The following is a 55949-nucleotide window of genomic DNA, read 5'->3' as shown; positions in this document are numbered from 1 at the left end:
CCACTCGGTTTAATTTGAAAAGCATGAATGACGCGCCTTTTTTCATGTTATCCGAGTCAGGCAATCTGATTCGAAAACTCAATTTAAAATTGCAAAGAATGCATACTCATGCGAACCAATTTCATCAACAAAGGCATTAGATAAACTAATTTGAAGAGTGCAATTTTTCTTGTTTGCCGGGGTCGATTCGAACTCCTACAATGCGCCTCGCAGTGAGGGCATACCCTTGGATACAGGCCGGTTAATCCGGGTTCACGGTACGTATTCGACGATCAATTTGAACCTGTCTATTGGAATCGAAGATGAAAAAGTTTGTTGCTAAAACCATCCGTTACTACAAGCTTTCCTTTGTTCAGCTCTATCAACTGAACCGACTCTGAGAGCTCGCGACGGCTCACCTGTTTATTTTCCGGTCTGTGTCCAGACGCACTCACTGTCTGTGAACATCCATCCTGAATTGTCTTTGCCCACCGCATTCGCCGTGGGCTTTTTTTTGCCCGGATAATAAAAAACCGCCTTTGACGGCGGTTTCATGTTCAAACGACTGTTTTTACTTCTCATCTGGTCGCTGAAGACCGAAATGAGCGTAGGCTCGTGTGGTCGCAATCCGTCCTCTGGGTGTACGTTGCAGATACCCTTGCTGGATCAGATAAGGCTCCAACACATCTTCGATAGTATCTTTCTCTTCCCCGATCGCGGCGGCCAGATTATCGAGACCCACCGGGCCCCCCATAAACTTGTCTATCACAGCCAACAATAACTTGCGGTCCATGAAGTCAAAACCTTCGTTATCGACATCCAGCATGTCCATGGCGCGGGCAGCAATGGGGCCGTCGATCCGGCCATCGGATTTCACCTGGGCAAAGTCGCGCACCCGCCTTAACAAACGGTTAGCAATCCGCGGCGTGCCGCGAGAGCGACGGGCGACCTCAATGGCACCATCTTCCGTCATGTCTAGCCCCAGACAACGGGCACTGCGGGAGACGATATCGGTCAGGTCCTTGACGTTGTAGAACTCCAGCCGCTGGACGATACCAAAGCGATCCCGCAGCGGGCTGGTGAGTGAACCGGCCCGGGTGGTGGCGCCAATCAGGGTAAAGGGAGGCAGATCCAGCTTGATGGAGCGAGCTGCGGGTCCCTCCCCGATCATGATGTCGAGCTGGTAATCCTCCATCGCCGGATAGAGCACCTCTTCCACCACCGGGCTGAGACGGTGGATCTCATCGATGAACAGCACATCGTTCGGTTCGAGGTTGGTGAGCAGCGCCGCCAGATCCCCCGCTTTCTCCAGCACCGGGCCGGAGGTGGTCTTGATATTGACCCCCATCTCGTTGGCAACGATGTTGGCGAGGGTAGTCTTGCCCAGACCCGGCGGACCGAAGATCAACAGGTGATCGAGCGCTTCTCCCCGCTGACGGGCCGCTTCGATAAAGATCTCCATCTGTTCGCAGACGGTATCCTGACCGGTGTAATCAGCCAGCTTCTTGGGGCGGATAGCCCGGTCAATAATGTCATCCTCACGGGCAGCACTGGCCGAGATGAGGCGGTCTGCTTCAATCATCAACTACCTCATACCAGGCTACGCAGGGATTCACGGATGATATCTTCCACCGACATCCCCTCTTTGGCGATCTTGCTGACAATCTGACTCGCCTGCTGCGGCTTGTAACCTAGGGCCACCAGCGCACTGGCCGCCTCCTCGGTCACATCCGGTGCCCGCAATTCGGGCTCACTGGCTGGCAAGGTGACCATGGCCGGGGAGAAGAGGTCGTGACTGACCCACCCCTTGAGGCGATCCTTCATCTCCACCACCAGCCGCTCGGCGGTCTTCTTGCCGACTCCCGGCAGTTTGACCAAAGAGCTTATCTCTTCACGTTCGACACTCAGCACAAACTGGGTAGCTGTCATGCCGGAAAGAATCGCCAGCGCCAGCTTGGGGCCGACTCCGTTGGTTTTGATCAGCTCGCGGAACAGTGCCCGCTCCTGTTTGTGGTTGAAACCATAGAGCAACTGGGCATCTTCCCGCACCACGAAGTGAGTATGGATGGTCGCTTCCTTGCCGATCTCCGGCAAATCATAGAAGCAGCTCATCGGCATCTGTACCTCATAGCCAACCCCGCCCACTTCCAGCAGGACCTCGGGGGGCTGCTTTTCAATGACAATGCCTCTCAAGCGACCAATCACGGCTCTCTCCTCACCAATACAACTATTCGTAAATTGGCTCATAGCATAAAGAATAACTGGATAAGTATCCAGCATAGGGCAGCAACACCCGCGTAGTCAGAGAGGCTTTTTATCCAATTTTCCACCATGTTTGATCGGGTGCAGCCAGTGCACGGGATGTTTCAGCGCCGCACCGGCCCCCGAGCGGGGGATAAACCACTACACTAAACCCGTTCGGAACCTAAACTGGTGCCAATGTCGATACCAAGGAAGGCCATCACATGAAAATTGTTACCACCTCCAATCTGGGTCTTGCCATATTGCTCGGCTGTACGCTGGGCATGGGGGTCGTTGGCTGGTATGGCAGCCAGCGGCTAGCCAATCTGCTCTCCTACGTACTGGGCGCCGCCTGGCAGACCGCCGACGGTGCCATGGAGGGCTCCATAGAGCTGGGCAATCAACAGCTACAGATTCAGAAGATGCAAAACGGAACCCCGCTCAATCGCGCCGAACTCGATGCTGCCAAGGCGGCGACCAATGACGCGCTGGCCCGGGTCAGCCAGGGGCAGCTCATTGATGGTGCGGCCCTTGCCACCATGGAACAGCACAAGCAGGACTATCAACAGCAACAAGAGAAGCTGCTGGCGCTCTATCACGCCTATACCGAGGTGGATCAGGCCCTGCATCACAACGCCGATCTGATGGCTCGCCTCTCGACCCAGCTGGAGGTGATCGGCGATGGGGCAGTCGAGGTGCTGACCCAATCCCCCGACCAGACCATCAGCTGGAACAGCGGCCTCTCCACCCGTTGGGAAGCGGCCGACGGGGGGATGGAGTCAAACATCGGCTTTTTACGCCAACTCTATGCGCTGGAGAAGATGCGCAGACAAGGAGTCACAGAGGCGATCAAGGTCGAGTTAAAAGAGGCGACCGATTTCTACCACGAAGCGATCGACAGCATGCTCGGCACTGGGCTGTTCGATATCGAGGGAACCGGCGAATTTGCCGGCAAGACACTGTCGGCAGAGTATCGCTCCCTGTTGGCCCGGCATCAGCAACTGATGGGACAGTGGGTCGATGCGCTCGGCAGCTATCAGGCCCAACAGGCCATCTATGAAGCCAGTGCCGATGAGCTGCGACAACAGCTGGTTGCCATCGAGGAGAGCGGCGATGCCACCGTCGAGGATCAGGTGGCCCAGCTCAACGGCATCATCAGCCAGACCCGAACCCTGCTGCTGGGTGGCCTGTTGCTGAGCCTGATCATGGTCACCCTCTGCGGCTTCTGGCTGACCCGCAAGCTGGTGACCCCGCTGCTGCAAGTGGACAAACGAATGCAGGATATCGCCGCCGGCGAGGGAGATCTCAACGCCCGCATCAACCTGCAACGGGATGACGAGATAGGCTCGCTGGCAAACAGCGTGGATCGTTTCATCGAGAAACTGCAGAAGATGATCAGCTCCACCATGGACAACAACCAGCACATCAGCGAACACGTTCACACCTCGGTCAACCGGGTGGAGGCAATCAGCCAAAGCAGCCGCCAGACCGCCGAACATGCGCTGGCCCTGCACCACGACAGTGAGCAGATGGTGCAAGTCGCCACCGGTATCTCGGACAACTGCAGCATGGCGGCCCACAATGCCAACGAGGTGCGCCAGCTGACCACCGAGAGCAGCCAGTATGTCGCCTCCGCCAGCGCGGGCATGCAACGGGTGGTACAGGAGGTGAGCGAGTGTGCCATCGCCATCAACTCCCTCAAGGAGCAGGCGGGTCAGATTGGCCAGATCATCTCCACCATCAGCGGCATCTCGGAGCAGACCAACCTGCTTGCCCTCAATGCGGCCATCGAAGCGGCCCGCGCGGGGGAGATGGGGCGTGGCTTTGCGGTGGTTGCGGACGAGGTGCGCACCCTGGCCAATCGCACGGCGACATCAAGCGCCGAAATTAGCCAGGTGATCAGCAGCATCCAGCAGCAGACCGAAACTGCCTATCTGATGATGCAGCGCAACCTCAAGACGGTAGAGTCCGGCATGCAGGACTCCGAGAACACCAAGCAGATCCTGTTCAAGGTGGAAGGCGCCATCGACCAGCTGGCCGACATGGTGCAGCAGGTGGCCGTAGCCACAGGGCAACTGTCACACACCCTGAGCCACTCCTCTGACAAGGTCTCCGGCATCAGTCTGCAAGCCAGAACCGGCGAACAGGAGGCGCAGGAGTGCCTGCAGCTCGCCTCCTCGCTCCATCAAGCCAGCCTGCTGCAACAGCGCCTGCTCTCCCAGTTCAGGGTCTGACCCCTTCAATAGCAAAGATGCCACTCATGTGAGTGGCATCTTTTTGTTACCGGTCGCTCATTCCTGCCGCCTTAACTTCCTCAACGTCCTATGGCCAGTTGAACAACCAGGCTCAGCATGATGATGCCAACCAGCAGGTCGATCCCCCGCTGTACCTGGCTGCGAGCCAACCAAGGCGCCAGTGCCGCAGCACCCAGCGCCAGCGAGTAGAACCACACCAACGAGGCCAGCATGGCCCCCGCAGCAAAGGCCGGACGCAGGGACTCGCTCACCTGACTGCCAAGGGAGCCGAGCAGCATCAATGTATCGAGATAGACGTGAGGATTGAGCAGCGTAACTCCCAGCGTCATCGCCAGCACGCTTTTGGCACCCATCTGCTGAGCAGACTCGGCAAGTCCCTCCCCTTTACCGCGCCAAGCACTGAGCAGGGAACGGCCACCAAACCAGCCGAGAAACAGCACGCCCCCCCAGGTGAGCAGCGCCATGCCGAGGGGGCTGGTGGCCAGCACATTGGCCCCGCCAAATACGCCGATAGCAATCAGGGTGAGATCGCAGAGGCTGCAGAGCGTGGCCGTCAGCAAATGGTGATTGCGATGGATGCCCCGGCTCAGCACAAAGGCATTCTGGGCGCCGATAGGGATGATCATGGCCAGACCGATGGTGAAGCCTTGCAGTGTCGTTGCGAGCATCATGGAGAGTACCGTTCGAAATGATGAATGAGCGGCACTATAGCGATGGTAGTTCCTTCCTAGAAATTCATTGATTTACTTATTGATTCATTTTGCTAATAAAAACCGGCATACCCAGCCGCTGTTCCAGCCCTTGTCAATTACCGGATCTGACAATTGTGACCCTCAGAGTGCGGCAGGAGAATCTGTTGCGCCTGTGGGCTCAGTCTACTGCAGCAATCTGGGGAAGTTGGTAACCACGACTTGCTCCAGATTGGGCAGCAACAGCCCCGTACTAACCCCTTTGGCAATGGCCTGATAGCGGTTCATTGAGCCGGTTTTGCGGGTGACCTGATTGAGATGGTAATTGACCGTGCGCTCCGTGATCCCGAGGATGCAGGCGATCTCGCTAGAGGTCTTCCCTTCGCTGGCCCAGAACAGGCACTCAGTCTCGCGCTCGGTCAAGGGGTCTTTCCCCGCACTGTCCATCATGCTGAAACGCACCACCCGAATGGCCGCCTCGAAGATGTAATTGGACATCCAGGAGAGGATCGGCGAGGACTCCAGCAGCAGGTCGCTCGAGGCCCGCTCGGAGGTGATGAAGGAGAGGATCCCGTTCTCCCCGGCAGCGCCGTGCAGAGGGAAGGAGATGCCGTTACGCAACCCGAACTCGGCTGCCAACCCCATCACGTCCATGGTTCCCTCCTGCAGAAAACTGGCCCGCTCATCGAGGCGGTTCCAGTAAATGGGCAACGTCTGCTTGCGTGCCAGCCGGATCACCGGATCGCACGCCAGCATGTTGTTTTCGGTATAGGCCTGCACCCAGGAATCAGGGCACTGGTTGAACAGCACCACCTTGGGCCTTTGCATCGACATCGGCAGGATCAGGGCGAAGCGATAGTAGTCATAGCCCATCCCGAGCGTAAAGCGACCGATCAGTTCGGCCAGACGATTGCCGTCCGTCACCGAAGTGAAATGTTCGAGGTACTCAAGCAGTTGGTCTCTGTTCATATGAAAGCCCCCTTGGCCAGACATGTGATTATAACGGCGAATAGCAAGATAGAGGGTCCATAATGTTGGTTTTTAAAGGAAAATTGAGAGAACATCCACGAAACGAGGTGGAGAATGAACTCTATCGCTTTCGAAATCGCGTCTTTTCCGACCGGCTAGGCTGGGATGTCGAGTCTCATCGGGGCCTGGAGCGTGACAGCTTCGACACGCCAGACACCCATTGGGTTCTGATCGAGGACGAACAAGGGCTGTGTGGCTGTATTCGTCTGCTCAACTGTGCCGATGCCTATATGCTGCCCACCATCTTCCCCACCGCCCTTGCCGGTGAAAGCGCGCCACGCACCCCCGATGTCTGGGAACTCACCCGTCTGGCTATCGATGCCCAGCGCGCACCGCGCATGAGCAATGGCGTCAGCGAACTCACTTGCGTCATCTTCCGCGAGGTCTATGCCTTCGCCAATGCCCACGGGATCCGGGAGCTGGTCGCCGTCGTCAGCCTGCCGGTGGAGCGCATCTTCCGCCGACTTGGCCTGCCCATCGAGCGGCTCGGTCATCGGCAGGCGGTCGATCTGGGTGCGGTAAGGGGCGTTGGCATCCGCTTCCATCTGGATGAGCGCTTCGCGCAGGCGGTCTCCCAACCTCTGCTGGGCCATTATCAAACCAGCCATTATCCACTGCGGCAACCGTCACCGGTGCTGGCAGTTCACTCATAAAAAATCCCGGGAAAACAGACCCGGGATAAAGATGTCGCTACGATCTGCGCAGGGCTACCCCATGCGGCACCAGAGAGTATCCTCCCTCAATGGCCTGACCACTACTGTCAAAAATCACAGCGCAACGCCCCTTCCGCCGCCCATTGTTGTCCCCTGCCGAGTGACGTAGAGTCAGCCCTTGGGCAACGGAAGGGGGAGAAGATGAAAGAGCTGGACTACAAACTGCTGCGGGCGCTGGATGCGGTACTGCAGGAGCAGAACTTCGATCGAGCGGCCAAGTCGCTCCATATCACCCAGTCGGCCATCTCCCAGCGTATCAAGCAGCTGGAGCAGCAATTTGCCGAGCCGCTACTCATTCGCAGCCAACCGCTGCAGGCCACGCCACTCGGCCAAAAACTGCTGGCCCACTATCGGCAGGTACACCAGCTCGAGCTCGAACTGGCAGGGGAGCTGGCTCCCGATGAGCCGCAAGGGCCAATCCGGATCAGCATCGCCGTCAACGCCGACAGCCTGGCCACCTGGTTTTTGCCCGCCATTGCCCCCTTGTTGAAACAGCACCCCATCGAACTCAACCTGCTGGTCGATGACGAGAGCCGCACCCTCGACAAGGTCCGCGAGGGTCAGGCCTTTGGTGCAGTCAGCCTGCATCCCCAGCCGCTGGCGGGTTGCTGCGTTGATGAGCTCGGTGAGATGAACTATCTGCTTACCGCCAGCCCCGCCTTCGTTGCCCGCCACTTCCCTCATGGCCTGACCCGCGATGCGCTGGCCAAGGCACCGGCGGTGGCGTTCGATCAGCGCGATGACATGCATGTGAGCTTTATGAGAGAACGCTTCGGGCTGGAGCCGGGCGGTTATCCCTGCCATACGGTCCACTCGTCAGAGGCCTTCGTCGCCATGGCAGAACAGGGGCTGGCCTACTGCCTGATCCCCGAATTGCAGATAAGAGGCCAGCTGGCTGGCGGGTCACTACTCAACCTCAGTCCCGACCACGTCCTGACGGAACGCCTCTACTGGCACCGCTGGGTACTGGAAAAAGGGGTTCACAAGCAGCTCTCCCAACGCCTTATCGACCATGCCAGATCGCAGTTGAAACCACGCTGAGCAGGCCATTCACCTTGGCTTTGCAGGGCTAAAAACGTATAGTGCTGGGCGATCCTTCATCAGGTCTCCACCCAGGTTTTCACTTCAGGTTCCTCACTTATGTTCCAAGACAATCCGCTGCTGGCCCAGCTCAAGCAACAAATCCGCGAAAACATCCCGAAGAAAGAGGGTGTGATCCGCGCCTCGGACCGGGGCTTCGGCTTTCTGGAAGTCGATGAGAAGACCAGCTATTTCGTGCCGCCTCCCTACATGAAGAAGGTGATGCACGGTGACCGGGTGACAGCCCTGATCCGCACCGAAAAAGAGAAGGAAGTGGCCGAGCCGGATACCCTGCTGGAGCAGTCCGTCACCCGCTTCGTGGCCCGGGTCAAGATGTTCCGCGACCGCCTCAACGTGGTGGCCGACCATCCGCTGATCAAGGATGCCATCAAGGCCCGCGTCAAGAAGGGTCTGGATGAGAAAGAGTTCAAGGAAGGTGACTGGGTGGTGGCTACCCTCAAGCGCCATGCGCTGGTCGACGGTAACTTCTCTGCCGAGATCATCCAGAAGATCGCCGCCCAGGAAGATCACAATGTGCCCTGGTGGGTGGTGCTTGCGCGCCACAACCTAGCCCAGGTCGAGCCGGCTGATTTGCCGGAGTGGAAGGTGATCGAAGAGGAAGAGCTGCCCCGTCGTGACCTGACCAAGATGCCCTTCTTCACCATCGACGGTGCCAAGACCAAGGATATGGACGATGCGCTGGCCATCACCAAGCTGGACAACGGCTGGGAGCTGCTGGTCGCCATCGCTGACCCGACCGCCTATGTGGCCGAAGGGAGCGAGCTGGACAAAGAGGCCGCCCAGCGCGCCTTTACCGTCTACATGCCGGGCCGCAACGTGCCGATGATCCCGCGCACCCTCTCCGACGAGCTCTGCTCCCTGAAAGAGGGCGAGGAGCGCAACACTCTGTGTGCCCGTCTGCTCATCGCCGAAGATGGTCTGCTGCTGGAGGAGACCGAGTTCTTCGCCGCCCGCATCTGTTCCCACGCCCGTCTCAACTATGACGACGTCTCCGACTGGGCCGAGTATGGCAAAGAGCTGTCTATCGATGCAGGCGTACTGGCCCAGCTGCCGCTGATGAAGGCGATGACCGAAGCACGCATCGCGTGGCGCACCGAGCATGCGCTGGTATTCCCGGATCGTCCCGACTACGACTTCGAGCTGGGCGAGAATGGCGAAGTGCTGGCCATCCACGTCGAGCCGCGCCGCATCGCCAACCGCATGGTGGAAGAGTCGATGATCGCCGCCAACATCTGCGCCGGTCGCGTACTGGGCAAGAGCGTCGGTTACGGCATCTTCAACGTTCACACCGGCTTTGACGAAGAGTCCCTCGACGGCGCCATCGACCTGCTGAAGAGTGCCGAAGCCCCGTTCGAGCGCGACGAGATCGCCAGCCTCTCCGGCTTCTGCGCCCTGCGCCGCTGGATCGACAACCTCGACACCCGCTGGCTGGATGGCAAGATCCGCCGCTTCCAGAGCTATGCGCTGATGTCCTCCGAACCGGGCGCCCATTACGGTCTGGGTCTGGATGCCTACGCCACCTGGACCTCCCCGATCCGTAAATACGGCGATATGGTCAACCATCGTCTGCTCAAAGCGGTTATCGCCGGCAAGACCCCGGGTGAGCGCCCGAGCACCGAGCTCACCGAGCATCTGACCGCCTGCCGCCGTCTGCACCGCATGGTGGAGCGTGACATCGGCGACTGGCTCTATGTTCGCTACCTGAAAGCCGCCGCTGGCACCGATCAGGTGTTCAACGCCGAGATCATCGACGTGATGCGTGCCGGTCTCAAGCTGCGTCTGCAGGAGAACGGCGCCGTGGTCTTCCTGCCTGCCCGCCATATTCTCGACAACAAGGATCGTCTGGAGTGCAACTGGGACAACGGCCGCGTCTATCTGGACAAGACCGAGGTGGTCTACGAGCTCGGCCAAATCATCGAGGTGAAGCTGACCGAAGCGGTGGAAGAGACCCGCTCCCTTATCGCCAAGCCGGCTGTGGATCTGGTGCCTGGCCCGGCACCGGAAGCCCCGGCGGCCGAGAGTGCGCCAGCCGATAGCAGTGAAACACCCGCTGAGGCTGCCCCCAAGGCAGAATAAGCCGCGCAGAATCATCTGATCTGCCCGAGAGCCCGCCATCGTGCGGGCTCTTTTTTGCCAAACACCCCGCCCTACAAGCTGCCATAAATACCGTTATGGCACACAGTTCTAGCCACGATTGACAGAGAACACAGTGAATGTCTCCACCAGCAGGGCTGCAAGCAACCATTATGTGCGCCGCCTCTCCTTTCTGACATATTAATCAAGGAGAAATATGTCTATACTCGCTTGGGTACAATCCAAGGGATATTGGTATGCAGGAATGGGACCCGGAACACTTCACCAACTTCGCTCAGTTATGCGAAGTGAGCCTCGCCACCATCCGTGAAAAGACCGATGCCGAACGCCTCTACCTCTGGCTGAAAGCCCCCGAACCGCAGCTCTACAGTTTTCAGCTCGATCACGGACTGACCACGCTTGATCTCGCCCATCTCGGTCAACTGACCCTGCCCCACCACCTGATCGACAAGGCGATGGAGAAGGGACAACTGGTGATCGAGCAGCTCCAAGCACCGCCTGATCCCGGCGAAAATGTGGAGCCCGCCCAGCCGCAGTTACGCGCCTGTTTCCCTCTCAAGCGTCACATGAAACTGGAAGGGGTCATCTATCTGGAGACCCGCCGCCGCATCGACCGCCTCTCCTCCCACCAGCGTCAGGGTATCCAGCTCCTTATTCACTATCTGACGGCCGAGCTCAGCAATCACCTGCTCTCCAGCCAGGTCAATCAGGAGCGGGACCAGCGGCTCCATACCCAGACCGATCTGGTACAGAGTCAGGCACTGCAGGGCTCCTTCCTCACCATGTTGCAGGCGCTGCACATGGTCAGCGTCACCCTCTCCCGCAGTCGCAGCGAGAACGATTTGCTGCGGGATGCCGTGCTGCTGGCCCGCAAGGAGCTGCAGTTCGATCGGGTCGCCATCTTCCTGATCGAACCCGATGGCAAGACCATGCGCGGCACCTGGGGCACCAGCGAGGAGGGCGAGCTTATGGATGAACACAACTTCATCAGCCCCATTCCGGATCACCCGACAGTGCAAGAGGCACTCAGGCGCAAGGATTACGTGCTGGTGATGGAAGATACCCCCCTCTACTACGAGAAGCAGCAGGTGGGCCGTGGCTGGAACGCCATGGTATCGCTATGGGATGGCACCACCCCCATCGGCTGGATCGCCGCCGACAACCTGCTCTGGCACCGGCCGCTCAAGGCCTATCAGAGCGAGATCTTCAAACAGTACGCCGCCATTCTGTCACAACTGCTGATCCGCCAGCGTACTCAGGAGCAGCTGGAAACCCTCAACCGCCAGCTGGAGGCCCGGGTCGCCGAGCGCACCATGCAGCTGGCCGAGACCAACCGTGCGCTGGAGGAGGCCAATCACCGCCTCTCCCTGCTGTCGCTGGAAGATCCCCTCACCGGCATCGCCAACCGGCGCCAGTGGGACATCACCATGCAGCGGGAGTGGGAGTGGGCACGACGCACCCAGAACCTGCTGGCGGTATTGATGATCGACGTCGACGAGTTCAAGGCCTACAACGACCACTTCGGCCATGCCAAGGGGGATCTCTGCCTGCAACAGGTGGCCCATGTGCTGCGGGATGCAGAGCGGCGCTGTACCAATCTGGTCGCCCGTTACGGCGGGGAGGAGTTCGTCATTCTGCTCTGCGCCCCCCAACCCGGTGAGGCCGAACAGCTGGCCGGGCGGATCCACGATGGTCTTGCCCGCTTGAAAATGCCCCATCCCGCCTCGCGGGTTGCTGATTTCATTACGGTTAGCATAGGCTTTAGCTATCTGGTTCCCTCCCAGGACGGAGCATGGCAGACCCTGACCGAACAGGCTGACCAGGCGCTCTACCACGCCAAGTCACAAGGGAGGGCCCGCACTCTGGCCTATCGGTGATCCCATGCTGTTGCGTCGCTACCCCATCTTCAATCGTCGCCTGGCTCTGGTGGCCTACGGCATCGACTATCAGCTCAGTTCACCGGCCGAATGGCCTTCACTGGCGCAACATTGCCGCCTGCTGGCGCAGGGGCGTCAATATCTGGTGCCCTTCACCCACGAACAGCTCGATGAACAGCGTCCCCTGCTGCTGGATCAGGACGCGATCCCGCTGGTTGAAGCCTCCAGCGAACGCCAGCCCAACTCGTTCCCGGTGCTGGAGCAGTGGCGTGACAGCCGGCGCAGACTGGCGGTGCATGGCGCCAACCGGGATCCACGCTGGCTCGGCGCCAGCCGCCTGCTGGTGTACTGGATGGGGGAAGAGGGGATCTGCCAGCCCACCGAGCACAAGCGGATGGCGCTGAACATCGAAACCTGGGCGGATTTTCTCCCGCTGCGGGAGTCGGGGGTCGACTTCTTTGCCGGCGGCTTTCTCGCCCGTCCCGAGCTGGTCAATCAGCGGGCTAACCAGCCCGATATGGCGCTGGTACAGCAGATCCTCCAGCTCATCTGCCACGAAGAGTTCTCCTTCGCCCAGGTAGCCCGCCTGCTGGAGCAGGATGCCTGGCTGCCCGGCCTGCTGCTCACCTACGTCAACGCCCCCGGCTTCGATCATGCCGCCCCCATCACCTCGGTGCCCCGCGCCCTCTCCTATCTGGGGGAGCAGGAGATCCGCAAGTTCGTGCTGATCAACGGTCTGGCCCGGGTAAGCCAGCACATGCCGGAGGCCTGCACCCGCATGGCAATCGCCCGCGGCCGCTTCTGCGAGTTGATTGCCCTCACCGCCCTCGGTAAAGCGGAGGCAAGCTGGGCGTTTCTGGTGGGACTGGTGCTCGATGGATCTCTGCTGTCTGAGCCGTTGATGGCCCACCTGCCCAAGAGCGTGCAGCGCGCCATCGAACAGCACGAAGGGCCACTCTTTCATCTGTTTCAGCTGGTCAGCACCTATGAACAGGGCAACTGGGCCCTGCTGGAACAGCTTGCCCCCAAATATCAACTCGATCCGGCCCAGCTCACCCCCGTCTATTTTCAGTCACAAATGTGGGGGCAAGCGTTTCTCACCAGCTAGGTGATGGCGAGGCGGGGAGCCACTGGCTAGAATGGGCTCCCTTTTTTCAGAGACAGACCCCGCACCATGACCCTTTCCGGATTCCAAGGCCTGGTCTTTGACCTTGATGGCACCCTGGTCGACTCCATGCCGCTGCACCTCGCCGCTTGGGAACATACCGCCCGCGAGTTTGGCTTTCACTTCGACGCCGACTGGTTCTATGAACTGGGTGGCATGCCGAGCCGCAAGATAGCCCTGCTGGTCGCACAGGAGCAGCAGATCCCCCTCGATCCCCTCGAAGTCACCCGCTGCAAGACCGCCCACTATGTGGCCAACCTGCACAAGGCGACCGTCTTTCCCGCCATGCAGGCGCTGGTCGAGCGCTATCATGGCGTCATCCCGATGGGGATCGGCACCAGCTCGCCCCGCGTCAACGCCGAAGCGGTGCTGCGCAACACCGGGCTGGATCGCTACTTCTCCGTGGTAGTCACCGCAGACGATGTGGAGCTGCACAAGCCCAATCCGGACACCTTCCTGCTGGTCGCCAGCAAGCTGGGCGTCGAGCCATCAGGCTGTCTGGTGTTTGAAGATACCGGTATCGGGGTACAGGCCGGAGAAGCGGCGGGTATGCAGACCTGCATGGTCAAAGAAGGCAAACCGGTCGGCATAACGGCGTAGTGCGGAAAAAAATATCGCCCTGCAAGGGGCGATAACCGGAACCGGCTCTCATACGGGACATGAATGAAAATGAGAGCAGGTTCCGTCAGCCGCTGACGCAGGGCGCGTCAACGGGGAGTGCGGGGCAGACGATTACTCGTTGTTGCCGCCGCCCTGATTGTCATCATAACGACCCGGCGCACCGTGGGGGCGCGGCGCCATGGAGACACGCGGCTTGCGAGCACGCTGGATATTCACCTGCGGACGGCCGGTGTGCATGGCGATGGTGGAGATCTTGGCCTTGTAGACCAGCTGCTGGTTACCATGAGCATCGGTCAGCAGCACGCTGTACTGGTCGAACCCGCTGATGGTGCCTTCCAGCTTGATGCCGCTCACCAGAAAAATAGCGACCTGACTGCGGTTCTTGCGCAACCAGTTGAGGGCAGAATCTTGCCCGTTCCCGAGGGAGAAGGCTTGCTCAATCGTGGAGTAGCTGGGGGATTCAGTTGTCATAAATTATTGTCCCGCGGAAAAAAAGTGGCGTTTGATTGTGCTAAATGGGCACTGGCTTGTCAAAGTCATTCTCACTCCCCCCAGCAATAGCGGCCTCCGGGGGCTGGTCGCTGACCAGCACAACTGCGATAATCGCCAGCTCTGGCTCTACCACGGGCCTTATCTGGGGTTTTATCTTGCATCCGGTTTCACACCAACACCACACCACCTATGTCCATGATGCCACTGCCTGCGAAGAGTGTGACCTGCTGATACCGGCCACACCGCTCGAGGTGGGACAGGCCAGCTGCTGCCCCCGTTGCGGACACACCCTGAGTCGCCACCTGCCACAACAGGAGTTGCGGCCGATCTCCTACGGGTTCGCGGCACTTATCATGTTCGTGCTCGCCAATGCCTTTACCTTTATGTCCTTCTCGGCCAAAGGGGTGGGTCAGGAGATGACCTTTTTGCAGAGCATCACCACCCTGGTGGATGAGGGCTATCTGTTTCTCGGCGCGGTACTGAGCCTGACCCTGATCGGCCTGCCGCTGGTTTATATGGGCTCCATCATGCTGGTGCTGTGGCGGATCGATAAAGATCTGCACAGCAATGCCCTGCGCTCCCTCGGCCGTCTGCTCTGCCGGATCAAACCCTGGCTGATGGTGGATGTCTTTCTGGTGGGGGTGCTCATCTCGCTGGTCAAGCTGATGGGGATGGCCGACATCAAGATGGGGCTGTCATTCTGGGCTTTCGTCGGTTACACGGTGCTGCTCATCAAGATGATCTCCTCGCTGGATCAGATGTGGCTGTGGCAGCGGCTGTTCGGCCCAACCGAGTCACGGGAGATCGACCCGGAAGCGGGCGCGCTGGAGTCCGGTCTGGTGGGCTGCCATGTCTGTGGCGCCCTGAGCGAGGTGGGTAGCCACAGCTGCTCCCGCTGCGGCGGCAAGCTGCATGCCCGCAAGCCGGGCGGCCTCAACCGTACCTGGGCGCTGCTGTTTACCTCCGCCATCCTCTACATTCCGGCCAACGTCTATCCCATCATGGATACAGTGTTCCTCGGTGATGACAGCCCCTCCACCATCCTCGGCGGTGTGGTGCTGCTCTGGGCCATGGGCTCCTACCCCATAGCGGCGGTGATCTTTTTCGCCAGCGTGGTGGTGCCGCTGGTGAAAATACTGGCGCTATTCTGGCTTTGCTATATGGTGCAGCGCGGCAATGTCACCTCCCCCCTTGGCAAGCTCAAACTCTATCGCATGACCGAATTTGTCGGACGCTGGTCGATGATCGACGTCTTCGTGGTGGCCATTCTGGCGGGCCTGATCCGGCTCGACAATCTGATGACCATCTACCCCGGCCCTGCGGCCGTCGCATTTGCAGGTGTGGTGCTGATCACCATGGTCGCCGCCATGAGTTTCGACTCTCGCCTGATCTGGGATTTACAACAAGGAGAACGCGAACGTGAGTGAGCGTAAAAAAAGGTGGAAACCGGGCTCTGACTTTCTGAGCTCTGCCGCCGCAATCTGGATGGTGCCCTTGCTGGCGCTGTTCATCGGTCTCTGGATGCTGTTCCAGCACTGGTACTCCCAGGGCCCGAGTTTCACCCTGACAGTCGCCACTGCCGAGGGCATAGTCGCTGGCAAGACGGTGATCCGTTCCCGCGAAGTGGACGTCGGCCGCATCGAGGCCGTCGAGCTGAGCGATGACTATAGCCATGCGGTGCTGAAAGGACGGCTGACCAATGCCGCCTCCGGCATGCTGCGCGGTGACAGCCAGTTCTGGGTGGTCAAACCCAGAGTGGGCCGTGAAGGAGTATCGGGTCTGAGCACCCTGCTCTCCGGCGCCTATATCGAGCTCGCCCCCGGCAAGAAAGGTCGGGCGCGGGACGAATACGCCATGCTCGACAAACCGCCGCTCGCCTCCCTCGATGCCAAGGGGCTGCGTCTCACCCTCAGTAGTCGCGACACCCGCGCGCTGGGAGAAGGCTCCCCCATCAACTATCAGGGCTTCACCATAGGTCAGGTGGAAGAGGCGAAGTTCCTGCCGGAAAAGAGCGAGATGCAGTATCAAATCTTCATCCACGCCCCCTATGACATTCTGGTGAGCAGCAACTCCCGCTTCTGGATGACCCCGGGCTTCGAGGTCTCCATGAGCAGCGAGGGGATGAAGGTGAAGATGGATTCGCTGGAGAGCCTGATCGATGGCGGCATCACCATGGGTCTGCCACCCGGCTGGGCGCCTGGCGAACCGGTCAAACAGATGGAAGGGTTCACCCTGTTCCAGGATGAGGCGAGCGTGCTGGCCGGTAGTCTGGATCAGTTCATCGACTACGTCTTCCTGTTCGATGACAACGTGGGTGGCCTGCACCCGGGCGCGGCGGTGCAGTATCGCGGCATCCGGGTCGGTACCGTCATCTCCGCCCCCTACCTCATCGAGGACAAGGGCGTGCAGATCTTCAAGAGCCGCCAGATCCCGGTGCTGGCTCGCATCGAGGTACAGCGCCTCTCCCACCGCTATGCCAAGGCGGAGAAGGATCAGTGGCGTGCCCTGTTCGGCAAGCAGTTCAAGGAGGGGTTGCGTGCCAGCCTCAAGACCTCGAGCCTGCTGACCGGCGGCAAGATCATCGATCTCAACTTCTATCCGGACGCGCCACGTTTCGAGCAGGCCAAGCTGGCCGGTTATCAGGTCTTCCCCACAGTGCCGGGTGGGTTGGATCAGATCGAGCGCAAGGTGAACCTCATCCTCGACAAGTTTGTCGACATGGACATGGCGACCACCCTGACCAAGGTCAACGGGTCACTCACCACCCTGGATGGCACCCTGAAGAACATCAGTGCAGTCAGCGCCAACCTGAACAAGCTCACTGCCAAGGATTCCACCCAGCAGTTGCCGGCCTCGCTCAACGAGAGCCTCAAGCAGTTGCAGGAGACCTTGCAGGCCTATGATGCCCAGTCGCAGACCAATCAGGACCTGCGTCAGTCGGTGCAGACCCTCAATCAGTTGATGCGCGAACTGCAGCCGCTGGTGCACTCCCTCAACGAGCAGCCCAGCTCGCTGATCTTCGATCGCGCGCATCCATCGGACCCTGAGCCCAAGCGAGGCAAACAATGAAAAAAGAGATCCTGACGCTGGCCCTGCTGGGCCTGCTGGCGGGTTGCAGCAGCCAGCCAAGCCTGCACTACTACTCGCTCGATGCCGACAACCAGCAACCCGTAACGGCACCGGCCCAACCGCAGCACCAGCTGGTGCTGCGCCCGGTGGCGCTGGCCAGCCAGCTCGACCGGATCAGTCTGGTCTATCAGCTGGAAGGACAAGAGCTTCACTTCACCGAGTACCATCGCTGGGCCGGTGCGCTGGACGATCAACTCAACCAGCTCACCCTCAATGGCCTCTCCACCCGCCTGCCGGGCTGGGTGGTACGGCAGGATGGCGCCCGCAAGGGGCCGGTGCTGACCATTCTGGTGGAGCGCTTTCAGGGCCGTCATGACGGCAGCGCCGTGCTGAGCGGCCGCTGGCGTCTGCTGGCAGAAGATGGCACAGTGCTGCGCGATGCCCCCTTCCGTCAGGAGCGAGTACTGCCGGCCGATGGCTACAACGCACTGGTGAACGAACTGGGTCAGGGCTGGCAACAGCTGCTCGACCAGATCGCTGCCGAGGTGCGCCAGAGCGCCAGCTAATCGCCCATCCGCCGATTGCAGAGATAAAAAAACGACGCCAGCTGGCATAAAGCCCGTCATGCCAGTCAATCTATCGCCTGTGCAATAAAAATAAAAAATCCGAAACCAAATCAATTGGTTTCGGATTTTTTCACACTAGACAATCCCCAAAACAACTTGTTCGAGGCGCACTTACCCGAATGGGAGCTTTTTTCGATCAGGGGCCGCAGAGGATTACTCTTCCAGGCTGATCCCGATATTGGAGACGCCACCCTGAGAGGCGAATGCTCTGATGGCCAGGATACGATCGCTGTCGCGCTCATGAGCAACCCGCTTGAGCAGCTCGACCTGGAACTCCAGCTCGGCTTCCATGTACTCGTGCTCGTAGAGCTCTTCTTCGGTCAGATCCCGCTCTTCCAGCAGCTCGATAAAACCGGCCACGGTACCGACTGAGGCATGACTGGCATCGTTGGCCTCTTCACCAACCCGGCAGATCACCGAGTTATAGGCACAGCCCAGCGCAACACAGGCATCCAGCGCGGGATAGGCTCCGTAGGATTCAAACTTGCGGGGATCCGGAATGTGAGACTCAAACTCTTCGAGAATGGCACCCAGATTGACCCGGGATCCCTTGACGGTGAGGTAGACCCACATCTGATCCAGCGCATGCCGGAAAGCGCCAGCATTGCCAAAGCCGGAAGCCTGACAGAACAGGGCATAGTTGGGGTACATGCGCTCTGCCAGCGCCAGGGTGTAGACGGTCTGTTGCCAAGGCTGTAGCTCGGCCAGTCGCTTATAAAACTTGTCACCAAACACTGGAGTCGGATCCTTTGCAAAATGTGGGGCAGATTGTAGCCCACGAGGGGCGCGGCGAAAACGAAAAAGCGCCCTGGTCGGCTATGTTGCGATATGAAGTCAGGTAAGATGGGTCGAGAGCGGCATCTTGTTGCGCCGCAAATTCTGATAAGGAACAAGAGTATGAGCCAACGTACCCTTCTTTTGCTCAGCCAGGATAATGCTCACTACGAACGGCTGCTCAAGGCCGCCAATCTCCCCCATCTGCGCATTCTACGAGCCGATAACCAGAGCGATGCCGAGAAGCTGATCGGCGAAGCCCATATTCTGATGGCCGAACCGGCCCGCGCCAAACCGCTGCTGCCCAAAGCCAACAAGCTGAGCTGGTTCCAGTCCACCTATGCGGGAGTCGATGTGCTGCTCGACCCTGACAGTCGCCGTGATTATCAGCTCACCAATGTGCGCGGCATCTTCGGCCCGCTGATGAGCGAGTATGTCTTTGGTCATCTGCTCAGCCTGATGCGCCAAATCCCCATTTATCGGGAGCAGCAGAAACAGCGGCTGTGGCAGAGTCACCCCTATCAGGGCCTCAAGGGGCGCACCATGCTGATCCTGGGGACCGGCAGCATTGGCCAGCATATTGCCCACACCGGCAAACATTTTGGCATGAAGGTGCTGGGCATCAGCCGCAGCGGTCGGGAGCGGGCCGGGTTTGATCAGGTTTATCAGCTACCCGCGCTCAACAAGATGCTGGCGCAGGCCGATGTCATCGTCAGCGTGCTGCCAGCCACCCGCGATACCCGTCATCTGTTCAATGCCGCCCGCTTCGAACACTGCAAACCGGGCGCCATCCTGTTCAACGTCGGTCGTGGCAGCGCCGTACACTCGGACGATTTGCTCACCGCACTGCGTACCGGCAAGCTGGCGATGGCGGTGCTGGATGTGTTCGAGCAGGAGCCGCTGCCCGCCGACAGTCCACTCTGGGGCCAACCCAACCTCATCGTCACCCCCCACAACAGCGCCTACAGCTTCCCGGATGATGTAGCCCAGATCTTTGTGCGCAACTACATCCGCTTTATCGATGGCCAACCACTGGATGGCAAAATCGACTTCGACAAGGGTTACTAACCCTCACAGCGCATGTAAAAAGGCCCCGCCAATCTGGCGGGGCCTTTCATTTCAGGCTGTGACAACAGGTATCAACCCGCAGCCAGCTCCTTGCGATAGCTCTTCACCTTGGCAAGGAACTGACGACGCTCCTTGCCGCTCAGGGGTTCAGCCATCGGCAGCTTGGCGGTCATGGCATTGACCGGGCGGCTGTTGATCCGCAGCTCGTAGTGCAGGTGAGCACCGGTCGAGCGACCAGTATTGCCGGAGAGGCCGATCTTGTCGCCCATCTTCACTCGCTGACCGGTTTTGACCAGCAGCTTGCTCAGGTGCAGATAACGGGTAGAGAGAGTACGGCCATGTTTGATGACGATATAAGTGCCCGCCAGCGGGTGGCTGGTTGCCTTCTGGACGATACCATCACCGGTCGCCAGCACTGGCGTGCCCACCGGCACCGCAAAGTCGGTGCCCTCGTGAGGACGCACCATACCGGTTACCGGATGTTTGCGCGCCGGGTTGAAATTGGAGCTGATCCGATAGCGGCTGTGGGTCGGGTAGCGGCGGAATCCGCGCTCCAGACTGTTGCCCTGACCGTCGTAATAGTTGCCGTCATCGGAGAGCCAGGCCGACACCGTCTTGCCCTGGCTGGTCACTTCCACACCCAGCAGCTGGCTGTTGCCAGTGCTCTTGCCTTCCACCGTCTCCTGGCGTACCAGCACTTTGAACTTGTCGCCCTTCTGCAGATCCTTGGCGAAATTCATCCGCCACTGGAACAGGTTGGCAATTTTCTGGATATGGTTGGCCGGAATCCCCGCATTGCGGGCACTGACATAGAAGCTGCCGTTGATCACGCCGTTGTAACGCTGCGGTTGCCACTCAACCTTCTCATTGATCATGGAGGCGGTATAGGCATCGTCGCTGCGCGCCATCACCAGCGTCTGCTTGATGTTCAGGCGGATTTTGAGTTGCTGCAGGATGTTGTCCTGATCGATCAGCAGCTCGATATTCTGGCCCGGCTTGAGGCGCGCCAGATAGTTCTTGTTGTCCGCGTCCAGCACCTTGTAGAGGGTGGTGGTGGAGAGACCGAGATTGTTAAAAATAGCGGTCAGGTTTTCGCCGTTGCGGACCCGGTAATCCTGCCACTGGGGGGTGGTGTCGACCGGGATGTCGTCATCCGGCGCACTCTGATCAACCAGTTCGTGATCGGGAATTTCGTTAAAGTCGGTGTTGTTTTCGTTGGTTGCCGTACCGGCGGTATCAATGGGCAACTCAAGACGCAGCGGCCGCTCGAGGATGTCACCCGGAGCTGGCAATAATGCCACTGCTGACAGGGTCATGGCCGTCAGCATCAGCATGGCGTAAAAGTGTTTGCGGGGAACCGGTGGTTCCCAATTGGCAGCCTGTACTACCAAGGGACGGAGACGTTTCATCCGCTATCCTGTATTTAGATCTAAAGAGTGTGAGTTGCGATATCTGTTGTGACAAAACCGTATAAAACTGTTTGTTGGACACAAATAGTTACAAATAGTTCATCACAATCTGCATGAACCTCACATTTTATGCATAACCTGCCCGGATGGGCAGAAATGATCGTCTTTTTTAACCATTTTTTCCTATTTTTAAGAACCGGGTCGGATTCGCTACGGAATAGAAACCCAAAATGTTGCGATAACTTTTCCATGGAGTGGATATGTCGTTAGCAAAACTGTTAATCAGAATAATTGTCGTCCTGTTCCTGATCGGTGCAGCGCTGCTGTTTGCACTGGAAGTCACGACGGTCCGCCAATCCATCCTCGACCAGATGTCAGCCAACCTGGAAACCGCCATCACCGCTCTCGGGCTAGTGCTGCAAGGAACCCTGCTTAATGACGACAATGTGCTGGCCGAGACCATCGTTAATGCCATGTTTGATGGCGGTTTCGTCAGCTCGGTCATTCTGGTGGATCCGGATGGTCAGGTACTGTTTCAGAAGGCATTCCACTCTACCCAACAAAATGTCCCCGGCTGGCTTCCCTCGGTTATCGGCATGCCCCCCGTCAAAATTGAGCAAGAGTTGACCGATGGCTGGCGCATGCTGGGCACTCTGACCCTTGAGGGGCATAGCGGCTACGCCTATCAGCATCTGTGGAATGCCATCAGTCGCACCGGTCTGGCGCTGCTGGCGGGCCTCGTCGTATTTACCCTGATCATCTCCCTGGTGTGCAAACGCCTGCTGCAGCCCCTGGAGCAGATCAACCTGCAGCTGATCCGTATCCGCAAACACCAGTTCAACAGCACCCTGCCCACTCCCTGGTTGCAAGACCTCAAAGAAGTGGCACTTTCCATCAACCAATTGGTTTCCGAACGCAAACGGGATCTGCTGCAACAACGACTCAAGATCACCCAGCTGGGAAAACAGCTGCCACTGACGACCCCACAGCCGCTGCAAGGAGTGAGCCCGCTGCCGGAAGGCGGGCAACTGCAAAAATTTGTCTCCACACAAGGGGAGATCGCGCTCTATCAGCGTTTCTTGCCCAGTCAGCCCCTCGGTGCCGACAGCGATCTCGTAACCATCCAGAGCGCCCTGCAACAGTGGCAGCACTCTCATATAGAAGGGATCTTGCTGCCCCTCTCCCTGCTCAATCACCCGCAATGGTCCGAGATCACCCCTCTGCTAAGCCAGGGCCACGGCAAAACACTGGATTGGCGCTGGGATGTGGTCACCTTTCCCGCCCACGGCCAAGCCACATTGGCTGCGTTGCAGGAACAGGGGTGTGAGCTCGCCTTCAGCGCCATTCCCCTCAATGCGGATACTTTCAATCAACTTGACCCGCTCAATCCCATCTTTATCAGCTGTCAGCTGACCGATGCGCCGCTCTACTGGAATCTGCTCTCCCAAACCATGCATGCCGCCGGTTATACCCTGCTGGCAGAATCGGGAGAGTGTCGCGACATCGACAAACTGCGGACCTGGGGTATCGATGGTTATGCCAAGGAGGCGCAATCATGAAGAAGCTCGCCATGCTGTTGCCCCTGCTGTGGCAACCCGGCCTGATGGCTGAAACCGTCACTATCACCACCGGGGGTGAGCAGGGGATTTATCACCAGATAACCAAAGAGTTTTGCCGTCTGGCCCATGAGGTCGATGAGCAACTTGCGTGCACATTGCAGAGCTCATCGGGTTCAATAGAAAACCTGAAGCGGCTGAAGAGTGGCGAGACCTCCTACGCCATGGTGCAGTCAGACTGGCTATATCAGGCAAACCAGGGCTTGGGCCCTTTTGCCACGCAGCCGCAACCTGAGCTGCGCGCCCTGTTTGCCACCCATGCCGAGCCCTTCACCATAGTGATCCGTGCCGATGGCGATATCACTTCACTGGAACAGCTCAAGCTCGCCCCCATCGACATGGGGTTGAAGAACTCGGGAACCCTCCAGACGGCGCTGGCTCTGTTCAACATCTTGGGAGCGAAAGAGCAGGATCTCGATCTGAAAAGCATGGCCAACCTGCCGGATGCGCTCTGCAGCAAGCAGATCGACGCATTTGCACTGGTGATGGGACACCCTAACCGGATTGTGCTCGACACCGCCAAACGTTGCGCAGTCAGCTTCCTCCCCATCGATGGGGCCACCCGTGATCAGCTACTCAAGGGGGTCAAATATTACCAACGTAGTCAGGTGCCCGCCCGCATCTACCCCGGCAATCTGAAGGCAACTCCCACCTTTGCCATTGCCGCCACCCTGGTCACCAATGCCACCATGCCGGAAGAGTCTGTCTATCGCCTGACCAAGGCCATGCTGACCCAGCAAACCAAGTTCAATGAGCAAACTTATGGCTACGCCAATATGTTTCACCGGGCAGGCAATAAAACCGGCCCGGTGCTGAGTATTGAGCAGCATCCGGGCGCGGCTAAATATTTCGATGAGTTGAAGGCGGCGGGCAAGCTATAACTGACGACGAGGAGAGCGCAGTTGCTCGCTGGAGAAACGGGTCTTCATCGATGTCCACTGCGCCAACCGATCGGCACTCCCCGCCAGCGTCCCTTCCCGCCGTGACTTCATGATCCAGATGCTTTTGGCATCGAAACTGTAAACGGGAATGAGATCGGTACGCTTGCTGCCCGGCAGGATCCGGCTGTTGATGTTGTCGAGCACCAGTGGGTCAGCCTTGGGTGTCGGGAAGTAGAGCGTCACCATGTGGAACTGGTTGTAACGCACCGCCTTGACGTAGGCCAGCCGCAGCTTCTTCTCATCCACCCCCAGCTCCATCAGGGTGTAGTACTTGGAGATGCTGTAATCCTCGCAATCCCCACCCCGGGCACCGATGAACTCCAGCGGATTGGCCCAGTAATCCTCATCCCCCCACAGCTTGGGATCCTCGCTGTAGGTCAGATTGTTGAAGTAGTTGTTCACCAGCTCGATCTTCTGCTGGTCGGTTGTACCCGCTCTGGGGGTGAGCAGGCGAGAGAATGCCTCGGCCCGCTGGATGGCCCGGCCACCATACACTTCCTGCAGCTTGGCCCGCAGGTCCGGACTGGCAATATATTCGGAAAGACGCGAAGCCTGCACGTTGGCGCAACATAGCGCCAGAGTACAGGCCGGGATCAACAACCATTTCATACCGGACACTCCATGTCAGATGCTGGAGGTCAGTATAGTCCGTCCGGATGAGAGGCTCAGCCGCTGATCAGCGACACTGGGCGAATGCGTCTGCCAGTTGCTGCATGAATTGGGGATAACCATCCGGGCCGAGCGGTACCTGCTCACCCACCTCATCAAGCAACAGCACCTTGGCGCCGGTATTGCGAGCCACCGATTCGATCACAGCCGGTGAGAATTGCGGCTCGGCATAAATGCAGCTCGCCTGCTTCTCTTCCAGCGCCTTGCGAATATCCACCAGGGTCTTGGCGCCCGGGCGACGCTCAGGGCTCACGGTAAAGTGACCCTTTGAACTCATGCCGTAGTGGCGCTCCCAGTAGCCATACGCCTCGTGGAATACAAAGTACCCCTTCTCATTCACCGCCTTCATCTGGCCAGCAATCACCTTGTCTTTGGCATCCACCTTGGTATCAAATGCCGCGAGGTTGGCGTCATAGCGAGCCTGATTGGCCGGATCCAGCTTGCCCAATTCACTTGCGATCGCCTTGGCAATCACTTTGGCCTGCGTCGGGCCAAGCCAGATATGGGGATCGACCCCTTCGTGATGATGTCCCTCATGCCCTTCATCATGGTCACCGTGCCCGTGGGCGGCATGATCGTGATCATCATGGTCATGGGAATCGTGACTATCCTGAGTCGCGTAGTTGAACAGCGGCATCCCCTCAACCTGAGTCAGGGCCAGAGCATGGGGATGGTTGGCCAGCGGCTTGGCCATAAAACCTTCCAGCTCAGGGCCAACCCACACCACCAGATCGGCACTGTTGATGCTGCGAATATCGGACGGACGCAGGGAAAAATCGTGGGGAGAGGCACCGGTCGGCAGCAATACCTTGGGCTCGCTCACCCCGTCAGTGATCGCCGCGGCAATGAAGCCAAGGGGCTTGATGGTGGTCAGTACCTCAATGGCACGAACAGGCAAACTCACCGCCAGCAGGGCAGTGAAAAGCGCAATAATTCTCATTGATGAATCTCGTCAGGGGGTGAGTATGTGATAATATAACAGCCGCTTTTTGTTATATTATAACTCTCACTGGCTGTAAACCCCGGAGTTGTCATGAGCCAACTGGTAGAGCTGAAAGAGGTCTCTCTCTCGTTTGATGGACGCTCTGTGCTCGACAAGGTCTCCTTTACCCTCAATAAAGGCAAAATCACCACACTAGTCGGCCCCAACGGGGCGGGCAAGAGCACCCTGAGCAAGCTGGTGCTGGGTCTGCTCACCCCGGATTCGGGCAAGATCACCCGCAGCCGCGATCTGAGAGTCGGCTATGTGCCACAGCGCCTCTATCTGGATCCCACCCTGCCGCTGACGGTGCGCCGCTTCCTGCAGCTGGGCAAAAATAGCCGCCTCTCCATCGAGGAGGCGCTGGCCCGAGTTGGCGCAGAGGGATTGCTGGAAAACCGGATGCAGAAGCTCTCGGGTGGTGAGATGCAGCGTGTGCTGCTGGCTCGCGCCTTGCTGGTCAAACCCGAGCTGCTGGTGCTGGATGAGCCGGTGCAAGGGGTCGATATCACCGGCCAGATCGAGCTCTACGCCCTGATCGGTCAACTCGCCGCCGAATTTAATTGCGCCGTGCTGATGGTCTCCCACGATCTGCATCTGGTGATGGCCAGCACCCACGAGGTGATCTGCCTCAATCGCCACGTCTGCTGTCATGGCGAGCCGGAAAGCGTGGCCCGCCACCCCGAATTTGCCCGCCTGTTCGGGCGACCGGAGCAGGAGGTGCTGGCGGTCTATACCCACCACCACCACTGCGATGGCGAACACCATCATCATGAACCGCAGGCTCCCGTCATCCGCCTGCCTTCTCGCAACAACACTCACAGCTAATAGCGCAAGCAACAGGACATTCAAGTGGACAGCTTTCTGTTATACGCCCTCGCGGCCGGTCTCGGCATCGCCCTGCTGGCCGGTCCCCTCGGCAGCTTCGTGGTATGGCGCAAGATGGCCTATTTTGGCGACACCCTCTCCCACGCCTGCCTGTTCGGTATCGCGCTGGGCATCCTGCTGCAGGTCGATCTCACCCTGGCGGTAGTGGTCTGCTGCCTCGCCATGGCGATGCTATTGGTGATCATGAGTCGCAACCAGCAGGTGGCCACCGATACCCTGCTCGGCATTCTGGCCCACAGCGCCCTGTCCCTCGGTCTGGTTACCTTGAGTTTTATGGATAACGTGCGGGTGGATCTGATGGCCTACCTGTTTGGCGACCTGCTCTCGGTACAACCGATGGATCTGCTCTGGATCTACGGCGGTGGCGCGCTGGTACTACTCACCCTGTGGCGACTGTGGGATCCCCTGCTCTCCATGACCATCTCGGAAGAGCTGGCACGGGTAGAGGGGATCCGGGTCGATGTGCTGCGCTGCGTATTGATGCTGCTGATCGGGCTGGTGATCGCCGTGGCGATGAAGTTTGTCGGGGCGCTGATCATCACCTCCCTGCTGATCATCCCCGCCGCCACCGCCCGCCGCTTCAGCCAGACGCCGGAGCAGATGGCTGGCTTTGCCGCGCTGATTGGCTGCCTCGCCGTGCTGGGTGGATTGACCCTCTCCTGGTATCAGGACACCCCAGCTGGGCCTTCGGTCGTCGTCTGTGCCACCAGCCTGTTTGTGCTGAGCCAGTTCAAGAGAGCGTAACGGTGCAGGCTAGAGCGGCATGCTCTGGCGTGTCTCCATCATCAGCCACTGGCGCAACCGGCTGATGGCAGGCTCATGAGCCCGCGAGCGCTTGCAGGTGAAGTAGAAGGCATCCCCCGTCTCCAGCTGGTGTACCGGCAAGGCCACCAGCTGGGGATCATCGGGCCGCAGCATGTAATCATTCACGAATGCCACCCCCTGATCCCAGGCTGCCGCCTCCATCGCCAACAGCACATGGCTGAAGTGGTGCATCCGCGCCTCGTCCGGAATCACCAGCCCACCCGCCTTGGCCCAGCGCTGCCAATCCTCCCCCCGCGCCTTGTAGATGGACTGCACCGAAAGCAGCGGCAGCTGCCAGATGGCCTCAGGCCACTCCCCGCTGATCTGCTGCAACAGGCGGCGACTACAGACCGGAAAGAGCCGCTCCTGATAGATAAGATCGTGGCAATAGCCACGCCCGTGGGGTGAGACAGTGATAAAGCAGTCCGCCACTCTATCGGAGAGTTCGGGGTCTTCCGCCACCATCTCCAGACTCAGATCCAGCTCGGGATAGAGCTGGCGCAATCCGGCCAACCGCGGGATCAGCCACTTCACCGCAAACGAGCTGTAGACCGCGAGCCGGACTCGCATCTCGCCGCCCCCGCGCAACTGTTCGCTGCTTTGGGCAATCAGGCTGAGCCCGGCGGCAATCCCTTCGAAGTAGCTCTCCCCCTGGGTTGTCAGCGAGAGCAACCGCCCCTGACGCAGCAGCAAGCGCTCACCCAGAAAATCCTCCAGCAGGCGGATCTGGTGGCTGACCGCACTCTGGCTGACGTTCAATTCAAGGGCGGCGCGGGAGAAGCTGAGCAGCCGGGCCACTACCTCGAAATATTGCACCGCACGCAGAGGAGGAAGCTTCATTATCTAAATATCTCATGAGTGGTCATTTTTTATCATTTTACTGGATATCAACCGGCACGCTACCCTCCGCTCATCTGAAGTGGGAGGTGGTATGAATGCAGTAGGGATCGGCATCCTTTATCTGGTGCTGGGCAATATGGTGGCGGTTTTTTCCGATGCGCTGGTCAAGGTGCTGGAGCCGGATCAGCCCATCTTCCAGTTTGTCTTTTTCCGCCAGCTCTCGGCCGCCATTCTGCTGATGCCCTGGCTGCTCTGGTCATGGCGCCGCAACCCGCCGGTGGCCATCAAGTGGCACCTGCTGCGGGCTCATATCTGGGCGGTCGGGGTCTGCCTGATGGTAGTGGCCCTCACCCGCTTGCCGCTCGCCACTGCCAATGCCCTCTTCTATGCTGCCCCCCTGATGATGGTGCCGCTGGCGGTGTGGATGGCGGGGGAAGCGATCTCGCGCCAGAAGGTGCTGACCGCTGTTATCGGGTTTATCGGGGTACTGATCGTGCTGCGCCCCACCGAAGTGAACTGGGCCGCACTGGCGGCGCTCGGGGTGGCGCTGTCGATGGCGCTCAACAACCTGCTGATCAAGCGGATCCCGCTCAAGCAGCCCATCGCCCAGACCCTGTTTTTCACCAACGTGCTGAGCATGCCCTTTATCCTGGCGCTGGCATTGTGGGAAAGGGGCGACTGGCAGTGGCAGATGTGGTGGCCCGCCTTCGGATCTTCGGCGCTGATCATGGTCTACGCAGGATTGTGCGTGGTGGCCTATCGCAAGGCGGAGGCGAGCAAGATCGCCTCGGCGGAGTACACCGGTCTGCTGATGGCGGTGGCCATCGGGGTGTGGCTGTTTGACGAGCAGCCCGGTCTGCCGCTGCTGCTGGGCTGTATCTGCATCGTCCTGCCGCTCATCGCCATGGCGCGCAGCAAGCCAAAACCGCTGGCCGAGCCAGCGCTCTAATACTCAGGGTCTCCCCAGAAACGGGGCGACCCTTTGCTGCAGATGGGGGACGATCTCCTGCTCGAACCAGGGATTCTTCCTGAACCAGAGGGTGTTGCGCGGGGAGGGATGCGGCAACGGCAGCCAGCCGGGGCCATAATCGGCCCAGTTGCGCACCGTTTCGGTGAGCGACCCCTTGGCCGCCCCCCGCAGGTAGTAGGCCTGTGCATACTGGCCGATCAGCAGGGTCAGTTCGATATTGGGCAACAGCATCAATACCTTGTCGTGCCAGGTGGGCGCACATTCGGGGCGCGGTGGCAGATCGCCGGATTTTCCCCTGCCGGGATAGCAGAGGCCCATCGGCATGATGGCAATGCGGGATTGGTCGTAAAAGGTGGCCTTATCGACACCAAGCCACTGGCGCAGCCGGTCACCGGAGGGGTCATCCCACGGGATACCGCTGGCATGCACCCGGGTGCCGGGCGCCTGACCGATGATCAGCAAGCGGGCACTCTCGGCCCCGCGGATCACCGGACGAGGCCCCAGCGGCAGATGAGCCTCGCACAGACGGCAGGCCCTGATTTGCTCAAACAACTTATCGATTCGCTGCATGACGTTGATAGTACCAGCATTTCCCTGTTTTCCCTCTTGTGGAAACAGGGCGCGCCCCCTACTATCGCCATGGGCGTTTAATTTAATAAACGGACAATAATGAAAAACTGGCTAGGTACCGGCACCGCGACCCTCTCCTTCATCCTGTGGGGGATGCTACCGCTCTATTATCAATTCATGCCCGAGGTCAACATGTGGGAGCTGATCTCCCACCGGGTGCTCTGGTCTGTGGTGCTGCTGGGCGCCCTGTTTTTGCTGCTTGGCCACAAGGTGCCTTGGGCACAACTGCGCAGCGAGCCGCGCCAGCTCGGCCTCATTCTGCTGGCGGGCCCCGTCATGTCCATCAGCTGGTGCATGTTCACCTGGTGCCTCACTACCGGGCAGGTGCTGACCACCAGCCTCGCCTTCTTTATGACCCCGCTGTTCAATATCGTATTCGCCGTCATCTTCCTCAAAGAGCGACTCACCCCGCAAAAGCATCTGGCGGTCGCCCTGGCGCTGGCGGGGCTCGCCTACATGCTCTTCTGCTACGGCCAACTCCCCTGGTTCTCCCTCATCATGGGGGCCAACTTCGCCTGCTACGGCCTTATCAAGAAGAAGATCCACTACGACACCGGCTCCAGCCTCTATCTGGAAGCCATGGTGCAACTGCCCGTCGCGCTGATCATCATCGGCACGCTGGCGTGGCACGGGGAAGGGGCATTCGTGAACGGGGAGCTGGCTGACAAGCTGCTGCTGATGGGCAGTGCGCCCGCTACTCTGCTGCCGGTGGGGCTGTTCTGCTACGCGGTGGCGAGAACCCGGATGAGCACGGTGGGGCTGCTGCAATATATCGAGCCCAGCCTCGCCTTCCTGCTCGCCATCTACTGGTTTGGTGAGGCGCCGGACCCTATCAAGGCTGTCGGTTTCGCCTTTGTCTGGGCTGGTCTGCTGGTGAGCCTGTTACCGCTGCACCGGCTCAAGCGCCGCCCTCAGGGCGTACCGCGATAGGACTCCAACACCTTGTGCCAGCGGGGATCTCTGTCCATCTGCTCGGCGATGTCGTTGAGGGTGGCATGCAGCTCGGGGCGGGATTTGGGCAGCAGGATATGGCGGGTATAGCTGGATTGGGGGAAGGGTGAGATAAACAGCTTGCCCTGATAGTGCTGTGCGTCGATGAAAAAGCCCAGCGATGAACCACTTACCAGCGTCACATCGATGCGGCCGCGCACCAGCAGCTCAAGATTGGTCTTCACCTTCTTGGCATCCTGACGCACCAGCTCCCCGCGGCCAGCCGCATCATCGATCCCCTGATAGCGGTAGCCCTCCACCCCGCCAAACACCAGCCCCTTGAGGGAGTCAGGCCCGCGATAGGTGACCGGGTTGTCAATGTTCGAGACCAGCTCGTTGGTGTCGCGCATCACCGGAAAGGTCCAGAGATAGCGCTCGCGGTGGGGATCCCCCACCCAGGCCGGATTGACCCAGACCACCAGACCGTCAAAGTCAGGATCTGCCATCTCCAGCGCCAGCCGGGCGCGATTGACCAGCCAAAGCTCGATTCTGGGTTCACCCCCCAGCTTTTCATTGAGATACTTGACCAGCTCGCGGCTCAGTCCTGCATCCACTCCGGTGTTGAAGGGGGGATGCTGATGGTAATCGTAGAGACGGATCGTCTCCCCCAGAGCCGGGACCGACAACAGTAACCACAACCAAAACCAGACTCTCATCGCACCTCCTTGAGCTGCCTCTGAGTTTGGCACAGAGAATTTGAATGAGAGAACCCGCGACCACCACTCCAGCGCCGCAACCATCCGCCCCTTCCCGCTGGTCTGTCTATATGGTGCGTACCGCCACCGGCCTGCTCTATACCGGGATCAGCACGGATCCGCTGCGCCGTCTTCGTCAGCACCAGAGTGGCAAGGGCGCTCGCGCCCTGCGCGGCAAGGGGCCACTGACGCTGGCGTGGCAACAGGAAGTCGGCGAGAAGGGGGCGGCTCTGCGCATCGAATATCGCCTCAAGCAGCAGCCGAAATCCTTCAAGGAGCAGCTGACCTACAGCCCGGCACTCTGGCAGAGCTGGAGCCCCCAGTGGTTACCCGCAGCCACCCAGCCTTGAGGACGACAGGCAAAAAAAGGCCACTCGATGAGTGGCCGGAAAGGGGAAATCAGGGAGCATCACACAACGTCTTGCACAACCTCAGGCGGGTTAGAGGTAGGTATTGGAACGCTTGCTGCGGTTGCTGATCAGCCAGCAAACCGCCAGCACCAGCAGCAACCAGGGGGCCAGCTTGATGATCAGAGCAAGCATGCCGCCCAGCGCCCCAAGCAGCACGAATAGACCGCTCACCAGCAACATGGCTACCAGGGTAAAACCGGTCAGTGCCATGACCAGCAGCACCACCAGCAAGATGAAAAATTCCAGCATAACTTGCTCCTTATCAGTACTTTGTCTGCCGGCTGATCAACCCTTCGGTCAATCCAGCCAGCGCTTCAATTCATAACGGGGCGGCATCACCAGCACCGCCAGCAGATAGGCGGCCAGTGCCAGCGGCGGCATCAGGATCAGGGCGAGCAGTGCCACCACCCGCACTGTGACTCTGGAGACCCCCAACCGCCTGGCAATACCGGCGCAGACCCCGGTCAGCTTGCGATGCACCAGATCCTTGGGCCAGGGGCTCATGATTACGCCTCCGCCTTCTGGCCTTTGAGGCGAGCCAGCTCGCGCTCGATCTCGTCATTGAGCTCCAGCTCGCGGAACTGTGCCTCCAGCGAGGGATTCTGCCCCAAGGTGGCCGCCTCCAGCTGGGCTTCCAGCTGATCGACCCGGCCCTGAAAACCGTCAAAGCGCGCCATCAGCTCATGCATACGCTGGTTGTCCACCTGAGCGCGGGCCCGAATGCGGCTGTGGGCTGTCTGCTCGCGCAGGGTCAGCAGTTTCTGCTTCTCGCGGGCCTCGGTCAGCTTGGCCGCCAGTCGCTCGCTGTCGGCGGTGAGCTGAGCCAACACCTCGGCCACCCGGGCCTTGTCCTGCTCCAGCTGTTCACATTTTTTGGCCTCCGCCAGCTTCTCGGTGAGGGCTGCGCGGGCCAGATCCTCACGTCCCTTCTGGATGGCGAGCTCGGCCTTGGCCGACCACTCCAGGATCTGCGCCTGCAACGCCTGCTGGTGACGCTCCAGCTGTTTCTGTTCGGCAATCACGCGGGCGGCCTGGGTACGCATCTCGACCTGCACCTGCTCCATCTCTTCGATCATCAGGCGCAGCATCTTCTCCGGCTCTTCACTCTTGTCGAGCAGGCTGTGCAGGTTGGCATTAATCACGTCGGTCAGTCGGCTGAATACGCTCATGGTCTGGCTCCTTGTTGATGGGATGGCTATCTCTTCCCATAGCATTACAAGAGCCGTGCCAAGAAAAATTATTGTTGTTTTACATATAGATGGGAATTTACTGAGGAAATTCAAGATGGGCTTGTTGGTGAGAATAGCCAACCTGGTGGTGATTTTTACCAACAAAAAAGGGAGCCTGTGGCTCCCTTGTCGATTCGTCTGCGATATCCGTCAGGCGGCGTGGCTGTGGGCCAGCTTGCGGTCCAGTTCGGTCAGCTTGGCCTCCATCCGGGCGCGGCAGGTGTCGGAGAGATCGCGAATGCCGCTGGCACCATGCTCCTTGCTGCAGACCGGTGCCATCACTTCCACCAGCACTTCGCCGTTGTCCCAGCGATTGAGGTCGACCTGACCGAAGTAGCTGGAGCAGACGATGGGCACCACGGGCACTTCAGCCTGTACCGCAGTGTGGAAAGCGCCCGCCTTGAACGGCAGCAGGCCACGCCCCTGGGAGCGGGTCCCTTCCGGGAACATCCAGATGGAGGTGCCGCGGTTCTTGATGCGATCCACCACCTGACCTATGGTGCCAATGGCACGGGAGCGGTTGGAGCGGTCGATCAGCACGTTGCCGGAGAGCCAGAAGATAAGGCCGAACAGCGGCAGCCAGAGCAGGCTCTTTTTGCCCACTGCCACCACACCGGGCTGCACAGCACCGGTCACGGTGAAGATGTCGAAGTTGCTCTGGTGGTTGCAGACGTAGACCGCCGGGCCGACCGATTTGACCTCGTCGGCCACCGTCACCTTGACTCGCAGCCCGATTAGCGGGCAGACCGCGTGATACATGCGGGCGAAGACATAGACGTTGTTGGGATGGCGCGGACGAACCAGACAGAGCAGCAGGCCGAACAGGAACCAGAAAATGAGCAGCAGACCAAGCAGCAGCACACGGGCAATTTTGAGCATCGAACACCTCGAGTTTTAACTCGGCGCAGTATACTGATCCCCCTTTTAGCGAACAAGCGTTCGCCAAACAGAACCGACCACCCTCCCCGTCGCGCCCCCCACAGTACTGCTCATCAATACGCCGCCGACTTGCCCCACCCGCCATTGGTCGTTAGGATGGCCCCATCTTGATGGACGGGGCGAACATGATGTTGCAACAACGGGTAGCGAAACATCTCCTGCTGCTGGTCTGCCTGCTGGTGCTCAATTGTGCGGCCCAGCCGCTGGCCCGGCTTGCCCTGCTCGATCACGCCCTCAGCTGTCAGGCACTGCCCGTTCCAGGCTCGGCAACGGATCAAGAGGATGCCAAACCGGCCAGCCCGCAGCCCACCAGCTGCCAGCTCAACGGCAAGTGGCTGAGCGCCGCCACCCTGCTCTGCGTCGAACAGCTCTTCTTTGCCGTGGCGGTGCTGATCGCCCTGCTGGCTCCCCTTTGGCGCTACACACCGCCACTGCCCCCTCCCAGAGTCATCTCGCCGCCCGAGCGGCGTCTGCACCTCACCCTCTGCGTCTGGCGGGAATGAGTTCGGCTGCGTTATTTCGTTAGCTGTCACTCAATTTTTGCGAGACCAAAAAGATGTCGAATCTCTTCAAGGCGGCCCTGCTACTGGGCGGTCTGCTGTGGCAATCCATGGGATTGGCCAGCGACACGGGCTGGCTCACCAGCCCACAGAATGATCACGCCCAGGTACGGCTGCAGGCCGACCGCAGCACGGCAGATCAGACCCGCATCCTGCTCGATGTCGAGCTGGAGTCGGGCTGGAAGACCTACTGGCACAGTCCGGGAGAAGGGGGGATTGCCCCCCAGATCCTGTGGGATGAGCCGGTCGGAGACTTTCAGTGGCGCTGGCCGGTGCCACGCCACTTCGAGGTAGCCGGGCTCAGCACCCAGGGTTATCAGGGGGACGTGACCTTCCCCCTCAGCCTCAACTACCCAACCGGGCAACCGCTCAAGGGGACTCTGCGCCTATCGACCTGCAGCAATGTCTGCATCCTGACCGACTTTCCCTTCACCCTCGCGGTGGATGGGCAGGCCCCGGCCGACTTCGATTTTGCCTGGGCGAAGGCGATGAGTACCCTGCCCCAGCAATTGCCTGCCGAAACCCGGGTCGAGCTGGGTTATCAGCACAACCAGCTGCAACTGCGCGCCGAGCGGGCAGAGGGCTGGCAATCACCAGCGCTCTTTATCGACGCTCTTGAGGGGGCCGAGTTTGGCAAACCGGCGCTTGAGGTCGAGGGCAACACCCTGATCGCCCGGGTGCCGGTGAGCGATGGCTGGCAGGGGGATGCGCCGGATCTGCGCGGCCAATCCCTCGGCCTGCTGCTCACCAGCGGCGAACAGGCGTGGCAGGGCAGGGGGACGATCGGCGCGCCACTCGCACTGCCCAACCAGAGCCATTCGCTGTTCTGGTTGCTGGGGGCGGCGCTGCTCGGCGGCCTGATCCTCAACCTGATGCCCTGCGTGCTGCCGGTGCTGGCACTCAAGCTGGGAACTGTGTTGCAACATCAGGAGCGTGAACAGGGAACGGTGCGCAAGCAGTTCCTCGCCGCCAGCGCCGGGATCATCGCCTCCTTCTGGGTGCTGGCGGCCATGAGCAGCCTGCTGCGCGCCACGCAAGGGGCCATCGGCTGGGGCATCCAGTTCCAGAGCGCCGGTTTTATCGGCTTGATGGTGCTGGTCACCCTGCTGTTTTGCGCCAACCTGTTGGGGATGTTCGAGATCCGCCTGCCCAGCGCCCTCAGCACCCGCCTTGCCACCAGCGGCGGCAACGGCCTCGGCGGTCACTTCCTGCAGGGGAGCTTCGCCACTCTGCTGGCGACCCCCTGCTCGGCACCGTTCCTCGGCACCGCAGTGGCCTTTGCGCTGGCGGCGCCACTCGGCCAGCTGTGGCTCATCTTCACGGCATTGGGGATTGGCATGAGCTTGCCCTGGCTGCTGGTGGCGGCCCTGCCACGGCTCGCCCTCTGGTTGCCGAAACCGGGGCGCTGGATGAACCATCTGCGCATCCTGCTCGGCCTGATGATGCTGGGCTCCAGCCTCTGGCTCACCAGCCTGCTCGACAACCATCTCGGCAGCTATGCCACCGGCTGGCTGATGGTTGCCATGCTGCTGGCACTGCTGGCTGGCATCATCTGGCGTTACGGCATCCGCGGCTTCACGCTGGCGATCGCCCTCGCCGCCCTGATTGGCAGCCCCCTGCTGCTGAGTGGCGCCTTTAGAGCGCAGGGCTCGGCCAGCGTTGACAAGGTGGTCTGGCAGCCGCTCTCCGAACGCGCCATCACAGATGCGCTGGCCCAGAACAAACGGGTCTTTATCGATGTCACCGCCGACTGGTGCGTTACCTGCAAGGCCAACAAATACAACGTGTTGCTGCGCGATGAGGTACAACAGGCCCTCTCGGCCCCCGATGTGGTGGCCCTGCGCGGCGACTGGAGCAAACCAAGCGACACCATCGCCGCCTTCCTGCGTAAGCGGGGCTCGGCGGCCGTCCCCTTCAACCAGATTTACGGCCCGGAGTTGCCGCAGGGGGTCACGCTGTCACCCCTGCTCGACAAGGACGATCTGCTGACCACATTGCACAAGGCTGGCCTGCTTCAGGCTGGCACCACCCGATTTTAAGGAGCAACCATGAAACCCACTCTTAGCGCCCTGACCCTGCTGGCCTCCCTTTCCGCAACCCTGCTGGCTCCGGTCCTGCACGCCGCCCCCTTCACCCCGGAGCAGGAGGCGCGCATCAAGGAGCTGATCCGCGAGACCCTGATCGCCAACCCCAAGATCCTCGACGAGGCCGCCGAATCCTGGGAGAAACAGAACGCGGCAGCCCAGGAGGCGCAGCTTGGCAACTTCATCAAGGGCAACAAGGATGTGCTGTTCAACAGCGCCACCAGCCCGCGCCTCGGCGCCAAGAACCCCAAGCTGACGCTGGTGCTGTTCACCGACTACAACTGCCCCTACTGCAAGCAGTTCGATCCCCAGCTGACCAAGCTGCTCAAGGCCTATCCGGACGATCTGGGGCTGGTGATCAAGCTGCTGCCGTTCAAGGGGCAGACCTCCGCCAAGGCGGCCCAATACAGCCTGACCCTGTGGCAGCAAGATCCCGCCCGCTTCCTCACCCTGCACGACAAGCTGATGAGCAAGCAGGGGATGCTGACCGAGGCGGACATCAACAAGGCGCTGGCCTCCACCGGCAACACCGCGCTCAAACCGGCCGCCAAGGCGACCGAGGAGCTGCGCAACAGCCTGCGCATCGGCACCATTCTGGGGGTACAGGGCACACCGGCGACGCTTATCGGCAACCAGCTGGTGCCGGGCGCCATCCCCTATGAGGAGCTGGAGCATCTGGTGAAGGCCGAACTGGCCAAGCAGGGGTAAAGGATGACCACCAATCCTCAAGCCCGCTGGCGCCGCTGGGGCAAGGAGGCGCTCTGGCTGCTGCTGATGGCGCTGATCATCTCGACCCTGCTCGATCTGTGGCGCAGCCCAACCCTGCCAGAGGGGGCGATGAGCGCCCCCGTCACCCTGCAGAATGGCACCAGTACGGATCTCGCTACCTTAAGCCAAGGCAAGCCGCTGCTGGTCTACTACTGGGCCAGCTGGTGCGGGGTGTGCCGTTTCACCACCCCGGCCGTGCAGCAGCTCTGGCAAGAGGGGGAAAACGTGCTGACGGTGGCACTGCGCTCCGGCAATTCGGAGCAGTTAGCCAATGGGATGAGCAAGAAGGGGCTCACCTTCCCGACCCACAACGACGAGTCGGGAGCGCTGGCCGCCAAGTGGCAGGTAGGGGTCACCCCGACGTTCCTCGTTATCAAGGATGGGACGCTTGTGAGCAGCACCACCGGCTGGAGCTCGAAGTGGGGCTTGCAGCTGCGGCTCTGGTGGGCATCGCTCTAGCCACGCAACTTCGTTGCCTTTAACAGGGCCATCCCACCGGATGGCCCTTTTTTATGCCGACATCAGGCGGGGAGCTGCATCCCACGCACCTGCTCCAGCAGGGCGGTCACCGCCGCCGAGCGTAACGCATCGGGGGCGTAGCAGAGCCCCACCCGCCGCTTGAAGGAAGAGGCCGCCAGCTCGGCGACTGTACAACCGGGCGGACAAAGCGAACGGGGCAACCAGGCGATCCCAGCACCGGCGGCCACCATGGTCGCCGCCAGTCGCAGCGACCCCGCCCGCCGTGGATAGAGGGGCGCCTGATTGCCGAGGATGGCGATCAGCCGCAGGTGGGAGTCGTGGCGCGGGCAGGTGACCCACGGCTCGTCCGCCAGCTCAACAGGGGTGAGCACTCCCTTGCCCGCCAGCGGGTGATCCGGCGGCAGCACCAGCACAAACTCCTCCTCCAGCAGGGGAATAAAGAGCTCGTCACCACAGCGCAGGGATTCGCAGCCCAGCCGCACATCGCCACAGCAGCCCTCCTCCAGAGTCAGCAGGATCTCCTCGTGGGCGAGTACCCCGTTGACCAGCGCCCCCACCACGCCATCGCCAAGGTCTGCCTCAATCCCCACCGTCAGCTCAAGGCAGGGGGAGGTTTCACGAAACTCGCGGGCGAGGGAGTCGGTATCGGCGATCAGCCGCTTGGCACGGGGATAGAGCCGGTGGGCAGCTTCGGTCCCCTCTACCCCGCGCGCCTGCCGCACAAACAGGGTCACCCCCAGCTCATCCTCCAGCGTTTTGATGGTGGTGGAGAGGGTGGGCTGGGTAATGAAGAGGCGGGTGGCGGCCGCCGTGATGTTGCGTTCCTCGAAGACAGCCACAAACGCACGCAAGGTTCGCACATCCATAGAATTCACCTATACCAGACAGTCATAAAAGCCATTTTTCACGGCGACACGGGGCAAATATAGTGGCTCGCCTGCCACAAGGCATCCTAATTCTCTATATCAGCGTCTATCAACACCGTCAGGAGCCATCATGCGCCATCTCTCTGTCATCGGCCTCGGGGCCATGGGCTCCGCCCTCGCCACCACCCTGATCAAGGCGGGCCATCCGGTCACCGTCTGGAATCGCAGCGCCGCCAAGGCAGCCCCGCTGCAAGCGCTGGGTGCGACACTCGCCCCCTCGGTTGGCGCAGCCATCGCCGCAAGTGATATCACCCTTGTCTGCGTCGATAACTACGCCGTCAGCCAGCAGTTGCTGGATGAGGCGAGCGATGCGGTGGCGGGCAAGCTGCTGGTGCAGCTCTCCACCGGCAGCCCGCAGGGGGCCAGAGCGCTGGAGAGCTGGAGCCACGCCCGCGGCGCCCGTTATCTCGATGGCGCCATCCTCTGCTTCCCGGATCAGATCGGCACCACTGACGCCAGCATCATCTGCTCCGGTGCCAGCGCTGCCTTTAGCGAGGCCGAGCCGGTGCTGCGCCTGCTCGCCCCTACCCTCGACCATGTGGCCGAGGCGGTGGGCGCCGCCGCGGCGCAAGATTGTGCCGTCGCCGCCTACTTTGCCGGTGGTCTGCTCGGTGCTCTGCACGGCGCGCTGATCTGCGAGGCGGAAGGGTTGCCGGTGGCCAAGGTGTGCGCCCAGTTCAGCGAGCTCTCGCCCATTCTCGGTGGCGATGTGGCCCACCTGGGCAAGACGCTGGCGAGCGGCGATTTCGATCACCCCTACGCCAGCCTGAAAACCTGGAGCGCCGCTATCAGCCGCCTCGCCGGTCATGCCACCGATGCCGGGATCGACAGCCGCTTCCCGCGTTTTGCCGCCGATCTGTTTGAGGAAGGGGTGGCGCAAGGGTTTGGCCAGCAGGAGGTGTCGGCCCTCATCAAGGTGCTGCGGGCACGCAATGGAGCGGCACAATGAACGAGCTGACCAACCAACCCCAAATTGCGCTGGTCACCGGCGCCGCTGGCGGGATTGGCCGCCAGCTCTGCATCGGACTGGCCGAGGCGGGTTATCGGGTGATCGCCACCGATCTGGCCCCTCACGCTTTCGACCATCCCGAGATCCACTTTCATCCGCTCGATCTGCGGGATGAGCAGGCCATCGCGCGGCTCTTTACCGAGGTGCGCGAGCAGCACGGCGGCATCCATCTGCTGATCAACAACGGCGCAATCAGCAAGTTCCACACCCGCTTCGAGGAGCTGAGCGCAGCCCAGTTCGATCAGGTGATGACGGTCAATGTGCGCGGCGCCATGCTCTGCGCCCGCGCCTTTGTGCAGGCCAACCGCGGGTTGCCCTATGGCCGCATCATCAATATTGCCTCCACCCGCTGGCAGCAGAACGAACCGGGTTGGGATGCCTACGGCGCCTCCAAGGGGGCGCTGGTCGCCCTCACCCAGTCCCTCGCCAACTCGCTGGCCGACTACCCCGTCACGGTCAATGCCATCAGTCCGGGCTGGATCCAGGCGGAGGATTACCACACCCTGACCGAGGCGGATCATCGCCAGCACCCGAGTGGCCGGGTCGGTCGCCCCGACGACATCACCCGCGCCTGCCTCTTTCTGGCGGATCCTCGCAACGACTTTATCAACGGCGCCAATCTGGTGGTCGATGGCGGGATGAGCAAGAAGATGATCTACCACACATCCGCCTCCTTCTGGGAGGAGTAACCCCTGCGGCGGCAGCCTTACCCCGGCCTGCCGCCCACCCCTTTCCTGCCCGTTTTTTCATCGCTTTTGCCCCGCCGCCCTTGCACTGGCCAGACCGACTGGCAACAATAGACGCTCAACTGACCCCTCTTCATCTCGCCCGTTAATTGATCGCCCAACTCATCGCGTTGGCGGGCTGTTTCCGTTAAAATGACGGGTTTTTGCCGTGCCTGGTTTGCCAATCCCCACCATCAGGCACTCGCAGCGTGAATCCTATGATGCCAGTGATGCAGGATCTGCCATGAACAACTACTTTCGGGTGCTGGGCGTCAAGTCCAACGCCAGCGAAAACGACATCAAGAAAGCCTATCGGCGGCTGTCGAACCAGTACCACCCCGACAAGCTGCACGGGGCCAGTGAAGAAGAGAAAGAGCAGGCAGCCATCAAGCTGCACCAGGTAAAGCAGGCCTATGAAGTGCTGTCCGATCCGAAACAGCGGGCCGCCTTTATCAAGGATTTCAACAACGTCATCGTGACCGATCCCGCTGCTGCCATGCAGGAGATGTGGGATCAGTTCTACCCCTGAAACAGCAGGCAGAAAGAGCAACTATGCAAAAGAGATGGGACCAGGCGCGGCTCAAGTCGCTGCAAAGCGATGCCAGCGAAAACATCGAATCCTACCGGGATCAGGACGACCCCAAGGGGCTGGAACAGTTCACCGACCAGATGAAGAGCCTGCTGCTGGCCGATATGAGCATGCTGGAGTTTATGCCCGAGTATCTGCCGCTGGCCCTCTATGGCCGGGTGCAGTTCCCGGCCAAGGCCAAGTCGCAGTGGAACAAGTGGCTCGCCAGCGGCGAGCAGCCAAGCTGGGACGAGTTCAAGGTGAGCGTCGGCTTCAACAACGCCGCCCTGCCGCTGGTCAAGGCGGTGCGGGCCCAGAGCGAAGATCAGCTGATGGAAGCCTGCGCCGTGCTGTTCCTGCTCGACAACCCGCTACCGCGCGGTAGCCACCGCGGCGATGACGACGTTGATCTGCGCGACGAAGAAGATGAAGACGGGGAAGATGCCGACGCCGACTACCACGGCGGCAGTGACCGCTATGGTGATGACGACGGCGATCAGGATATGTACGACGAAGTCCGTTTCTAATTGGGGCAAGGCATGAGCAACAGTCTGATAGAAATTACCGCCATCGAGATCAAAGAGCTGGCCGTTATCGAGCCGAAGCAGGCCAGCGAGAAGTTCGAGCTGATCGCCAAGACCATGTCTGACGACCAGCTGGCAGAAGTGATTGAAAACATTGATATCGTTACCCTGACCCAGATTAACGGCCAGCACGATATCTCCTTCCCCTCCATCATCTCCGAGCTGATGACCCCGGAGCGGATCCGCGACATCGTCTGCCAGCAGCCGCTCTACTGGGAAGAGGCGATCAAGAACAACGCCGACGAGCTGCAACAGCACACCTTCGACTTCCTCAACTACCTGATCCGCACCCAGGATAGCGAAGCCAAGCAGCGCGAGATCCTCGAGTGCGTGGCCGAAGATCCGGCCGGTCTCTTCTACCTCGCCATCCCCTTTATCGAGTTCTATCGCGGCGATCGCTATGAAGAGGACGAAGGCTATCGCGACGTGCTGCACGCCGAAGAGGAAGATCTCGAAGAGTCCCTGCGCTACAGCGAGCGCCAGCAGAGCGAGGATGTCCACGACTACGCGCTGGATGACCCGCGCAGCCTCTTGATGCTTATTCGCGAGCTGGCCCCCGAGGTGGAGAAAGCCATCAAGGCGCTGCTGCGCAACGAGCACTCCAGCTGGGACAGCATCATCAACAAGTTTGCCGCCGAGCTGGTGATGCAGGCCAAAGAGAAGAACAAGGTCGAGGAAGACGAGTACGGCGACGTCGACGACATGTTCAGCTTTCTGGATTAAGGAGCCCATTCATGCAGTTAGTCATTCGCGATGCCAACCAGGGCCCTTATCTCACCCAGGTGCTGCGCTTTGGCCGCGACAACGAACTCTTGAGTCAGCAACAGCTCGCCGCCATCAAGGGCAAGGCGGTGCTGATGAGCCTCAAATTCGCCGACAAGTACTACAACAAGTACAAGATGCACCTGCTGGAGCAGGCGGCCCACGACGTCATCGGCGTGGTGAGCCTCGGTCTGCAGGAGCTCTCGGCGCGGGATCCGGCCAAGGCGCTGGCGCTGCTGCAGGCACCGGAAGGCCCCATCAAGCCGTTCCAGAAGGGCTGGTCGATGCTTATCACCGTCAGCCCCAAGCAGGCTGGCAACAGCCTCTACGGTGACGTGGATGCCCGCCTGCTGGACAAGATCTCGAGCCCGCCCGATGTGGATGAGTGGCAAGGGTGGCAGGAGTACGAGAAGGCGCTGACCGAGCACAACAAGAGCCGCCTGATGGAGCTCATCGACCAGCACTTCTTCGCCTGCGAGAGCGACCACCCCACCATGGAGGACAAGCTGGCCGAAGCGCTGCTCTACCGCATCCTCTGCGGCAAGGGCAGTGGCGCCGCCCCGCTCAAGGTGAAGCAGGATCTCAAGCGCAAACTGGCGCGGGAGATTGAGCTCGACGAGAGCTGGTACGACACCGACTACCTCGCCGCCCAGCTCGCCCTGATGCTGAACGCGCTGCCTGCCGACATGGCCGCCGCCCTGCGGCAGGAGTTGAGCCCGGGCTTTGTGCCGAACCTGCTGCACACCCTCGGCTTTGTGCGCCAGTACCAGCTGCTGCAAAAAGAGAACGCCTCGCCGGAGAAGCTCGACAACATGGAGATGCGCGCCGGTCTCAAGCACCCGCTGCTCGGCTGGCCGCTCTACCACGACTTTTAAGGCCGCTTTCGCCGCCCATCAGTCGCACCACAACGCCCGGCCCGCCGGGCGTTGTTCTATCCTCCCCTCACTCTCTCCCAAGCAGAGAGGGAACACACGCAAGTCACCCTGAGGCAACCCCTTCTCCTCCCGATATTTATTCACTCAATGCCCAAGGATGAATAAACAACCTGCAATACAACAACTTGGCGCCAGCTGCGTTTCGGGACAACAAAGCGGGACACAGATCCCGCTATAGCGCCATAATCGGCACAAAATAGCCGACTGAATCACATCAACCATGCCGCAATCGCGTGGTAAGCCGAGCTACAACCACGGCTCAATCGCGCATAAAAAGGCGGAATAGATCAATAAAAAGCAATTAATCGCGCCGGATTAAATTTCAGGTATGGCTATTTGCACCGCTTGGCCGCTAAATGACAGACCGGCCTTCAGACCAGCATGGAAGCGCACAAGGCTAGCCGGCAGCAGACCGGTACGCTCTCAGGACGAGTAATGACTTTCTTCTCTCACAGGAGACAGACCGTGAGCGCTTCGAATCAACACCCCACCATTCCCCCCGGCTCCGGGGCGCTGTTCTTTATCCAGACCTTCTCGACCCTGGGGTTTGCCGTGCTCTACTCCACCCTGGTGCTCTACGCCACCAAGCGGCTCGGCTTCAGTGAATCCCAGGCCAACGCCATGATGGGGGTCTTCGGGGCCTTCAACTATGGCCTGCACCTGTTTGGCGGTTATCTCGGCGGGCGCTACCTCAGCAACCGCAACCTGTTCGTGATGGGGATGGTGTTGCAGGTGATCGGCTGCTACTTCATCGCCGAGATGGGGATCACCGGCCTCTACTGGGGGCTCGCCATGTTCCTCACCGGCAGCGGCCTCAACGTTACCTGCCTCAACATGATGCTGACCCAGCGCTTCGCCCCGGATGATCACCGCCGCGAGAGCGCCTTCCTGTGGAACTACGCCGGGATGAATCTGGGCTTCTTTATCGGCTTCACGGTAGCGGGCTACTTCCAGCTCACCGAGGATTACCGCACCCTGTTCCTGTTTGCGACGCTGGGCAATATCATCGCTATCATCGCTACCTTCGCCTGCTGGCCGATTCTGGCGGATATCAGCACCCCGTTGCGCCATGTCAAAGGGAGCGGCTTCTACCGCCGCATGCTGGCAGGTATCGCCATTCTGGCCATGCTGGTGCCGGCGCTGCGTCTGCTGCTGACCCACGCCAGCTTCAGCGGCAGTTTCGTGCTGATCCTGGGGGCCGTGGTGCTGGTGCTGCTCTGTGTGATGACCGCCCGCCATCCGGACGCCGCCGAGCGCAGCCGCATGGTGGCCTACCTGATCCTCGCCCTCGGCTCCCTCATCTTCTGGTCACTCTATCAGCTGGCGCCCATGGGGCTGATGCTCTTCTCCGAGCACAACATCAACCTCAACGTGTTCGGGCTGCGGGTCGCCCCCCAGTGGATCCAGAACATCAACACCCTCGTCATCGTTATCGGTGGCCCGCTGATGGCGCTGCTGTTCAAGCGACTACGCGAACAGGGGTGGAATATCGACATCCCCTCCCAGTTTGCCGCCTCCCTGTTCTGCATGGGATTGGGGATGCTGGTACTGCCGATCGGCATCCATCTGGCGGGGGCCGACGGGCTGGTCGCCTTCAAGTGGATCGCCATCAGCTATGTGCTGCAGAGTTTTGGCGAGCTGCTGATCTCCCCCATCGGTTACGCCATGATTGGCAAGCTGGCCCCCGCCAGCCTGCAAGGCTTGATGATGGGCTGCTGGATGATGGTCACCGGCGTCGCCTCGGTACTGGCAGGCTATGTCTCCGGCGCCATGCCGCAGAATATCGGCAGCACCCCGGTCGCCACCAACCCGGGTTACAGCTCGGTGTTCAATATGCTGGGCTGGGGCTCGCTGGCGGGCGGCTTGGTGTTGCTACTGCTGGTGCCCCGCCTGCGCCAGCTGATCGCCTCCAAGCTCACCCCGCCACCGGCGGCGACAGCCATTCCTGTCTAATCGGGCTCAGGCCAGCCATTTTATTGGCCCCAGCCAGCGCGGACGGTTGAATCGGCAATGCGGCTGATAATGCGAAGGGCCCCGCCATCATGGATGGCGGGGCCCTCGCTTTTGGTGGGATGTGTGGCTCTTTTCAGGTTGGCAACCTGGCACCTATTGCGGCGCTTGCCCTATTGTCAGCTTCCCCTCACCCTAACCCTCTCCCAAGGGGAGAGGGGATCAGCGCCTGCCAACCTGTAGTCGTAGCTGTCACCCTTAGCTATCACGCCATACCACGGTCACTATCAATGGCTGCGATCTCTGCTCCCTTCTCCCACTCTTTGCCATAGATAAGGGGAGAAGGGTCGGGGATGAGGGGGCAAACCATCAACAAGCAGCAGAGCGTTAAATCAAGCAGGAGCGCGTAGGGTCGATTAGCGAAGCGTAATCGTCCGCACCGCAATCTCGATGGCTATGGACATAGAGAAGAGATCTGCTGGCGTACCAGCAGAATAGCGGCAACCTGTTTTCGCGATCGTCTGATTACACTTCGCTAATCAGACCTACGGGCTATGTCTCGCTAATCAGCCTTTTGATAAAACAAAATTAAAACAACATCCAACAATATATTCCACCGTTACCAACAAAGCTGTATTCACGCTGAACAGCCTCAATTAAAACCTTAACTTTTACCTGCAATTTCATCAGGATTAATTAAAATTTAAAAACCAAATAACTCAATGAGAATGGGACGAGGATGAGAGTATTCATAGTCGCTGCATGCACAATTTTCCTATTTGGGTGTGTAAGCCAAACATATTGTAGCGATGAAAAATATGCTGCAGAAAAAGAACGTTTCAATTATGCAAAATGTAGTGCTGCTGTCGCAGCTGATGTTGTATTGGTAACCGTGATGATCTTGGGAGCTGCGGGAGCAGCTCAGAACAATACCAACAACTCTTCAAGTTATACAGGTAACTGTGCTTGCCCAGGTGACCTTGATGCCCAAGGAAATCGATGTGGCTTACGAAGTGCATATAGCCGAGCTGGTGGTGCAGAACCATACTGTGAGGGAAGAATGTAATGCGTTTATATCTGATAACCATTAGCTGTTGTATTTTTATAACTGGATGTGCAAAACCATCCGCAGCTCAGTTTTCATATTATTATCCCAATAATGCTTGGGATGCCGCACTTCTATTTACTATGGATTGTAATGATTACATAGACTCGCAGACGTGTTTTAATAAAAAGGCTGAGTTAGGTGAGATTTATAAAAGTACCTTCTCGATTATGAAATCTCATGATGAAAAAAAATATAACTGCATAGAGCATAAATCTGTCGAAGTTATAGGAGATGATTTTATTGAGTATGTTGAGACAAACAATCTTAAATACTCATCGACCTCTGACTCATTGATATCATGGTTCAAAAACTACAGTTGTAATTCATGAGGTTAAGCATGAAAAAATAACTGCGCTAGCTATTTATAATAAACCGTAAAATAATTTCCGGATATAAGTACAAACAATGACCCTCAAAGTAATTATACACTCCCTTTTTACAATGTTAACTCTCTTACCTTTTTCTGCAAATGCAAATCGAGTTGTAATGGAGGGTAAGTTTAGAAATTTAACTTGTGCCGCAGTTATTTTTAAACCAACCAATGATGAATTTCAAACACGTGACTTTGAAAAAAACTACTTTGACAATATGAAGTTTTCGATCACACAAGACAAGTCTGGATATAAAATGACCACTGACCTTTATTCAGGCCAATTCGTAGATGTAAACTCTTCATCTGATAAGCTAGTATTCGTTCAGAGTTATAATGATGGCACCGAAATAGCGACCATAGTTATAAATGGAAAAGTTGTCACTTATACAAATACTAGTGGGACATTTTTCAATAGACTTTGTGTAGGAACAGTTGTTAATGGCTTAAATTTAAACTAAGTAACAGCCAAATATACTTCTGATTTCATGAGGGCGCTTTCGCGCCCTTCTATATTAATTACCCTTCCTGATTTTCCCCAGCTGCCGGCTCGGCACCGGCGGCGGGTTCAATCTCGATGCGATCAACACGCTGCAAACCGCGGGGCAACTTGGCGCCGCGGCGGCCGCGCTCGCCACGGTAGTAGTCGAGATCGGACGGTTTGAGGGTGAGCTTGCGCTTGCCGGCAAACAGGGTGACCGACTGGCCCTGCGGGATGACGGCGGCCATCACCACAAACTCCTCCCGCGCCTTCACCCGAGCCGACGGAATGCTGATCAGCTTGTTACCCTTGCCCTTGCCGAGCACCGGCAAGGTGTTGAGCGGGAACAGCAGCATGCGCCCTTCGTTGGAGATGGCCATGCAGAGATCGGTCTCTGGCGAGCCGATCTTCTGGGGTGCCATCACCTGCCCCCCTTCCGGCACGGTGAGCAGCGCCTTGCCGTTCTTGTTCTTGCCGATGAGATCGTCATAGGTGCAGACAAAGCCGTAACCGGCATCACTGGCGATCAGATACGGCTCGCCTTCGTTGCCCATCACCAAATGGCGCACCTCTTCCCCTGCCCCCAGCGCAAAGCGGCCGGTGAGCGGTTCGCCCTGACTGCGGGCGGATGGCAAGGTGTGGGATTCGAGGGCGTAGGTTCTCCCCAACGTGGAGAGGAACACCGCCTGCTGGTTGCTGCGGCCACAGGCGTGGGCCAGATAGCTGTCCCCCGCCTTGTAGGAGAGCCCCGCCACATCGACATCGTGGCCCTTGGCGGCGCGCACCCACCCCTTGTCGGAGAGGATGACGGTGACCGGTTCGCTGGGAATAAGCTCTTTCTCGGTCAGCGCCACGGCGGTGGCACGCTCCACCAGCGGGGTGCGGCGATCGTCGCCGTACTTCTCGGCATCGGCCAGCAGCTCTTTCTTGAGCAGGGTGTTGAGGCGACGCTCGGAGCCCAGGATCTGCTCCAGCTTGTCGCGCTCTTCGGCCAGTTCGTTCTGTTCGGCGCGCAGCTTGAACTCTTCGAGCTTGGCCAGATGGCGCAGTTTCAGCTCGAGGATCGCTTCGGCCTGGGTCTCGGTAATGTTGAAGCGCTCCACCATCACCTTGCCCGGCTCATCCTCGGTACGGATGATCTCGATCACCTCGTCGATGTTGAGATAGGCGATCAGCAAGCCTTCGAGGATGTGCAGGCGAGCCAGCACCTTATCGAGGCGGAATTGCAGACGGCGACGCACAGTCTCGCGACGGAACTGGATCCACTCGCTGAGGATGGTCTTGAGGCACTTCACCTGCGGCCGATTGTCGAGGCCGAGGATGTTGAGGTTGACCCGGTAGTTCTTCTCCAGATCCGTGGTGGCGAACAGGTGGGCCATCAGCCCCTCTACATCCACCCGGTTGGAGCGCGGCACGATCACCAGACGGGTCGGGTTTTCGTGGTCCGATTCATCGCGCAGATCGGTGACCATAGGCAGCTTTTTGGCCACCATCTGGGCGGCGATCTGCTCCATGATCTTGGCACCGGAGGCCTGATGAGGCAGCGCGGTGATGACGATATCGCCATCCTCCTCGCTCCAGACCGCCCGCTGCTTGATGGAGCCCTTGCCGGTCTCGTAGATTTTGCGGATATCGTCGCGCGGGGTGATGATCTCGGCGTTGGTCGGGTAGTCCGGCCCCTGAATGTGCGCCATCAATGCATCGAGACCCGCATTGGGGTTGTCGAGCAGCTCGGCACAGGCGTAGGCCACTTCCCGCGCGTTGTGGGGCGGGATGTCGGTCGCCATGCCCACCGCGATACCGGTCACCCCGTTGAGCAGGATGTGCGGCAGACGGGCGGGCAGCACTACCGGCTCCTTCATGGTGCCGTCGAAGTTCGGCGTCCATTCCACCGTGCCTTGCCCCAACTCGGAGAGCAGCAGCTCGGAGAAGCGCGACAGCCGCGCCTCGGTATAACGCATGGCGGCGAAGGATTTGGGATCGTCCGGCGCACCCCAGTTGCCCTGACCATCCACCAGCGGGTAACGGTAGGAGAAGGGCTGGGCCATCAGCACCATGGCTTCATAACAGGCGCTGTCGCCGTGGGGGTGGTACTTACCCAGCACGTCACCCACGGTACGGGCTGACTTCTTGTGCTTGGAGAGCGCCGACAGACCCAGCTCGCTCATGGCGTAGATGATGCGCCGCTGCACCGGTTTGAGGCCATCGCCGATATGCGGCAAGGCCCGATCCATGATGACGTACATGGAGTAGTTCAAGTAAGCCTGTTCGGTAAAGGTGCGCATTGGCTGGCGCTCTACCCCGTCCAGACTGAGCTCGATAGCATCACTCATGTGATTTTCTCTTTCGGTTCGGGAGCCGCCACAGGGCGACTCCGGCTAAATGCTTGCTGGCCCTGTGCGGGCCAGCCGACGGCTTAAATGATGGCGAGGTTACCCTTCTCTTCCAGCCATTCGCGGCGATCGCTCGCCCGCTTCTTGGCCAGCAGCATGTCCATCAGTTGCAGGGTCTCGTCAGCCGCATCCCCTTCGCTCTCCCCTGCCGGCTCCATGGTGAGCTGCACCAGACGGCGGGTGTTGGGATCCATGGTGGTTTCCCGCAGCTGTTTCGGGTTCATCTCACCCAGCCCCTTGAATCGGGTCACCATCACCTTGCCTTTCTTCTTCTCGGCCTCGACCCGCTGCAACACGCCGTTCTTCTCGTCCTCGTCGAGGGCGTAGTAGACCTCTTTACCGATATCGATCCGGTAGAGGGGCGGCATGGCGACGTAGACGTGGCCCTTCTCCACCAGCGTGCGGAAATGTTTCACGAACAGGGCGCAGAGCAGGGTGGCGATGTGCAGACCGTCCGAGTCCGCATCCGCGAGGATGCACACCTTGCCGTAGCGCAAGCCGCTGAGATCCTCGGAGTCGGGATCGAGCCCGATGGCGACCGAGATATCGTGTACTTCCTGTGAGGCGAGCACCTGACCGGCCTCCACCTCCCAGGTGTTCAGGATCTTGCCGCGCAGCGGCATGATGGCCTGAAACTCGCGATCCCGCGCCTGCTTGGCACTGCCGCCCGCGGAGTCACCCTCCACCAGGAACAGCTCCCCCTGCATGGGGTCGGCGCAGTTACAGTCAGTCAACTTGCCGGGCAGCGCCGGGCCCTGGGTAATCTTCTTGCGCACCACCGTCTTGGCGGCGCGCATCCGGCGCTGGGCGCTGGAGATACAGATCTCGGCGATCTGCTCCGCCAGCTCGGTGTTGCTGTTCAGATAGAGGCTGAAGGCATCCTTCACCACGCCGGAGACAAACGCCGAGCTCTGGCGGGAGGAGAGGCGCTCCTTGGTCTGACCGGCGAACTGAGGATCCTGCATCTTGATGGAGAGGATGTAGGCGCAGCGATCCCAGATATCTTCCGGTGTCAGCTTGACCCCGCGCGGCAACAGGTTGCGGAACTCGCAGAACTCGCGCATGGCGTCGAGCAGGCCCTGACGCAGGCCGTTGACGTGAGTACCGCCCTGCGCGGTGGGAATGAGGTTCACATAGGATTCGGCAAGGCATTCGCCCCCTTCCGGCAACCAGCAGAGCGCCCAGTCCACCGCCGATTGTTCTGAGCTGAACGAGCCGATAAAGGGCTGCTCCGGCAGGCAGGTGAACTGCTTGACCGCATCGACCAGATAATCCTTGAGGCCATCTTCGTAGCACCACTCCAGCTTGATGCCGGTGTTCTTGTCGAGGAACTTGATGGTGAGGCCGGGGCAGAGTACCGCTTTCGCTTTAAGCAGGTGCTCCAGCTTGGTGACCGAGAACTTGGGCGAATCGAAGTAGCTCGCCTGCGGCCAGAAGCGCACCCGGGTGCCGGTGTTGCGGCGGCCGCAAGTGCCGGTGATGGTCAGCTCCTGTACCTTCTCGCCGCGCTCGAAGGCGATGTCGTAGACCTGACCGTCGCGGCGCACCGTCACCTCGACCCGATCGGAGAGGGCGTTTACGACCGAAATACCCACCCCGTGCAGACCGCCGGAGAACTGGTAGTTCTTGTTGGAGAATTTGCCGCCCGCGTGCAGCTTGCAGAGGATCAGCTCCACCCCGCAGACCCCCTCTTCCGGGTGGATATCGACCGGCATGCCGCGGCCGTCGTCGATCACTTCGAGGGACTGGTCTTCATGCAGGATCACCTCCAGATTGCGGGCGTGACCTGCCAGCGCTTCATCGACGCTATTGTCGATGACCTCCTGGCCGAGGTGGTTGGGCCGGGTGGTGTCGGTATACATGCCGGGGCGGCGACGCACCGGCTCAAGGCCATTGAGGACCTCAATGGCATCCGCATTGTATTGAGTAGACATGGAGGGCCTTGCGAATTGACGTTTGGGGAGAATCTTACTCGTTGGGAGGGTATTGGACAAACTTGGCTGCGGGAAAGGGTGATCCGGAGGGGATTGTGCCCCTCCCAAGGCTGTTTCAGCTCACTTCGGCGGGGCCCGGCAGCGCCTGTTGCAGCTGGGAGAGCGAACTTTGCAGCCGCCACACCATGCCTGCCAGCTCTCGCGCCGTGCCATCGCCATGGTTGGCCAGCCCCTGACTGATCCGCTGCAGCTCGGCCAGCGTGCGGTCGAGGGAGGTGTGCTGCACCCCCTGCTCGGTGAGGATCCCCTTCAGGCTGCGGATACAGTTGTCACGCACCAGATAGAGAGGATGTTCGTCACCGCGCCACTGGCGCAGCTGCCAGACGATATGGCTGCAGTTGAGCAGCACCACGCCCCAGCGCAGCACCCAGAGGCGGGCGGTCTGATCCTGACTCTGGCCGAGCTGGCTGATGCAGTGGTAGATCAGCGATTCGAACTGGCTCTCGCTCTGGCGCGGGGCCGGCTCCAGCTGATCCATGAAGTGGCGGCGCAGGGAGCGGATAATCCGGCGGCTCTTGCGCCGATCCGAGCTGGGTCGCAGCAGCTGAAACGCCAGCGCGGCGCTCATCACCCCCAGCATCTGGGCGAGGCTGCTGTTGATGAACTGCTGATAGTCGTAGCTGGGCGGATTGGTGATGGCGAGAAACGAGCCGAGCAGCACGATCATTTGGCCCCAGAGGCCCGCCTGCCGCACTTGCTGCTGTTTGCAGAGCTGCATGGTGAGCAGCGCCGGAAAGAGCAAGAGACAGAAGATCCAGAAATCGTCGATGCGGATCATCAGGCCAAACTTGACCGCAAAGCAGATGAGGCTGAGCAGCAGGATCGCCCTGAGCATGCTGTTGGCCCCCTGAGCCGGGGCTGGGGTCGCCGAGTAGAGCACGCAGCAGATGGAGAGCATGGTGAGCGCCGAGCTGCCCGCATCCCACTGACTGTTGATCCAGAAGGTGCAGCCGAGCAGCACGCAGAGGAAGGTACGCCCGCCGTTATAGGCGGCCTCCAGCGTGTCGGTATGGCTGGTGAGGGAGGTGTGACGGGGCGGCGCCGGCCACTCCTGATCGTCGTAGCGGGTCAACCGGTCGAGCCAGCGCTGACACTCCAGATAGCTCCAGCAGAAGTGGCGCAGCCGCAGCAAAAAGGTGCGCCGTCGATAATCATGCTCGCTGGTGGGCATCAGGGGAGCCAGCAACCTCGCAACCCGATACTTGTCGCACTCCGGCTTGCCAAGCTCGGCCAGCAGGGTGGCAAGCAGCGCCTGAATGCCTTCCGGTTGTTCCGGCCAGTTGTGCAGCATGCGGCGCTGGCTGGAGATAAGGCTGATGAGCCGCAGCTGGCGATGGAGCAGGAAGTTGAGCAGCCGGTTCTGGCGCCGCAACCGATGATGGCTCCAGACCGCCTGTATGCGCAGCACGTTCATGGTGAGGATCTGGCCGATCAGCCCTTCGTGGGAACTGCGAACCTCGGGCGTCATCTCCCCCAGCCAGAGCAGCTGGGCATGTTCCAGCAGGCGGGTCTGGCTCTTGCGCAGGGATTCCAGCAGGGTTTCGCTATCCGAGGTGCTGGGCAGGATCATCATCATCAGACCGCCGCAGAGGATACCGATGATCACCTCGCTCACCCGCGCCTGGGCAATATCGAAGATATGGTGGGGATCCGCCACATTGACGCAGGAGAAGGCGATGATGGCGGCAGTGTAACCGCCGAGGGCGAAGGCGTAGGAGACGTTGTTCTGATAGTGGTTGGATATGTAGGTACACAAGCCCAGCCAGAGCGCGATAAGGAAGCTGAACAGCCAAGGATCGCTGATGCCAAGACCGGTGATCACCACCGCCGCCATCGCCCCCATCAAGCTGCCAGCCACCCGCCCCAGACTCTTGCTGATCACCCCGCCCACGGTGGGAAAACTCACCACGGCAGCCGAGCTCATCGCCCAGTAGGGGGAGTCAAGCTGCAGCACGAAGGCCAGCCAGAGCGACAGGCACATGGCCAGCGCATTGCGCAGGGCATAGCGCCACTGCCCCCCTGTCGCCCTCCCCCAGGGGGTACGCAGCCAGAATGACTCGCTCACCCTACTCGCCAATAGTGATGGTGCAGGTGGTACCGGCGATCAGCGTCACGTCAGCCGGCACATCCAGCAGCTTGATCCGCACCGGCACCCGCTGGGCCAGCCGCACCCAGGGCACGTTGGGTTTGACGTCGATCAGCAGACCGTTGCCGCCATCGACGCTCTGATCGTGGATGGCACGCCCTATGCTCTCCACCTCGCCGCGCAACCGCTGCTCACCGCTGTAGAGCACCACTTCGGCCGGTTTGCCCGGCGCTATGTGGCCAAGCTTGGTCTCTTCAAAGTAACCCTGTACATAGAAGGAGTGAGTATCCACCAGCGCCACCAGCGGCACGCCGGCGCTGGCATAGTTGCCGACCCGGGTCTGCAGGTTGGTGATGTAGCCATCGCTAGCGGCATGTACCCGGGTCTTGGCCAGCGACCACTCCGCCTTCTCCAGATTGGCCTGTGCCACCTGATAGGCCGCCTGCATCGCCTGGGCATTGAGACGAGCTTCATCCATCGTCTCGGCTGAGATGACGCTGCGCGACAGGCCGCTGCGGCGGTTCGCCTCGTGCTCGGCCTTGTCGAGATCCGATTTCGCCTTGGCCAGCGCCGCCCGGGCATTATTGAGGGCGATGCGATAGGGCTCGGGGTCGAGCGTAAAGATCTCTTCCCCCGCCTTCACCAGCTGGTTGTCCTTCACCGCTATCTTGATGATCTTGCCCGACACCTCGGGGGTAATGCTGACCAGCTCGGCGCGCACCTTGCCATCCCGGGTCCAGGGCCCCTGCATGTAGTAGTTCCACAGCCACCAGCCCGCCGCCAGCGCCAGCGCGCAGACCAGCAGGGTGGAGAAGTATTTGAGGGTCGCGAGAGGTGATTTAGCCATGTAACAGCATCCATAGAGAGCCGCTAACGGCGAGGATAAAGAGGGAGAGATCCATCAGCAAGGGGTGCCAGACATCCCCGCCATAGAGCCAGTCGCGCAGCAGATGGTGCATCGGCAGCCAGCAGAGCAGGCCGAGCAGCACCGCCTTGAACAGCGGCGGAAAGTAGAGAGAGGCGCCCAGTACCAGATCCGGCAGCGCAGAAGGAGTTGTCACAAACGTGCTCCCTGTTGGCAGTGAAGTTCAGAAGAGTTCGGCCATCCCCTGCCCCGGGCGAGGCAAAGTGAACAGGCCGCTAAAGATTAACACCGCCCTGCAGGGCGCAACAGGAACATATGAGCCCCTTTTGTTCAGGCCTGTCGATCCGCTGGATGGTGCACGCCATCGCGCGTCGGCACCTCCCCCAGCTCGAACGGGTTGACCCCTTCGAGACAGGCGAGGTTGTAGCCATACTCGGCTGGGTTGGAGCGACGCGGGTGGTGGGTATAGATGCCGCAGATGCTACAGAAGTAGTGTTTGGCGGTGCGGGTATTGAACTGGTAGCAGCGCAGCACCTCCTCCCCTTGCAGAATGCGGATGCCGGACAGCGGCACCGAGGCGACGATAGCGCCCCGACGTCGGCATAACGAGCAGTCACAGCGGCGCGGATCAACCACCCCATCCGGCAGGGTCAGCTCCAGCACCACGGCGCCGCAGTGGCAGCTGGCCTTGTGTTTCTCTTGAATTGGGGTATTGCCGATGCGCTTGATCATCCTGCCTCCTTGCAGACGGGTTCACTTCCTCAGATGTCAATCAAACAGGGTATCGCGCCGCCCCTGCAGCAAGTGCTCATGGAGGGTACGCAACTGGAAGACCACCACCCGATGACAGGAGAGCGGGGGCAAGTTGTCGATGGGGAAGTACCCCGCCCCTTTGGTTTCATCGGTTTCGCCCAGCAGCTGGCCGCCGGTCACCTCGCACAGAAAGAAAGTCTTGTGCGCGTGGGGCAACTGGGGCGGATGAGGGTGTTTTAGCTTGTCGAACAGGGCCAGCAATTGCACCGCACGGCACTCAAGGCCGGTCTCCTCCACCACTTCACGCACCACAGCATCCGCCGGCGAGTCACCGATATCGCACCAGCCACCGGGCAGAGTCCAGCAGTCGTCACTGCGCTCCTGTACCAGCAGGATATGGCCCGCATCGTTCTGAATGAAGGCCCGCACGTCGAGCTTGGGGGTGGGATAACCGCGATCGAGAGCAATCCAGTCACTGATGGCTTCCGGCGCCAGCTCGCTCTGGTTGGCGATAAGGGCCACGGTGGCCGCGCGCAGCGCCTCGAAACGGCCGATATCGAAGGGGTCTTTGGAGTAGGTGAGGCCCGCTTGCGCCGTGGCCAGTACCTGTTCCAGAAAGGCGGCCAACGGCGGTTTGTCTAGTCCTGAAATAGGTTTACACATTTTCAACTAGCATTTCTCTACTCAGAACCCCCTATGTACCGCATCGGGGGTTCTGTATTTCAACGCATGATGCGGCCGCTCCG

Annotated in this window: 54 protein-coding genes; 30 read left to right on the top strand and 24 right to left on the bottom strand. The window is 60.0% G+C overall.

The annotated features are described in order from the left end of the window. Positions 1-550: 550 nt before the first annotated feature. Positions 551-1561, bottom strand: coding sequence for a Holliday junction branch migration DNA helicase RuvB (gene ruvB, locus ACB042_RS18680; protein WP_005335744.1), 1011 nt, complete (start codon positions 1559-1561; stop codon positions 551-553). A gap of 8 nt (positions 1562-1569) precedes the next feature. Beyond that, a complete protein-coding gene (gene ruvA, locus ACB042_RS18675; RefSeq protein WP_005335746.1) occupies positions 1570-2184 on the bottom strand; it encodes a Holliday junction branch migration protein RuvA in 615 nt (204 codons plus the stop codon). A gap of 260 nt (positions 2185-2444) precedes the next feature. Here ruvA and ACB042_RS18670 point away from each other — a divergent pair, with 260 nt between their 5' ends. Further along, on the top strand, positions 2445-4454 hold the full coding sequence (locus ACB042_RS18670; RefSeq protein ID WP_371178904.1) for a methyl-accepting chemotaxis protein: 2010 nt from the start codon (positions 2445-2447) through the stop codon (positions 4452-4454). A gap of 80 nt (positions 4455-4534) precedes the next feature. On the opposite strand, the gene lysE is transcribed toward ACB042_RS18670, so the two are convergent. Continuing rightward, complete coding sequence (gene lysE, locus ACB042_RS18665) at positions 4535-5143, bottom strand: L-lysine exporter (protein WP_371178907.1); 609 nt, start codon at positions 5141-5143, stop codon at positions 4535-4537. 207 nt (positions 5144-5350) lie between these two features. Further along, positions 5351-6133: a LuxR family transcriptional regulator gene (locus ACB042_RS18660; RefSeq protein WP_005335753.1), complete on the bottom strand. Its 783-nt coding sequence runs from the start codon at positions 6131-6133 to the stop codon at positions 5351-5353. Positions 6134-6195: 62 nt separating this feature from the next. Here ACB042_RS18660 and ACB042_RS18655 point away from each other — a divergent pair, with 62 nt between their 5' ends. The 6 genes from ACB042_RS18655 (at position 6196) to ACB042_RS18630 (ending at position 13743) form a co-directional block, all read left to right on the top strand. Beyond that, the gene (locus tag ACB042_RS18655) at positions 6196-6846 is read left to right on the top strand and encodes an acyl-homoserine-lactone synthase (RefSeq protein ID WP_144714035.1); all 651 of its coding nucleotides are present in this window, start codon (positions 6196-6198) and stop codon (positions 6844-6846) included. Positions 6847-7047: 201 nt separating this feature from the next. Continuing rightward, entirely contained in the window at positions 7048-7947 is a 900-nt protein-coding gene (locus ACB042_RS18650) for a LysR family transcriptional regulator ArgP (protein ID WP_335811942.1), read from the top strand. Positions 7948-8046: 99 nt separating this feature from the next. Beyond that, entirely contained in the window at positions 8047-10083 is a 2037-nt protein-coding gene (locus tag ACB042_RS18645; protein ID WP_069528078.1) for an exoribonuclease II, read from the top strand. 254 nt (positions 10084-10337) lie between these two features. Beyond that, the gene (locus ACB042_RS18640; protein WP_129503277.1) at positions 10338-11978 is read left to right on the top strand and encodes a sensor domain-containing diguanylate cyclase; all 1641 of its coding nucleotides are present in this window, start codon (positions 10338-10340) and stop codon (positions 11976-11978) included. Positions 11979-11982: 4 nt separating this feature from the next. Further along, a complete protein-coding gene (locus tag ACB042_RS18635; protein ID WP_371178903.1) occupies positions 11983-13086 on the top strand; it encodes an EAL and HDOD domain-containing protein in 1104 nt (367 codons plus the stop codon). 66 nt (positions 13087-13152) lie between these two features. Next, positions 13153-13743: an HAD family hydrolase gene (locus ACB042_RS18630; protein ID WP_371178902.1), complete on the top strand. Its 591-nt coding sequence runs from the start codon at positions 13153-13155 to the stop codon at positions 13741-13743. A gap of 132 nt (positions 13744-13875) precedes the next feature. Here ACB042_RS18630 and hfq read toward each other — a convergent pair whose 3' ends face one another. After that, positions 13876-14235 carry an RNA chaperone Hfq gene (gene hfq / locus ACB042_RS18625; protein ID WP_005335772.1) on the bottom strand — a complete coding sequence of 120 codons (360 nt, stop codon included), beginning with the start codon at positions 14233-14235 and terminating at the stop codon, positions 13876-13878. A 176-nt stretch (positions 14236-14411) separates the two neighbouring features. Between hfq and ACB042_RS18620 the strand changes: the two genes are divergently transcribed. From ACB042_RS18620 to ACB042_RS18610, 3 genes are read left to right on the top strand one after another with little or no spacing between them, the layout of a single operon-like run. After that, positions 14412-15683: a PqiA/YebS family transporter subunit gene (locus ACB042_RS18620; protein ID WP_371178901.1), complete on the top strand. Its 1272-nt coding sequence runs from the start codon at positions 14412-14414 to the stop codon at positions 15681-15683. Beyond that, positions 15676-17325: an intermembrane transport protein PqiB gene (gene pqiB / locus ACB042_RS18615; RefSeq protein WP_259585028.1), complete on the top strand. Its 1650-nt coding sequence runs from the start codon at positions 15676-15678 to the stop codon at positions 17323-17325. Before ACB042_RS18620 ends, pqiB begins: the two co-directional genes overlap by 8 nt. Next, complete coding sequence (locus ACB042_RS18610) at positions 17322-17891, top strand: membrane integrity-associated transporter subunit PqiC (RefSeq protein WP_040066980.1); 570 nt, start codon at positions 17322-17324, stop codon at positions 17889-17891. Before pqiB ends, ACB042_RS18610 begins: the two co-directional genes overlap by 4 nt. A gap of 213 nt (positions 17892-18104) precedes the next feature. Here ACB042_RS18610 and ACB042_RS18605 read toward each other — a convergent pair whose 3' ends face one another. Then, positions 18105-18686 (bottom strand): YjaG family protein, encoded by a 582-nt coding sequence (locus ACB042_RS18605; protein WP_371178900.1) that lies wholly within the window; start codon positions 18684-18686, stop codon positions 18105-18107. Between the two features lie 162 nt (positions 18687-18848). On the opposite strand from ACB042_RS18605, the gene ACB042_RS18600 reads away from it, so the two are divergent. Beyond that, positions 18849-19793: a D-2-hydroxyacid dehydrogenase gene (locus tag ACB042_RS18600; RefSeq protein WP_371178899.1), complete on the top strand. Its 945-nt coding sequence runs from the start codon at positions 18849-18851 to the stop codon at positions 19791-19793. Positions 19794-19864: 71 nt separating this feature from the next. Here ACB042_RS18600 and mepM read toward each other — a convergent pair whose 3' ends face one another. Beyond that, positions 19865-21202 carry a murein DD-endopeptidase MepM gene (gene mepM, locus ACB042_RS18595; RefSeq protein WP_201937909.1) on the bottom strand — a complete coding sequence of 446 codons (1338 nt, stop codon included), beginning with the start codon at positions 21200-21202 and terminating at the stop codon, positions 19865-19867. Between the two features lie 260 nt (positions 21203-21462). Here mepM and ACB042_RS18590 point away from each other — a divergent pair, with 260 nt between their 5' ends. Both ACB042_RS18590 and ACB042_RS18585 read left to right on the top strand, forming a co-directional pair. Then, positions 21463-22761 (top strand): LapD/MoxY N-terminal periplasmic domain-containing protein, encoded by a 1299-nt coding sequence (locus tag ACB042_RS18590; RefSeq protein WP_201937908.1) that lies wholly within the window; start codon positions 21463-21465, stop codon positions 22759-22761. Next, positions 22758-23699 (top strand): TAXI family TRAP transporter solute-binding subunit, encoded by a 942-nt coding sequence (locus ACB042_RS18585; RefSeq protein ID WP_371178898.1) that lies wholly within the window; start codon positions 22758-22760, stop codon positions 23697-23699. The genes ACB042_RS18590 and ACB042_RS18585 overlap by 4 nt, the downstream gene beginning before the upstream one ends. Here the strand turns inward: ACB042_RS18585 and ACB042_RS18580 are convergent. Further along, entirely contained in the window at positions 23694-24368 is a 675-nt protein-coding gene (locus tag ACB042_RS18580; RefSeq protein WP_005335848.1) for a transglutaminase-like cysteine peptidase, read from the bottom strand. The genes ACB042_RS18585 and ACB042_RS18580 overlap by 6 nt on opposite strands. A 67-nt stretch (positions 24369-24435) precedes the next feature. Next, the gene (gene znuA / locus ACB042_RS18575) at positions 24436-25368 is read right to left on the bottom strand and encodes a zinc ABC transporter substrate-binding protein ZnuA (protein WP_371178897.1); all 933 of its coding nucleotides are present in this window, start codon (positions 25366-25368) and stop codon (positions 24436-24438) included. Positions 25369-25461: 93 nt separating this feature from the next. Between znuA and znuC the strand changes: the two genes are divergently transcribed. Further along, complete coding sequence (gene znuC, locus ACB042_RS18570; RefSeq protein ID WP_088868438.1) at positions 25462-26235, top strand: zinc ABC transporter ATP-binding protein ZnuC; 774 nt, start codon at positions 25462-25464, stop codon at positions 26233-26235. Between the two features lie 24 nt (positions 26236-26259). Beyond that, positions 26260-27039 (top strand): zinc ABC transporter permease subunit ZnuB, encoded by a 780-nt coding sequence (gene znuB / locus ACB042_RS18565; protein ID WP_005354863.1) that lies wholly within the window; start codon positions 26260-26262, stop codon positions 27037-27039. Positions 27040-27048: 9 nt separating this feature from the next. Here znuB and ACB042_RS18560 read toward each other — a convergent pair whose 3' ends face one another. Further along, positions 27049-27939: a LysR substrate-binding domain-containing protein gene (locus ACB042_RS18560; RefSeq protein ID WP_088868437.1), complete on the bottom strand. Its 891-nt coding sequence runs from the start codon at positions 27937-27939 to the stop codon at positions 27049-27051. Between the two features lie 91 nt (positions 27940-28030). Here ACB042_RS18560 and ACB042_RS18555 point away from each other — a divergent pair, with 91 nt between their 5' ends. Further along, positions 28031-28888, top strand: coding sequence for a DMT family transporter (locus ACB042_RS18555; protein ID WP_371178896.1), 858 nt, complete (start codon positions 28031-28033; stop codon positions 28886-28888). A gap of 3 nt (positions 28889-28891) precedes the next feature. On the opposite strand, the gene ACB042_RS18550 is transcribed toward ACB042_RS18555, so the two are convergent. Beyond that, positions 28892-29479, bottom strand: coding sequence for a uracil-DNA glycosylase family protein (locus ACB042_RS18550; RefSeq protein ID WP_371178895.1), 588 nt, complete (start codon positions 29477-29479; stop codon positions 28892-28894). A gap of 99 nt (positions 29480-29578) precedes the next feature. Here ACB042_RS18550 and rarD point away from each other — a divergent pair, with 99 nt between their 5' ends. Beyond that, on the top strand, positions 29579-30469 hold the full coding sequence (gene rarD, locus ACB042_RS18545; protein WP_371178894.1) for an EamA family transporter RarD: 891 nt from the start codon (positions 29579-29581) through the stop codon (positions 30467-30469). Here rarD and ACB042_RS18540 read toward each other — a convergent pair. Next, complete coding sequence (locus ACB042_RS18540; RefSeq protein ID WP_005363058.1) at positions 30451-31185, bottom strand: ABC transporter substrate-binding protein; 735 nt, start codon at positions 31183-31185, stop codon at positions 30451-30453. The two genes, rarD and ACB042_RS18540, sit on opposite strands and share 19 nt — an antisense overlap. A gap of 44 nt (positions 31186-31229) precedes the next feature. On the opposite strand from ACB042_RS18540, the gene ACB042_RS18535 reads away from it, so the two are divergent. Further along, positions 31230-31574 (top strand): GIY-YIG nuclease family protein, encoded by a 345-nt coding sequence (locus ACB042_RS18535; protein ID WP_371178893.1) that lies wholly within the window; start codon positions 31230-31232, stop codon positions 31572-31574. 90 nt (positions 31575-31664) lie between these two features. Here the strand turns inward: ACB042_RS18535 and pspG are convergent, their stop codons facing one another. The 4 genes from pspG to ACB042_RS18515 form a co-directional block, all read right to left on the bottom strand. After that, a complete protein-coding gene (pspG, locus tag ACB042_RS18530; protein ID WP_005335871.1) occupies positions 31665-31883 on the bottom strand; it encodes an envelope stress response protein PspG in 219 nt (72 codons plus the stop codon). Positions 31884-31931: 48 nt separating this feature from the next. Continuing rightward, positions 31932-32138: a PspC domain-containing protein gene (locus tag ACB042_RS18525; RefSeq protein ID WP_005335873.1), complete on the bottom strand. Its 207-nt coding sequence runs from the start codon at positions 32136-32138 to the stop codon at positions 31932-31934. A gap of 2 nt (positions 32139-32140) precedes the next feature. Further along, positions 32141-32803, bottom strand: coding sequence for a phage shock protein PspA (gene pspA, locus ACB042_RS18520; RefSeq protein ID WP_371178892.1), 663 nt, complete (start codon positions 32801-32803; stop codon positions 32141-32143). 210 nt (positions 32804-33013) lie between these two features. Then, positions 33014-33742, bottom strand: coding sequence for a 1-acylglycerol-3-phosphate O-acyltransferase (locus tag ACB042_RS18515; RefSeq protein WP_371178891.1), 729 nt, complete (start codon positions 33740-33742; stop codon positions 33014-33016). A gap of 185 nt (positions 33743-33927) precedes the next feature. On the opposite strand from ACB042_RS18515, the gene ACB042_RS18510 reads away from it, so the two are divergent. From ACB042_RS18510 to ACB042_RS18495, 4 genes are read left to right on the top strand one after another with little or no spacing between them, the layout of a single operon-like run. Further along, positions 33928-34305 carry a hypothetical protein gene (locus ACB042_RS18510; protein ID WP_005354882.1) on the top strand — a complete coding sequence of 126 codons (378 nt, stop codon included), beginning with the start codon at positions 33928-33930 and terminating at the stop codon, positions 34303-34305. A 53-nt stretch (positions 34306-34358) separates the two neighbouring features. Beyond that, entirely contained in the window at positions 34359-36401 is a 2043-nt protein-coding gene (locus tag ACB042_RS18505; protein WP_371178890.1) for a protein-disulfide reductase DsbD family protein, read from the top strand. Between the two features lie 9 nt (positions 36402-36410). Beyond that, positions 36411-37154 (top strand): DsbA family protein, encoded by a 744-nt coding sequence (locus tag ACB042_RS18500; RefSeq protein ID WP_371178889.1) that lies wholly within the window; start codon positions 36411-36413, stop codon positions 37152-37154. A 3-nt stretch (positions 37155-37157) separates the two neighbouring features. After that, on the top strand, positions 37158-37673 hold the full coding sequence (locus ACB042_RS18495) for a protein disulfide oxidoreductase (protein ID WP_371178888.1): 516 nt from the start codon (positions 37158-37160) through the stop codon (positions 37671-37673). 62 nt (positions 37674-37735) lie between these two features. Here ACB042_RS18495 and ACB042_RS18490 read toward each other — a convergent pair whose 3' ends face one another. After that, a complete protein-coding gene (locus ACB042_RS18490) occupies positions 37736-38560 on the bottom strand; it encodes a LysR family transcriptional regulator (protein ID WP_371178887.1) in 825 nt (274 codons plus the stop codon). Between the two features lie 130 nt (positions 38561-38690). On the opposite strand from ACB042_RS18490, the gene ACB042_RS18485 reads away from it, so the two are divergent. The 8 genes from ACB042_RS18485 to ACB042_RS18450 all read left to right on the top strand — a co-directional run bounded on the left by ACB042_RS18485 (position 38691) and on the right by ACB042_RS18450 (position 47092). Continuing rightward, positions 38691-39569 carry an NAD(P)-dependent oxidoreductase gene (locus tag ACB042_RS18485; protein WP_371178886.1) on the top strand — a complete coding sequence of 293 codons (879 nt, stop codon included), beginning with the start codon at positions 38691-38693 and terminating at the stop codon, positions 39567-39569. Continuing rightward, the gene (locus ACB042_RS18480; protein ID WP_371178885.1) at positions 39566-40318 is read left to right on the top strand and encodes an SDR family NAD(P)-dependent oxidoreductase; all 753 of its coding nucleotides are present in this window, start codon (positions 39566-39568) and stop codon (positions 40316-40318) included. Before ACB042_RS18485 ends, ACB042_RS18480 begins: the two co-directional genes overlap by 4 nt. A gap of 280 nt (positions 40319-40598) precedes the next feature. Next, entirely contained in the window at positions 40599-40883 is a 285-nt protein-coding gene (locus ACB042_RS18475; RefSeq protein WP_113739870.1) for a DnaJ domain-containing protein, read from the top strand. 23 nt (positions 40884-40906) lie between these two features. Then, on the top strand, positions 40907-41449 hold the full coding sequence (locus tag ACB042_RS18470) for a hypothetical protein (protein WP_335841958.1): 543 nt from the start codon (positions 40907-40909) through the stop codon (positions 41447-41449). 12 nt (positions 41450-41461) lie between these two features. Further along, positions 41462-42229 (top strand): hypothetical protein, encoded by a 768-nt coding sequence (locus ACB042_RS18465; RefSeq protein WP_371178884.1) that lies wholly within the window; start codon positions 41462-41464, stop codon positions 42227-42229. A gap of 11 nt (positions 42230-42240) precedes the next feature. After that, complete coding sequence (locus ACB042_RS18460) at positions 42241-43143, top strand: hypothetical protein (RefSeq protein ID WP_371178883.1); 903 nt, start codon at positions 42241-42243, stop codon at positions 43141-43143. A gap of 525 nt (positions 43144-43668) precedes the next feature. Then, entirely contained in the window at positions 43669-45156 is a 1488-nt protein-coding gene (locus ACB042_RS18455; protein WP_371178882.1) for a peptide MFS transporter, read from the top strand. A 1510-nt stretch (positions 45157-46666) separates the two neighbouring features. Further along, the gene (locus tag ACB042_RS18450; protein ID WP_143182601.1) at positions 46667-47092 is read left to right on the top strand and encodes a hypothetical protein; all 426 of its coding nucleotides are present in this window, start codon (positions 46667-46669) and stop codon (positions 47090-47092) included. A gap of 58 nt (positions 47093-47150) precedes the next feature. On the opposite strand, the gene parC is transcribed toward ACB042_RS18450, so the two are convergent. The 7 genes from parC to ACB042_RS18415 all read right to left on the bottom strand — a co-directional run bounded on the left by parC (position 47151) and on the right by ACB042_RS18415 (position 55866). Next, positions 47151-49445 carry a DNA topoisomerase IV subunit A gene (gene parC / locus ACB042_RS18445; RefSeq protein WP_371178881.1) on the bottom strand — a complete coding sequence of 765 codons (2295 nt, stop codon included), beginning with the start codon at positions 49443-49445 and terminating at the stop codon, positions 47151-47153. Positions 49446-49528: 83 nt separating this feature from the next. Beyond that, complete coding sequence (gene parE / locus ACB042_RS18440) at positions 49529-51439, bottom strand: DNA topoisomerase IV subunit B (protein ID WP_371178880.1); 1911 nt, start codon at positions 51437-51439, stop codon at positions 49529-49531. A gap of 115 nt (positions 51440-51554) precedes the next feature. Next, on the bottom strand, positions 51555-53564 hold the full coding sequence (locus tag ACB042_RS18435) for an FUSC family protein (RefSeq protein ID WP_371178879.1): 2010 nt from the start codon (positions 53562-53564) through the stop codon (positions 51555-51557). A 1-nt stretch (position 53565) separates the two neighbouring features. Further along, the gene (locus ACB042_RS18430) at positions 53566-54432 is read right to left on the bottom strand and encodes an efflux RND transporter periplasmic adaptor subunit (protein WP_371178878.1); all 867 of its coding nucleotides are present in this window, start codon (positions 54430-54432) and stop codon (positions 53566-53568) included. Further along, positions 54425-54667, bottom strand: a complete 243-nt coding sequence (locus ACB042_RS18425) for a DUF1656 domain-containing protein (protein WP_335811994.1) — start codon at positions 54665-54667, stop codon at positions 54425-54427. The genes ACB042_RS18430 and ACB042_RS18425 overlap by 8 nt, the downstream gene beginning before the upstream one ends. A 113-nt stretch (positions 54668-54780) precedes the next feature. Next, positions 54781-55182, bottom strand: a complete 402-nt coding sequence (locus ACB042_RS18420) for a GFA family protein (protein ID WP_371178877.1) — start codon at positions 55180-55182, stop codon at positions 54781-54783. A gap of 36 nt (positions 55183-55218) precedes the next feature. Continuing rightward, the gene (locus tag ACB042_RS18415) at positions 55219-55866 is read right to left on the bottom strand and encodes an NUDIX hydrolase (protein ID WP_371178906.1); all 648 of its coding nucleotides are present in this window, start codon (positions 55864-55866) and stop codon (positions 55219-55221) included. Positions 55867-55949: the final 83 nt, after the last annotated feature.

It is taken from the genome of Aeromonas sp. S13(2024) (assembly GCF_041402405.1).
GTDB classification, from domain to species: domain Bacteria; phylum Pseudomonadota; class Gammaproteobacteria; order Enterobacterales; family Aeromonadaceae; genus Aeromonas; species Aeromonas veronii.
This window is presented reverse-complemented; position numbering and strand designations above follow the sequence as displayed.

What these genes read in the sequence shown, in the direction of transcription:
- ruvB (WP_005335744.1), bottom strand. Translation starts at nt 1,561, where the DNA reads ATGATTGAAGCAGACCGCCTCATCTCGGCCAGTGCTGCCCGTGAGGAT.
- ACB042_RS18670 (WP_371178904.1), top strand. Translation starts at nt 2,445, where the DNA reads ATGAAAATTGTTACCACCTCCAATCTGGGTCTTGCCATATTGCTCGGC.
- lysE (WP_371178907.1), bottom strand. Translation starts at nt 5,143, where the DNA reads ATGCTCGCAACGACACTGCAAGGCTTCACCATCGGTCTGGCCATGATC.
- ACB042_RS18660 (WP_005335753.1), bottom strand. Translation starts at nt 6,133, where the DNA reads ATGAACAGAGACCAACTGCTTGAGTACCTCGAACATTTCACTTCGGTG.
- ACB042_RS18655 (WP_144714035.1), top strand. Translation starts at nt 6,196, where the DNA reads ATGTTGGTTTTTAAAGGAAAATTGAGAGAACATCCACGAAACGAGGTG.
- ACB042_RS18650 (WP_335811942.1), top strand. Translation starts at nt 7,048, where the DNA reads ATGAAAGAGCTGGACTACAAACTGCTGCGGGCGCTGGATGCGGTACTG.
- ACB042_RS18645 (WP_069528078.1), top strand. Translation starts at nt 8,047, where the DNA reads ATGTTCCAAGACAATCCGCTGCTGGCCCAGCTCAAGCAACAAATCCGC.
- ACB042_RS18640 (WP_129503277.1), top strand. Translation starts at nt 10,338, where the DNA reads ATGCAGGAATGGGACCCGGAACACTTCACCAACTTCGCTCAGTTATGC.
- ACB042_RS18635 (WP_371178903.1), top strand. Translation starts at nt 11,983, where the DNA reads ATGCTGTTGCGTCGCTACCCCATCTTCAATCGTCGCCTGGCTCTGGTG.
- ACB042_RS18630 (WP_371178902.1), top strand. Translation starts at nt 13,153, where the DNA reads ATGACCCTTTCCGGATTCCAAGGCCTGGTCTTTGACCTTGATGGCACC.
- hfq (WP_005335772.1), bottom strand. Translation starts at nt 14,235, where the DNA reads ATGACAACTGAATCCCCCAGCTACTCCACGATTGAGCAAGCCTTCTCC.
- ACB042_RS18610 (WP_040066980.1), top strand. Translation starts at nt 17,322, where the DNA reads ATGAAAAAAGAGATCCTGACGCTGGCCCTGCTGGGCCTGCTGGCGGGT.
- ACB042_RS18600 (WP_371178899.1), top strand. Translation starts at nt 18,849, where the DNA reads ATGAGCCAACGTACCCTTCTTTTGCTCAGCCAGGATAATGCTCACTAC.
- mepM (WP_201937909.1), bottom strand. Translation starts at nt 21,202, where the DNA reads ATGAAACGTCTCCGTCCCTTGGTAGTACAGGCTGCCAATTGGGAACCA.
- ACB042_RS18590 (WP_201937908.1), top strand. Translation starts at nt 21,463, where the DNA reads ATGTCGTTAGCAAAACTGTTAATCAGAATAATTGTCGTCCTGTTCCTG.
- ACB042_RS18585 (WP_371178898.1), top strand. Translation starts at nt 22,758, where the DNA reads ATGAAGAAGCTCGCCATGCTGTTGCCCCTGCTGTGGCAACCCGGCCTG.
- ACB042_RS18580 (WP_005335848.1), bottom strand. Translation starts at nt 24,368, where the DNA reads ATGAAATGGTTGTTGATCCCGGCCTGTACTCTGGCGCTATGTTGCGCC.
- znuA (WP_371178897.1), bottom strand. Translation starts at nt 25,368, where the DNA reads ATGAGAATTATTGCGCTTTTCACTGCCCTGCTGGCGGTGAGTTTGCCT.
- znuC (WP_088868438.1), top strand. Translation starts at nt 25,462, where the DNA reads ATGAGCCAACTGGTAGAGCTGAAAGAGGTCTCTCTCTCGTTTGATGGA.
- ACB042_RS18560 (WP_088868437.1), bottom strand. Translation starts at nt 27,939, where the DNA reads ATGAAGCTTCCTCCTCTGCGTGCGGTGCAATATTTCGAGGTAGTGGCC.
- ACB042_RS18555 (WP_371178896.1), top strand. Translation starts at nt 28,031, where the DNA reads ATGAATGCAGTAGGGATCGGCATCCTTTATCTGGTGCTGGGCAATATG.
- ACB042_RS18550 (WP_371178895.1), bottom strand. Translation starts at nt 29,479, where the DNA reads ATGCAGCGAATCGATAAGTTGTTTGAGCAAATCAGGGCCTGCCGTCTG.
- rarD (WP_371178894.1), top strand. Translation starts at nt 29,579, where the DNA reads ATGAAAAACTGGCTAGGTACCGGCACCGCGACCCTCTCCTTCATCCTG.
- ACB042_RS18540 (WP_005363058.1), bottom strand. Translation starts at nt 31,185, where the DNA reads ATGAGAGTCTGGTTTTGGTTGTGGTTACTGTTGTCGGTCCCGGCTCTG.
- ACB042_RS18535 (WP_371178893.1), top strand. Translation starts at nt 31,230, where the DNA reads ATGAGAGAACCCGCGACCACCACTCCAGCGCCGCAACCATCCGCCCCT.
- pspG (WP_005335871.1), bottom strand. Translation starts at nt 31,883, where the DNA reads ATGCTGGAATTTTTCATCTTGCTGGTGGTGCTGCTGGTCATGGCACTG.
- ACB042_RS18525 (WP_005335873.1), bottom strand. Translation starts at nt 32,138, where the DNA reads ATGAGCCCCTGGCCCAAGGATCTGGTGCATCGCAAGCTGACCGGGGTC.
- pspA (WP_371178892.1), bottom strand. Translation starts at nt 32,803, where the DNA reads ATGAGCGTATTCAGCCGACTGACCGACGTGATTAATGCCAACCTGCAC.
- ACB042_RS18515 (WP_371178891.1), bottom strand. Translation starts at nt 33,742, where the DNA reads ATGCTCAAAATTGCCCGTGTGCTGCTGCTTGGTCTGCTGCTCATTTTC.
- ACB042_RS18510 (WP_005354882.1), top strand. Translation starts at nt 33,928, where the DNA reads ATGATGTTGCAACAACGGGTAGCGAAACATCTCCTGCTGCTGGTCTGC.
- ACB042_RS18505 (WP_371178890.1), top strand. Translation starts at nt 34,359, where the DNA reads ATGTCGAATCTCTTCAAGGCGGCCCTGCTACTGGGCGGTCTGCTGTGG.
- ACB042_RS18500 (WP_371178889.1), top strand. Translation starts at nt 36,411, where the DNA reads ATGAAACCCACTCTTAGCGCCCTGACCCTGCTGGCCTCCCTTTCCGCA.
- ACB042_RS18495 (WP_371178888.1), top strand. Translation starts at nt 37,158, where the DNA reads ATGACCACCAATCCTCAAGCCCGCTGGCGCCGCTGGGGCAAGGAGGCG.
- ACB042_RS18490 (WP_371178887.1), bottom strand. Translation starts at nt 38,560, where the DNA reads ATGGATGTGCGAACCTTGCGTGCGTTTGTGGCTGTCTTCGAGGAACGC.
- ACB042_RS18485 (WP_371178886.1), top strand. Translation starts at nt 38,691, where the DNA reads ATGCGCCATCTCTCTGTCATCGGCCTCGGGGCCATGGGCTCCGCCCTC.
- ACB042_RS18480 (WP_371178885.1), top strand. Translation starts at nt 39,566, where the DNA reads ATGAACGAGCTGACCAACCAACCCCAAATTGCGCTGGTCACCGGCGCC.
- ACB042_RS18475 (WP_113739870.1), top strand. Translation starts at nt 40,599, where the DNA reads ATGAACAACTACTTTCGGGTGCTGGGCGTCAAGTCCAACGCCAGCGAA.
- ACB042_RS18470 (WP_335841958.1), top strand. Translation starts at nt 40,907, where the DNA reads ATGCAAAAGAGATGGGACCAGGCGCGGCTCAAGTCGCTGCAAAGCGAT.
- ACB042_RS18465 (WP_371178884.1), top strand. Translation starts at nt 41,462, where the DNA reads ATGAGCAACAGTCTGATAGAAATTACCGCCATCGAGATCAAAGAGCTG.
- ACB042_RS18460 (WP_371178883.1), top strand. Translation starts at nt 42,241, where the DNA reads ATGCAGTTAGTCATTCGCGATGCCAACCAGGGCCCTTATCTCACCCAG.
- ACB042_RS18450 (WP_143182601.1), top strand. Translation starts at nt 46,667, where the DNA reads ATGACCCTCAAAGTAATTATACACTCCCTTTTTACAATGTTAACTCTC.
- parC (WP_371178881.1), bottom strand. Translation starts at nt 49,445, where the DNA reads ATGAGTGATGCTATCGAGCTCAGTCTGGACGGGGTAGAGCGCCAGCCA.
- parE (WP_371178880.1), bottom strand. Translation starts at nt 51,439, where the DNA reads ATGTCTACTCAATACAATGCGGATGCCATTGAGGTCCTCAATGGCCTT.
- ACB042_RS18430 (WP_371178878.1), bottom strand. Translation starts at nt 54,432, where the DNA reads ATGGCTAAATCACCTCTCGCGACCCTCAAATACTTCTCCACCCTGCTG.
- ACB042_RS18420 (WP_371178877.1), bottom strand. Translation starts at nt 55,182, where the DNA reads ATGATCAAGCGCATCGGCAATACCCCAATTCAAGAGAAACACAAGGCC.
- ACB042_RS18415 (WP_371178906.1), bottom strand. Translation starts at nt 55,866, where the DNA reads ATGTGTAAACCTATTTCAGGACTAGACAAACCGCCGTTGGCCGCCTTT.